The 55,230-nt window shown below is 56.6% G+C and carries 61 protein-coding genes (2 of these 61 only partly in view); 31 read left to right on the top strand and 30 right to left on the bottom strand.

Annotated elements, in window-relative coordinates; translation table 11 throughout:
* Positions 1-13, bottom strand: the start of a protein-coding gene (locus ACR3EG_RS11230; protein WP_480495731.1) for an iron-sulfur cluster assembly scaffold protein. Its footprint begins 440 nt before the window's first position; the window shows 13 of its 453 coding nt (coding positions 1-13); its start codon is at positions 11-13; the stop codon falls past the left edge of the window.
* Between the two features lie 48 nt (positions 14-61).
* Here ACR3EG_RS11230 and hisI point away from each other — a divergent pair, with 48 nt between their 5' ends.
* On the top strand, positions 62-451 hold the full coding sequence (gene hisI, locus ACR3EG_RS11225; protein ID WP_480495729.1) for a phosphoribosyl-AMP cyclohydrolase: 390 nt from the start codon (positions 62-64) through the stop codon (positions 449-451).
* Here hisI and gluQRS read toward each other — a convergent pair.
* The 4 genes from gluQRS to ACR3EG_RS11205 form a co-directional block, all read right to left on the bottom strand.
* Positions 437-1,315 carry a tRNA glutamyl-Q(34) synthetase GluQRS gene (gluQRS, locus tag ACR3EG_RS11220; RefSeq protein ID WP_480495727.1) on the bottom strand — a complete coding sequence of 293 codons (879 nt, stop codon included), beginning with the start codon at positions 1,313-1,315 and terminating at the stop codon, positions 437-439. The genes hisI and gluQRS overlap by 15 nt on opposite strands.
* Positions 1,312-1,926 carry a class I SAM-dependent DNA methyltransferase gene (locus ACR3EG_RS11215; protein ID WP_209197059.1) on the bottom strand — a complete coding sequence of 205 codons (615 nt, stop codon included), beginning with the start codon at positions 1,924-1,926 and terminating at the stop codon, positions 1,312-1,314. The genes gluQRS and ACR3EG_RS11215 overlap by 4 nt, the downstream gene beginning before the upstream one ends.
* 37 nt (positions 1,927-1,963) lie before the next feature.
* A complete protein-coding gene (trmFO, locus tag ACR3EG_RS11210) occupies positions 1,964-3,304 on the bottom strand; it encodes a methylenetetrahydrofolate--tRNA-(uracil(54)-C(5))-methyltransferase (FADH(2)-oxidizing) TrmFO (protein WP_480495726.1) in 1,341 nt (446 codons plus the stop codon).
* A gap of 257 nt (positions 3,305-3,561) precedes the next feature.
* Positions 3,562-4,347 carry an enoyl-CoA hydratase gene (locus tag ACR3EG_RS11205; RefSeq protein ID WP_480495724.1) on the bottom strand — a complete coding sequence of 262 codons (786 nt, stop codon included), beginning with the start codon at positions 4,345-4,347 and terminating at the stop codon, positions 3,562-3,564.
* Positions 4,348-4,405: 58 nt separating this feature from the next.
* Here ACR3EG_RS11205 and ACR3EG_RS11200 point away from each other — a divergent pair, with 58 nt between their 5' ends.
* Positions 4,406-4,849: a PaaI family thioesterase gene (locus ACR3EG_RS11200; protein WP_480495722.1), complete on the top strand. Its 444-nt coding sequence runs from the start codon at positions 4,406-4,408 to the stop codon at positions 4,847-4,849.
* A gap of 57 nt (positions 4,850-4,906) precedes the next feature.
* Here ACR3EG_RS11200 and ACR3EG_RS11195 read toward each other — a convergent pair whose 3' ends face one another.
* Positions 4,907-5,134: a DUF1127 domain-containing protein gene (locus tag ACR3EG_RS11195; RefSeq protein ID WP_480495720.1), complete on the bottom strand. Its 228-nt coding sequence runs from the start codon at positions 5,132-5,134 to the stop codon at positions 4,907-4,909.
* A gap of 99 nt (positions 5,135-5,233) precedes the next feature.
* On the opposite strand from ACR3EG_RS11195, the gene ACR3EG_RS11190 reads away from it, so the two are divergent.
* The 3 genes from ACR3EG_RS11190 to rpsI all read left to right on the top strand — a co-directional run bounded on the left by ACR3EG_RS11190 (position 5,234) and on the right by rpsI (position 7,750).
* On the top strand, positions 5,234-6,637 hold the full coding sequence (locus tag ACR3EG_RS11190) for an aminotransferase-like domain-containing protein (protein WP_480495718.1): 1,404 nt from the start codon (positions 5,234-5,236) through the stop codon (positions 6,635-6,637).
* Positions 6,638-6,799: 162 nt separating this feature from the next.
* Positions 6,800-7,258 carry a 50S ribosomal protein L13 gene (rplM, locus tag ACR3EG_RS11185; RefSeq protein WP_039536983.1) on the top strand — a complete coding sequence of 153 codons (459 nt, stop codon included), beginning with the start codon at positions 6,800-6,802 and terminating at the stop codon, positions 7,256-7,258.
* Between the two features lie 6 nt (positions 7,259-7,264).
* A complete protein-coding gene (gene rpsI / locus ACR3EG_RS11180; RefSeq protein ID WP_170388395.1) occupies positions 7,265-7,750 on the top strand; it encodes a 30S ribosomal protein S9 in 486 nt (161 codons plus the stop codon).
* Between the two features lie 294 nt (positions 7,751-8,044).
* Here rpsI and mepK read toward each other — a convergent pair whose 3' ends face one another.
* Positions 8,045-8,614, bottom strand: coding sequence for a peptidoglycan L,D-endopeptidase MepK (mepK, locus tag ACR3EG_RS11175; protein WP_170354148.1), 570 nt, complete (start codon positions 8,612-8,614; stop codon positions 8,045-8,047).
* Positions 8,615-8,617: 3 nt separating this feature from the next.
* Here mepK and ACR3EG_RS11170 point away from each other — a divergent pair, with 3 nt between their 5' ends.
* The 5 genes from ACR3EG_RS11170 to ACR3EG_RS11150 all read left to right on the top strand — a co-directional run bounded on the left by ACR3EG_RS11170 (position 8,618) and on the right by ACR3EG_RS11150 (position 13,205).
* Positions 8,618-8,875: a hypothetical protein gene (locus ACR3EG_RS11170; RefSeq protein WP_480501746.1), complete on the top strand. Its 258-nt coding sequence runs from the start codon at positions 8,618-8,620 to the stop codon at positions 8,873-8,875.
* A 95-nt stretch (positions 8,876-8,970) separates the two neighbouring features.
* Complete coding sequence (locus ACR3EG_RS11165; RefSeq protein ID WP_480495715.1) at positions 8,971-10,572, top strand: L,D-transpeptidase family protein; 1,602 nt, start codon at positions 8,971-8,973, stop codon at positions 10,570-10,572.
* A 33-nt stretch (positions 10,573-10,605) separates the two neighbouring features.
* Entirely contained in the window at positions 10,606-11,697 is a 1,092-nt protein-coding gene (gene lpxD, locus ACR3EG_RS11160; protein ID WP_480495713.1) for a UDP-3-O-(3-hydroxymyristoyl)glucosamine N-acyltransferase, read from the top strand.
* 32 nt (positions 11,698-11,729) lie between these two features.
* The gene (locus ACR3EG_RS11155) at positions 11,730-11,987 is read left to right on the top strand and encodes an acyl carrier protein (RefSeq protein WP_170354151.1); all 258 of its coding nucleotides are present in this window, start codon (positions 11,730-11,732) and stop codon (positions 11,985-11,987) included.
* Positions 11,988-11,996: 9 nt separating this feature from the next.
* On the top strand, positions 11,997-13,205 hold the full coding sequence (locus ACR3EG_RS11150) for a beta-ketoacyl-[acyl-carrier-protein] synthase family protein (RefSeq protein WP_480495711.1): 1,209 nt from the start codon (positions 11,997-11,999) through the stop codon (positions 13,203-13,205).
* 57 nt (positions 13,206-13,262) lie between these two features.
* Here ACR3EG_RS11150 and ACR3EG_RS11145 read toward each other — a convergent pair whose 3' ends face one another.
* Positions 13,263-13,859 (bottom strand): invasion associated locus B family protein, encoded by a 597-nt coding sequence (locus ACR3EG_RS11145; RefSeq protein WP_480495709.1) that lies wholly within the window; start codon positions 13,857-13,859, stop codon positions 13,263-13,265.
* Between the two features lie 437 nt (positions 13,860-14,296).
* Between ACR3EG_RS11145 and ACR3EG_RS11140 the strand changes: the two genes are divergently transcribed.
* The gene (locus ACR3EG_RS11140) at positions 14,297-15,838 is read left to right on the top strand and encodes a helicase HerA-like domain-containing protein (RefSeq protein ID WP_480495707.1); all 1,542 of its coding nucleotides are present in this window, start codon (positions 14,297-14,299) and stop codon (positions 15,836-15,838) included.
* Between the two features lie 35 nt (positions 15,839-15,873).
* On the opposite strand, the gene ACR3EG_RS11135 is transcribed toward ACR3EG_RS11140, so the two are convergent.
* From ACR3EG_RS11135 to ACR3EG_RS11105, 7 genes are all read right to left on the bottom strand, one after another.
* Positions 15,874-16,128 (bottom strand): hypothetical protein, encoded by a 255-nt coding sequence (locus ACR3EG_RS11135; RefSeq protein ID WP_247742620.1) that lies wholly within the window; start codon positions 16,126-16,128, stop codon positions 15,874-15,876.
* Between the two features lie 181 nt (positions 16,129-16,309).
* On the bottom strand, positions 16,310-17,623 hold the full coding sequence (locus tag ACR3EG_RS11130) for a branched-chain amino acid ABC transporter permease (RefSeq protein ID WP_170354155.1): 1,314 nt from the start codon (positions 17,621-17,623) through the stop codon (positions 16,310-16,312).
* Positions 17,620-18,630 carry a branched-chain amino acid ABC transporter permease gene (locus tag ACR3EG_RS11125; RefSeq protein ID WP_480495704.1) on the bottom strand — a complete coding sequence of 337 codons (1,011 nt, stop codon included), beginning with the start codon at positions 18,628-18,630 and terminating at the stop codon, positions 17,620-17,622. Before ACR3EG_RS11125 ends, ACR3EG_RS11130 begins: the two co-directional genes overlap by 4 nt.
* A complete protein-coding gene (locus tag ACR3EG_RS11120; RefSeq protein WP_480495702.1) occupies positions 18,630-19,055 on the bottom strand; it encodes a hypothetical protein in 426 nt (141 codons plus the stop codon). The genes ACR3EG_RS11125 and ACR3EG_RS11120 overlap by 1 nt, the downstream gene beginning before the upstream one ends.
* 38 nt (positions 19,056-19,093) lie before the next feature.
* Complete coding sequence (locus tag ACR3EG_RS11115) at positions 19,094-19,924, bottom strand: ABC transporter ATP-binding protein (RefSeq protein ID WP_480495700.1); 831 nt, start codon at positions 19,922-19,924, stop codon at positions 19,094-19,096.
* A complete protein-coding gene (locus tag ACR3EG_RS11110; RefSeq protein ID WP_209197098.1) occupies positions 19,921-20,709 on the bottom strand; it encodes an ABC transporter ATP-binding protein in 789 nt (262 codons plus the stop codon). The genes ACR3EG_RS11115 and ACR3EG_RS11110 overlap by 4 nt, the downstream gene beginning before the upstream one ends.
* 127 nt (positions 20,710-20,836) lie before the next feature.
* A complete protein-coding gene (locus ACR3EG_RS11105; RefSeq protein WP_480495697.1) occupies positions 20,837-22,018 on the bottom strand; it encodes an ABC transporter substrate-binding protein in 1,182 nt (393 codons plus the stop codon).
* 150 nt (positions 22,019-22,168) lie between these two features.
* On the opposite strand from ACR3EG_RS11105, the gene ACR3EG_RS11100 reads away from it, so the two are divergent.
* Together ACR3EG_RS11100 and ACR3EG_RS11095 are read left to right on the top strand one after the other, a co-directional pair.
* Positions 22,169-23,269: a PQQ-dependent sugar dehydrogenase gene (locus ACR3EG_RS11100; protein ID WP_480495695.1), complete on the top strand. Its 1,101-nt coding sequence runs from the start codon at positions 22,169-22,171 to the stop codon at positions 23,267-23,269.
* An 80-nt stretch (positions 23,270-23,349) separates the two neighbouring features.
* On the top strand, positions 23,350-23,877 hold the full coding sequence (locus ACR3EG_RS11095) for a GNAT family N-acetyltransferase (protein ID WP_480495693.1): 528 nt from the start codon (positions 23,350-23,352) through the stop codon (positions 23,875-23,877).
* A 6-nt stretch (positions 23,878-23,883) separates the two neighbouring features.
* On the opposite strand, the gene ACR3EG_RS11090 is transcribed toward ACR3EG_RS11095, so the two are convergent.
* On the bottom strand, positions 23,884-24,888 hold the full coding sequence (locus ACR3EG_RS11090) for a GlxA family transcriptional regulator (protein WP_480495691.1): 1,005 nt from the start codon (positions 24,886-24,888) through the stop codon (positions 23,884-23,886).
* 169 nt (positions 24,889-25,057) lie between these two features.
* Here ACR3EG_RS11090 and ACR3EG_RS11085 point away from each other — a divergent pair, with 169 nt between their 5' ends.
* Positions 25,058-26,428, top strand: coding sequence for a class II 3-deoxy-7-phosphoheptulonate synthase (locus ACR3EG_RS11085; RefSeq protein WP_353389721.1), 1,371 nt, complete (start codon positions 25,058-25,060; stop codon positions 26,426-26,428).
* A 198-nt stretch (positions 26,429-26,626) separates the two neighbouring features.
* Here the strand turns inward: ACR3EG_RS11085 and ACR3EG_RS11080 are convergent, their stop codons facing one another.
* Positions 26,627-27,301, bottom strand: coding sequence for a PAS domain-containing protein (locus ACR3EG_RS11080; protein ID WP_480545838.1), 675 nt, complete (start codon positions 27,299-27,301; stop codon positions 26,627-26,629).
* Positions 27,302-27,556: 255 nt separating this feature from the next.
* Here ACR3EG_RS11080 and ACR3EG_RS11075 point away from each other — a divergent pair, with 255 nt between their 5' ends.
* From ACR3EG_RS11075 to ACR3EG_RS11020, 12 genes are all read left to right on the top strand, one after another.
* On the top strand, positions 27,557-28,435 hold the full coding sequence (locus tag ACR3EG_RS11075) for a YicC/YloC family endoribonuclease (RefSeq protein WP_480495687.1): 879 nt from the start codon (positions 27,557-27,559) through the stop codon (positions 28,433-28,435).
* A 15-nt stretch (positions 28,436-28,450) separates the two neighbouring features.
* Complete coding sequence (gmk, locus tag ACR3EG_RS11070) at positions 28,451-29,092, top strand: guanylate kinase (RefSeq protein ID WP_170354167.1); 642 nt, start codon at positions 28,451-28,453, stop codon at positions 29,090-29,092.
* Entirely contained in the window at positions 29,089-29,610 is a 522-nt protein-coding gene (locus tag ACR3EG_RS11065; RefSeq protein WP_209197112.1) for a gamma carbonic anhydrase family protein, read from the top strand. Before gmk ends, ACR3EG_RS11065 begins: the two co-directional genes overlap by 4 nt.
* Before the next feature lie 22 nt (positions 29,611-29,632).
* Positions 29,633-30,679, top strand: a complete 1,047-nt coding sequence (locus ACR3EG_RS11060; protein WP_480495684.1) for a PAS domain-containing sensor histidine kinase — start codon at positions 29,633-29,635, stop codon at positions 30,677-30,679.
* 197 nt (positions 30,680-30,876) lie between these two features.
* Positions 30,877-31,917 carry a substrate-binding domain-containing protein gene (locus tag ACR3EG_RS11055; RefSeq protein ID WP_170354170.1) on the top strand — a complete coding sequence of 347 codons (1,041 nt, stop codon included), beginning with the start codon at positions 30,877-30,879 and terminating at the stop codon, positions 31,915-31,917.
* Positions 31,918-31,998: 81 nt separating this feature from the next.
* Positions 31,999-33,471 (top strand): phosphate ABC transporter permease subunit PstC, encoded by a 1,473-nt coding sequence (gene pstC / locus ACR3EG_RS11050; protein ID WP_480495681.1) that lies wholly within the window; start codon positions 31,999-32,001, stop codon positions 33,469-33,471.
* Positions 33,468-34,829: a phosphate ABC transporter permease PstA gene (gene pstA / locus ACR3EG_RS11045; protein ID WP_480495679.1), complete on the top strand. Its 1,362-nt coding sequence runs from the start codon at positions 33,468-33,470 to the stop codon at positions 34,827-34,829. Before pstC ends, pstA begins: the two co-directional genes overlap by 4 nt.
* A 10-nt stretch (positions 34,830-34,839) precedes the next feature.
* Positions 34,840-35,637: a phosphate ABC transporter ATP-binding protein PstB gene (gene pstB, locus ACR3EG_RS11040; RefSeq protein WP_170354173.1), complete on the top strand. Its 798-nt coding sequence runs from the start codon at positions 34,840-34,842 to the stop codon at positions 35,635-35,637.
* A gap of 16 nt (positions 35,638-35,653) precedes the next feature.
* On the top strand, positions 35,654-36,364 hold the full coding sequence (gene phoU, locus ACR3EG_RS11035) for a phosphate signaling complex protein PhoU (protein ID WP_170354174.1): 711 nt from the start codon (positions 35,654-35,656) through the stop codon (positions 36,362-36,364).
* Between the two features lie 3 nt (positions 36,365-36,367).
* A complete protein-coding gene (gene phoB / locus ACR3EG_RS11030; protein WP_170354175.1) occupies positions 36,368-37,057 on the top strand; it encodes a phosphate regulon transcriptional regulator PhoB in 690 nt (229 codons plus the stop codon).
* Positions 37,058-37,167: 110 nt separating this feature from the next.
* The gene (locus tag ACR3EG_RS11025; RefSeq protein ID WP_480495676.1) at positions 37,168-38,397 is read left to right on the top strand and encodes an acyl-CoA dehydrogenase; all 1,230 of its coding nucleotides are present in this window, start codon (positions 37,168-37,170) and stop codon (positions 38,395-38,397) included.
* Positions 38,398-38,508: 111 nt separating this feature from the next.
* A complete protein-coding gene (locus ACR3EG_RS11020; RefSeq protein ID WP_480495674.1) occupies positions 38,509-39,276 on the top strand; it encodes an SDR family oxidoreductase in 768 nt (255 codons plus the stop codon).
* Here the strand turns inward: ACR3EG_RS11020 and ACR3EG_RS11015 are convergent.
* On the bottom strand, positions 39,273-40,142 hold the full coding sequence (locus tag ACR3EG_RS11015; protein WP_480495672.1) for an acyl-CoA thioesterase: 870 nt from the start codon (positions 40,140-40,142) through the stop codon (positions 39,273-39,275). The two genes, ACR3EG_RS11020 and ACR3EG_RS11015, sit on opposite strands and share 4 nt — an antisense overlap.
* A gap of 49 nt (positions 40,143-40,191) precedes the next feature.
* Positions 40,192-41,421 (bottom strand): serine hydrolase domain-containing protein, encoded by a 1,230-nt coding sequence (locus ACR3EG_RS11010; RefSeq protein ID WP_480495670.1) that lies wholly within the window; start codon positions 41,419-41,421, stop codon positions 40,192-40,194.
* Between the two features lie 186 nt (positions 41,422-41,607).
* Between ACR3EG_RS11010 and ACR3EG_RS11005 the strand changes: the two genes are divergently transcribed.
* Positions 41,608-42,204 carry a DsbA family protein gene (locus tag ACR3EG_RS11005; RefSeq protein WP_480495668.1) on the top strand — a complete coding sequence of 199 codons (597 nt, stop codon included), beginning with the start codon at positions 41,608-41,610 and terminating at the stop codon, positions 42,202-42,204.
* Positions 42,205-42,223: 19 nt separating this feature from the next.
* Here ACR3EG_RS11005 and ACR3EG_RS11000 read toward each other — a convergent pair whose 3' ends face one another.
* Together ACR3EG_RS11000 and ACR3EG_RS10995 are read right to left on the bottom strand one after the other, a co-directional pair.
* Complete coding sequence (locus ACR3EG_RS11000; protein ID WP_480495666.1) at positions 42,224-43,252, bottom strand: phosphotransferase; 1,029 nt, start codon at positions 43,250-43,252, stop codon at positions 42,224-42,226.
* A gap of 22 nt (positions 43,253-43,274) precedes the next feature.
* A complete protein-coding gene (locus ACR3EG_RS10995) occupies positions 43,275-44,093 on the bottom strand; it encodes an SDR family oxidoreductase (RefSeq protein ID WP_480495664.1) in 819 nt (272 codons plus the stop codon).
* 138 nt (positions 44,094-44,231) lie between these two features.
* On the opposite strand from ACR3EG_RS10995, the gene ACR3EG_RS10990 reads away from it, so the two are divergent.
* The 3 genes from ACR3EG_RS10990 (at position 44,232) to ACR3EG_RS10980 (ending at position 46,553) form a co-directional block, all read left to right on the top strand.
* Positions 44,232-45,227: an NADPH:quinone oxidoreductase family protein gene (locus tag ACR3EG_RS10990; protein WP_480495662.1), complete on the top strand. Its 996-nt coding sequence runs from the start codon at positions 44,232-44,234 to the stop codon at positions 45,225-45,227.
* 124 nt (positions 45,228-45,351) lie between these two features.
* Positions 45,352-45,801 (top strand): type II 3-dehydroquinate dehydratase, encoded by a 450-nt coding sequence (gene aroQ, locus ACR3EG_RS10985; RefSeq protein ID WP_480495660.1) that lies wholly within the window; start codon positions 45,352-45,354, stop codon positions 45,799-45,801.
* Positions 45,798-46,553, top strand: a complete 756-nt coding sequence (locus ACR3EG_RS10980; protein WP_170751221.1) for a helix-turn-helix transcriptional regulator — start codon at positions 45,798-45,800, stop codon at positions 46,551-46,553. The genes aroQ and ACR3EG_RS10980 overlap by 4 nt, the downstream gene beginning before the upstream one ends.
* Positions 46,554-46,927: 374 nt before the next feature.
* Here ACR3EG_RS10980 and tsf read toward each other — a convergent pair whose 3' ends face one another.
* The 5 genes from tsf to ACR3EG_RS10955 form a co-directional block, all read right to left on the bottom strand.
* Positions 46,928-47,803 carry a translation elongation factor Ts gene (gene tsf, locus ACR3EG_RS10975; RefSeq protein WP_170354186.1) on the bottom strand — a complete coding sequence of 292 codons (876 nt, stop codon included), beginning with the start codon at positions 47,801-47,803 and terminating at the stop codon, positions 46,928-46,930.
* Positions 47,804-47,879: 76 nt separating this feature from the next.
* Complete coding sequence (rpsB, locus tag ACR3EG_RS10970) at positions 47,880-48,671, bottom strand: 30S ribosomal protein S2 (protein WP_209197148.1); 792 nt, start codon at positions 48,669-48,671, stop codon at positions 47,880-47,882.
* Between the two features lie 167 nt (positions 48,672-48,838).
* On the bottom strand, positions 48,839-49,675 hold the full coding sequence (gene olsA, locus ACR3EG_RS10965; RefSeq protein ID WP_480495657.1) for a lyso-ornithine lipid O-acyltransferase: 837 nt from the start codon (positions 49,673-49,675) through the stop codon (positions 48,839-48,841).
* Between the two features lie 3 nt (positions 49,676-49,678).
* Positions 49,679-50,434: an L-ornithine N(alpha)-acyltransferase gene (gene olsB, locus ACR3EG_RS10960; RefSeq protein ID WP_480495655.1), complete on the bottom strand. Its 756-nt coding sequence runs from the start codon at positions 50,432-50,434 to the stop codon at positions 49,679-49,681.
* Between the two features lie 98 nt (positions 50,435-50,532).
* Positions 50,533-50,715, bottom strand: a complete 183-nt coding sequence (locus ACR3EG_RS10955) for a DUF3553 domain-containing protein (RefSeq protein WP_170769740.1) — start codon at positions 50,713-50,715, stop codon at positions 50,533-50,535.
* Between the two features lie 43 nt (positions 50,716-50,758).
* On the opposite strand from ACR3EG_RS10955, the gene ACR3EG_RS10950 reads away from it, so the two are divergent.
* Positions 50,759-51,355 carry a histidine phosphotransferase family protein gene (locus ACR3EG_RS10950; RefSeq protein WP_480495653.1) on the top strand — a complete coding sequence of 199 codons (597 nt, stop codon included), beginning with the start codon at positions 50,759-50,761 and terminating at the stop codon, positions 51,353-51,355.
* Here ACR3EG_RS10950 and ACR3EG_RS10945 read toward each other — a convergent pair.
* The 4 genes in view from ACR3EG_RS10945 to ACR3EG_RS10930 are tightly spaced (at most 37 nt apart) and all read right to left on the bottom strand, a layout consistent with a single transcriptional unit that may run on beyond the window.
* Complete coding sequence (locus tag ACR3EG_RS10945) at positions 51,352-52,614, bottom strand: glutamate-5-semialdehyde dehydrogenase (RefSeq protein WP_480495651.1); 1,263 nt, start codon at positions 52,612-52,614, stop codon at positions 51,352-51,354. The two genes, ACR3EG_RS10950 and ACR3EG_RS10945, sit on opposite strands and share 4 nt — an antisense overlap.
* A 19-nt stretch (positions 52,615-52,633) precedes the next feature.
* Positions 52,634-53,740: a glutamate 5-kinase gene (gene proB / locus ACR3EG_RS10940; RefSeq protein ID WP_480495649.1), complete on the bottom strand. Its 1,107-nt coding sequence runs from the start codon at positions 53,738-53,740 to the stop codon at positions 52,634-52,636.
* Positions 53,728-54,762, bottom strand: a complete 1,035-nt coding sequence (gene obgE / locus ACR3EG_RS10935) for a GTPase ObgE (protein ID WP_480495647.1) — start codon at positions 54,760-54,762, stop codon at positions 53,728-53,730. Before obgE ends, proB begins: the two co-directional genes overlap by 13 nt.
* 37 nt (positions 54,763-54,799) lie before the next feature.
* Positions 54,800-55,230, bottom strand: the 3' portion of a protein-coding gene (locus ACR3EG_RS10930) for a GNAT family N-acetyltransferase (protein WP_480495645.1). Its footprint extends 106 nt past the window's final position; 431 of the gene's 537 nt are visible here — the last part of the coding sequence; its start codon lies off the right edge, out of view; the stop codon is at positions 54,800-54,802.

The following is a 55,230-nucleotide window of genomic DNA, read 5'->3' as shown; positions in this document are numbered from 1 at the left end:
TTTCGCCGGACATGGCTTTCCCTCATTGACTGTTCCCCATACATAGTCAGCATCCATCGGGATGCAAAAGGTTTTTACCATGACAGAAACAGTCGCCTTCGACCCTTCCACCTTAAAATACAATGAGGCCGGTTTAATCCCCGCCATTGCCCAGGACGAAAACTCGGGCGAGGTGTTGATGATGGCCTGGATGAACATGCAGGCGGTTGAAAAAACGCTGTCCTCCGGGCGCGTAACTTATTGGTCTCGATCCCGGCAATCCTTCTGGATCAAAGGCGAAAGCTCGGGCCATGTGCAGGAGTTGGTTGATTTTCGCGTCGACTGTGATCGGGATTGCCTGCTGGTCGTCGTGCGACAAACGGGACCGGCCTGTCACACGAACAGGCGCAGTTGTTTTTACACTGCAGTTCGTGACGGTGACGAGATCGAGCTGATGTCACCTATGGTGTAGGCCCACCATCGCACGAATGTCTTCCGGGCTGGCTCCATCAGCCCGGTATTTGGAGATAGCGCGGGCATCGTCCCGTTTAGCCAGTCTTTTACCGGTATCATCGCGGATCAGGCTGTGGTGGTGATACGAGGGGCGCGGCAGCCCCAGAAGAATTTGTAGAAGAATATGGATTCGGGTGGCCTCGAACAGATCATGCCCACGCACGACCCGTGTTATTCCCTGTTCGGCATCATCCAGAACCACTGATAGGTGATAAGACGTGCCCATGTCTCGGCGTGAGAGAACGACATCTCCAATCGTGTTAACCAAATCTGCGCGGCTGAATGAAATTTGCCCGCTTTCACGGTTCGGTCCAAAGCCGGTTTCCAGGAAATTCATCTCGACTTCGGGGGGGACGACCCTACCGGCTTGTTCCATATCCAACCGCAGAGGAACATTTCGCGGCATAGCACCTGTCCGAATGGCTGCGTTACGACAGGTTCCGGGATAGATAAGCCCGTCCGGCCCTAAGAGAAGAGCACCCTCCTGCGGTGCGGTGGCGGCTGCGGCGATATCCCTGCGGTTACATGTGCAAGGATACAGCAGGCCTTGCGACCAGAGGTCCTCAAGTGCTGCTTCATATACGCGCAGGCGTTCGCTCTGACGCAGAACCGGGCTTGGCCAGCTTAATCCAAGCCACTCAAGATCATCATAAATCTGATCTTCCCAATGCGTTCTAGAGCGGGATCGGTCGATATCTTCGATCCGCAAAAGGAATACGCCTTGCTGATCCGTAGCCATATCGCTGGCCAGCAGTGCCGAATAGGCATGCCCAAGATGTAATGGGCCGGTCGGAGAAGGTGCAAACCTGGTTGTGAATGTCACGCTTTTTCAACAATGTAGACGTCGGATTTAAGGTCCATTCCAGGAAGGTGCGGGCCATATTCGCGCAATAGCAGCCGCGCGGCCCCCATATCAAGCCAATCGTTCAGGCGACAGGTATAGGTGTGATCCTCAAGCGTATGATCATTAAAAGAAAATGCGAGTAGGCCGCCTGTGGGCAACGCATTCATCAGCATATCGAACGTCTCGGGCGGCGCGGCGCCTACACTTATTACACCGATTGCAGCGATGGCTTTGTAGCCTCCGGCTTTCAACGGGTTCGGATCCGCGATATCAAAAGTGCTTAGGGTTCGGTAAACGCCTTTGGCCTTTGCACCTTCCAGCATCTTCGGCGTTGGGTCGATGCCATCAATCACCTGAAATCCGACAGCGTTCAGGGCCTCGCCAGACAGGCCCGTTCCACATCCATAATCCAGAATTGGCGTCTGAGGTTCGGGAAGCTTGGACCAGAGCGCCTCGGCCACGCGGCCGGGGGTTGCATACCCGTGCGCCTCGACTTCTGAATCATAGGATGAGGCCCATTTCTGATAGTGATCGCGCGTGGCCTCGGGCGTGTCGAGGCCGTAGACGTCTTTTAGATAATCATCGCTCATATCACCATGTTAGGCTTGTTCAGCGTCACACGTCCAGTCAGCATTGGGTGAGCCAGTCAGTCCAAGCCGCCTTGGCGCGATCTGTATAAGCCTTGTAGCGATCTTTGCGCCCCCGACGTCCGCCCTTAAGACCGTCGACAGGACGGAACAGGCCAAAGTTCACGTTCATAGGCTGAAACGTCTTGGCCTCAGCCCCACCGGTGATGTGGTGGATCAAGGCCCCCATGGCGCTGTCCTGCGGAACGTCCGGAAGGGTGCGACCCAGCATCTCGGCTGCAGCGAGCCGTCCCGCCAACAACCCCATGGCTGCACTTTCGACATAACCTTCTACGCCGGTGATCTGCCCTGCAAACCGGATATTGGGACGTGATTTCAAACGCATCTGCTCATCCAAAAGGGTTGGAGAGTTGATGAACGTGTTGCGATGAATGCCGCCCAGACGGGCAAAACTGGCATTCTCAAGCCCGGGGATCATCCGAAAGACGTCCGTTTGCGCGCCGTATTTCATCTTGGTCTGGAAGCCGACGATGTTAAACAACGTCCCCAACGCATTGTCCCGACGCAATTGTACAACCGCATGCGGCTTGACCTCGGGCTGATGCGGGTTGGTCAGACCGACCGGCTTCATCGGGCCATGGCGCAGCGTTTCCCGGCCGCGCTCGGACATGACTTCGATCGGCAGGCATCCATCGAAATAGCCCGCCGTTTCGCCCTCGTGGAATTCGGTCTTATCGGCAGCCAGCAGAGCGTCGATGAATGCCTCGTATTGGTCTCGGTCCATGGGGCAATTGAGATATGCGGTCCGCTCTTCCTCGGTCTCGCCCTTGTCATATCGCGACTGCATCCAGGCTTTGCTCATGTCGATACTGTCTGCGTAGACGATAGGCGCAATGGCATCGAAAAACGCCAGTGACTCGGCCCCTGTCTCAGAACGGATCGACTCGCCAAGCGCGACCGAGGTCAATGGACCGGTTGCAATGATCCAGTGGCCGTCATCGGGCAGGGCGGTAACTTCTTCTCCTGTCACTTCGACACGCGGATGGGCGTGCAGCTTGGCTGTAACAGCCTCGGCAAAAGGGTCGCGGTCCACGGCCAACGCTCCACCCGCAGGCAAGCGATGAGTGTCTGCGGTTGTCATGATCAATCCGTTGGCTGCCCGCATTTCCCAATGCAACAGACCCACAGCGTTTTGCTCATCATCGTCGGACCGGAACGAGTTCGAACACACCATTTCGGCCAGATTACCAGTCTGGTGCGCAAAGGTACCCACTTTGGGTCGCATTTCATGGATCACCACGTCAACGCCCATTTCCGCAGCCTGCCAGGCCGCCTCGGACCCGGCCATGCCGCCGCCCACGATATGCAATTTCTGTGTCATGCGCTGCCACATAGGGCACAGCACACAGCAACGCAAACCCTCTAGGCGCGGAGCTTTTACATTTTCGAGGAAATTTTGGGGTCGCCGCTGCGGGAATGTCAACGCTGGTGAGAGAGACCAGCTCGGAGGGACCTTCCGCCTACGGCGACCCAAAATACGTAATTCGGCCTTAGCCTTGTCTCAGCATTGCCACAGTGTTGCCCTTTTGAAAAGTCCAAAAATGCGAACAGTGTATAAAATACTTAAGAACAATTGCGTTATTGCCTCCAATTTGGGGGTCTTTTTTCAATAAATGCAGATATTCCTTCCTCGGTATCCCGATGCAGCATATTCTGCGCCATTACCTCACCGGCGTAGTCATAGGCTTCTTCGATTGGCATATTGAGTTGTTGGTAAAACGCTTGTTTGCCGATCTTGACTGCCGACCCAAGCTTGTCTGCCAACTTTTCCGCCAGTGCCTGACTTTCATGTTCAAGAAGCATTTCAGGGACGACACGATTGACCAGTCCAAGCTCTGCTGCGCGCTCAGCAGATATGAAATCGCCCGTGGTCAGCATTTCAAACGCCTGCTTTCGCGGAATATTGCGACTGAGCGCCACCATCGGCGTCGAACAGAACAGCCCGATATTTACCCCATTTACGCCAAACTTTGTACCTTCCGCAGCGACGGCAAGATCGCAGGTGGCCACTAACTGGCACCCGGCTGCTGTCGCAATACCATGAACCTGCGCAATGACGGGTTGGGGTAGGGACTGGATCGACAACATCATCCGCGCGCATCTGGCAAAAAGATCCTGGAAATACGCTTTGCCCCCGTCTTCGCTCTGACGACCGGCGGTCATTTGTTTTAGGTCATGCCCTGCGCAAAACGCTTTGCCTTCGCCCGACAGGACAACAGCGCGGATCGTCTGGTCTTTGCGCAACGTGTCGAACTCAACCTGCAAGGCGGCCAGCATTTCGTCGCTCAGGGCATTAAGCCGCTCTGGTGCGTTCATTTTCAACCTTGCAACCGCACCCGTGTCGCGACGTTCCAGAATTCCCATCTTGCCCTCCGATCTGATGTGGGGCCAACTCTAGGTCGGCAAATCGAGGAGGGGAAGTATGTCATTGGTCTTAAACCGGGAAGAATTGACCGCCTATATGAAACAGGTCTTTCCGCAGGTGCATCGGGATTTCGTGGTTGAGGATCTGACCGAGGACACGATCACCATGCGGCTGGCGGTCGAAGACAGGCACTTGCGGCCGGGCGGAACCGTTTCAGGGCCGTCCATGTTCGGTCTGGCCGATGTCTGTGTCTACGCCATTATTCTTGCGCGCAAGGGGCGTCAATCGTTGGCCGTTACAACGGGCTGTTCGATGGATTTCATGCGCAAACCCGATGGGGACCGGGACATGATCGCACGCTGCACCCTGCTAAAGCTGGGTAAGGCTTTGGCTGTAGGGGACGTGCTGATGTATTCGGAGGGCTCGAACAAACCGGTCGCACGCGCCACGATGACATATTCCCTGCCACCCGAGGGGTCTGCTGCCGCTGCGTTCGGATAAAAAATGGCCGGGACAAGCCCGGCCAAGGAAGAGGTCCCAAATGGGACTGGGGATTTGCTACCCGTGCCAGAACGGGCGATTGATTTCGCGGTCGGCCTGATGGCGGGTCAACCCGACATCACGCAGCAACCGATCATCCAGCTTTGACAAATTTATCCTGCTGCGGCGCTGTCGCTCCCACTTTGTGACAGTCGCCGCAAACCGCACGGCCAGCGATGCGATCAGCGGCAGCCGAGGGCTGTCGTTCAGCAACATAAGGGCGGGGGTGTGCATTGCGCGTGTCATCTTGGGTATCCTTTCAAATTGTATTGACACAAACGTAATATGTTCGGTATGTGTGATTGATACATTCCACATTGTGTCAAAATCAAAGGAAGAATTGTAATGGATACAATTTGGCCGGAATCACTGCCGAAATCCAAAGGCCCGAAGTATAGTCTGGTGGCCGATACAATTCGAAAAGCTATTGATAACAATTTGCTGGAAGTCGGAGCCAAGTTGCCACCGGTCCGGGAGCTGGCGTATCGGTTACAAATCACACCGGGCACAGTGGCGCGCGCCTATACTATTCTGACCGATGAGGGGTTGCTGCATGCCGAGGTGGGGCGTGGTACATTTGTTGCCCCTCCAAAATCGCCGATACTGGACGACGTTTGGGCACGGCAACTGCATTTGCGCGAGGACAAGTATAGCGCAAATGTCAGCCTGTTCAGCCCCCGCTTGGCCGATGTGGGGCAGGTGGCCCTGATCCGCGAGTGCTTGCAAAAAGTCTCGCATGCGGATCCGGGATTGTTTTTGAACTATCCCACCCGAGATGCTTACAAACCCATGCGCCAGGCGGTGGTCGAGTGGTTGTCAGATCTGCCCTTGGGCGCATTGTCCCATGATGACATTGTACTTACGCACGGGGGGCAGAACGGTCTTTGCCTTGTCTTCCAAACCATCCTGCGAGGACCCAAGCCCATCGTTTTGGTGGAAGACTTGTCTTACGCGGGATTCCGCAGAGCCGGGGAACTCATGCGCTCTGAAGTGGTCGGCGTAAAGATGGACAGGTGGGGCATCGACCCTAGCGCCATGGAGCACGTTCTGCGCCAGAACCCTGCCCAGGCCGTTTGCGTATCTCCTGAAGTGCAAAATCCCACCGGCGCGCATACGCCACTTGAGCGAAGGAAAGAGATTGTCGAAATCGCGCGACGCTTTGATCTACAAATCATCGAGGATGATTGCTACCGAATGGGCGATGCGCGTGAACCCAGCTATCGCGCTCTTGCACCAGAGCGGGGGTGGCACGTGTCCTCCATCTCCAAGACGCTGACGCCCGCGCTGCGTGTTGGTTTCGCTATTGCGCCGCGCGAACGAAGTGTAGATCTGCGTCGGTCGGCTGAATACGGTTATTTCGGTCTTGCGCAGCCGCTTGCCGAGTTGACTCGGTTAATGCTTTCCGATCCTCGCACACGGCGCATTGCACGCGATGTACGACTGAAAATGGGTGAATACGTTCGCGTGACTGTCAATGCTTTGGGAGGGTTTGACCTGAATTGGGCACCGGACGTGCCTTTTGTCTGGCTAAACCTGCCCTCCGGTTGGCGCGCCGCAGCGTTCAGTCGTGCGGCAGAGCGGGAAGGCATCCAGCTGCGTTCGGCTGATGAATTTGCTTTACGGGATGGTCGTGCGCCGAACGCAGTGCGTATTGCAATGAACGGCCATGTCTCATTGGAAAGGTTCGAGGACGCAATGCAACGCCTGCGCAACCTACTGGACAATCCGCCCGAGCAAATCAGCGTTTAGATTGGGGTAAAATAATACCTATTTTATAAGCACTTGTTATTGCTCAATTTAAAAGGCATTGCTGTTGTTGACCTGCGCCACACTCCCCTCTAAATACGCTCCATCGATTTCGGGCTGCTCGGACTTGGGGCGGTCTTCCACATCAAACAGGACTATCCTGCCATGAAAACCTTTTCTGCAACACCTGCAGACATCGACAAGAAATGGATCCTGATCGACGCCGAGGGCGTTGTTCTGGGTCGTCTTGCCTCGATCGTCGCCATGCGCCTGCGTGGCAAGCACAAAGCGTCGTTCACCCCGAACATGGATATGGGCGACAATGTCATCGTGATCAACGCTGACAAAATCCAGATGACCGGCAAGAAGCGCGAAGAGAACTTCTACTGGCACACGGGCCACCCGGGCGGCATCAAGTCGCGCACCAAACAGCAAATCCTGGAAGGTGCACACCCCGAACGCGTCGTGACCCAAGCGGTCAAGCGCATGCTGCCGGGCAACCGTCTGGCGCGTCAGCAAATGACCAACCTGCGCGTTTACGCCGGTGCCGAGCACCCTCATGAGGCGCAAGCGCCCGAAGTTCTGGACGTTAAGTCCATGAACAAGAAAAACACCCGGAGCTAATGACCGATGGCTGATCAGATCAATACTCTCGAAGAGCTGAGCGCCGTCGCAGGCGTTGAAACCGTGGCTGAAGAAGTCATCGCGCGCGAGCCCGTCCGTGACGAGCTGGGCCGTTCCTACGCCACCGGCAAGCGTAAAGACGCTGTTGCCCGCGTTTGGATCAAGCCGGGTTCCGGCAAGGTCACCGTGAACGGCAAAGACCAGGACAAGTATTTCGCGCGTCCCGTTCTGCAGCTGATCCTGCGCCAGCCGTTCCAGGTTGCCGGTGTGGAAGGTGAGTTCGACGTTGTTGCAACCGTCAAAGGCGGTGGCCTGACCGGTCAGGCCGGTGCGGTCAAGCACGGCATCTCGAAAGCGCTGCAACTGTACGATCCCTCGCTGCGTGGCGCTCTGAAAGCCGCTGGCTTCCTGACCCGCGACAGCCGCGTTGTGGAACGTAAGAAATACGGTAAGCGCAAAGCCCGTCGTTCTTTCCAGTTCTCGAAGCGTTAATCGTTTCGAACCCCGAATTCCGAACGGTCGCAAGAAATTGCGGCCGTTTTTTTGTCGAAACCTTTTGCAAGGGGTGGCCGGTTTTCGATGTGCAGATTCCAGCACCCCCGCGCTGAATCATCGGCAAGTAACTTGTTTGTAGATTCGAAAAAGGCGCAGTGGGGCCGATTTTGCGTCAACCAGAACAATTCAGGCCAAACACTTGGTCGGTATCTCGGTTGGATGACCCGGCAAATAAAAAGGCGCGAAAGACTCGCGCCTGCCAGCTAGAGAAGACATGGTCTTTAGCAGGTATCAACCGCCCCAGGACCGAACCTCTCCGCAATCCATGTGAACAAAGTTCGAACGGTAGTATTTACCGACACCGCCCGCACGGCAAGAAATCGCAGCCTTCGCCATCTGCGAAACCGACCGAGAAGCAAGACGCAAATCTGCAGCCTGGCCTTTCATGTGAAGGGAGTTCTTTGCCACGCGACGCGAGCGAGACCGCAGCATCGCATTAGTCTGTGGCGACCGGTATCCCGACAGCAGCATATAAGGTTCGTTTGCGTCCAGCAGGTTATGCGAAGCGGCCATGATGTCGATAGTGCGCAGGTCCATGTCTTTGACCTGGTCTGTCCGCCAGTCACGCATGAAGTGGTTCACTTCTTTGACAGCGTCCTTGATGTACTTGCCATCAACCCAATATATCATGTCAATCCGCTCGCCTGTGCGACCGGAATACATACGGATACGACGAATATCGCCGCCACCGCGGAGGAAACCTGCTGCGTTTGAATATGTCGGTGCTGCAACCACTGCTGTTGCCGCAAATGCGCCCAATAGGGCCCGCCGGGTCATGCCCGAGGAACTGCTCGTCGTCATTTTATGTTTCGTCCCGTACTGTTCCTGCCTGCACACGATGTTACGCGCGCGTTCTTAATTTTTTCCCATCCCAGATGGCGAATTTATGGCACAGTCGCGGAAGAGCGCCAAGAAGTCTTTCATATTCATCTTTTCAAGGGGGAATTTTCGGCAGTTTTTTGCGCAGATGATGCTTTTCTGTTTAAACTTAGGGCAGGTTACTTCGGTTTTTGGGTGTCCGATGCAAACGCGCATCACGCGGATAAAGAAGCGTCAAATTGAGGTATTTGTGAATGGACATAAGGTTATGAGGAAAACCATATTGTCTGAACGCGTCCAGTGCGACGCATAAGTCATTGTTTAGTCAAGGTCATCCCATGCGAACGTTTTTTCGTGCTTATACCGGTTTTGTAGTTGCGGCTTGTGTGACCGCATCTGTCAGCTTTGCGCATGCAGAACGTGCGCCTGCGACCAGCTTTCAAATGGCCGTTGCCGAGTTTGCACCTGCGGGATCTGGTATTGCGGACTTCTACCGAGAAACCGGGTTCGCGCCAATCTGGACAGGGACGTCGAAAGAACACCTAGCGCGCCGCGCGCATTTGATGCGGGCATTGACTTCGGTACATTTACACGGGTTGCCGGAAGACAAGTATGGCGCGCAGGGCCTGATGGCCAAAATGGAAAATGCTCGTTCTCTGCGCGAGATCGGCGCAATCGAGATCTCGTTGACCCGTGCTTTTGTTCGCTATGCAAATGACATGTACTCGGGTGCGTTGCGCCCTTCCGAAATTGACGACGGTCTGGTGCGTAAAGTCCAGAGAAGATCAACCAAGGATCACTTGCGCGGCGTCATTGCTGGCGGTGCGTCTTATATAGACGGTTTGCCGCCCCAGACTGCGCAATACCGCGCATTGATGAAGCAAAAGCTAGCCCTGCAGACATTGGTTGATCAGGGCGGATGGGGCGCCGGGGTGCCCATCGACAAGTTGGAATTCGGTGATACCGGGTCAAACGTCATCAAGCTGCGCAATCGGCTGATTACGATGGGATATATGAAACCGTCTGCAAGCCCCAAGTTTGACAAAGAACTACTTGCAGCAGTGAAGGCTTTCCAAACCGCGCATGGTCTCGCATCGGATGGGGTGGCCGGGCAAGGCACGATCACCGAGTTGAACCGAAGCGCGTCAGACCGTCTGAAATCCGTATATGTCGCGCTCGAACGCGAACGCTGGTTGCCCCGCGAGCGGGGAGACCGTCACATCCTGGTAAATCAGGCGGATTTTTCTGCCAAAATTGTGGATGACGGGCTGGTAACCTTCGAAACCCGCGCTGTTATTGGCAAAAATGTTCACGATCGTCGGAGCCCAGAATTCTCGGATGAGATGGAGCATATGGTGATCAACCCCAGCTGGTATGTGCCGCGTTCGATCATCACCAAGGAATATTTGCCACAACTGCAGTCCAACCCGAATGCAGTTAATCATATCCACATTACAGATCGCAGTGGGCGTCAGGTCGATCGTGGAGCAGTTGATTTTTCGCAATACACGGCACGGAATTTCCCATTCGCAATGCGTCAACCCCCCAGCAAAAGCAATGCGTTGGGGTTGGTGAAGTTCATGTTCCCCAATCAGTACAACATCTACCTTCATGATACGCCGCAGAAAAGCCTGTTTGCCCGGGAAACGCGCGCGTTCTCGCATGGGTGCATCCGGCTGGCCCAACCGTTCGAGTTTGCCTATGCGTTGCTGGCCAAGCAGGAAGAAGATCCCAAAGCGTTCTTTCAACGTGTTTTGTCCAGCGGTAAGGAAAAAACCGTTCCGCTCAAACAGCACGTGCCGGTTCACTTGATCTACCGGACGGCCTATATCGGCCCCAAAGGGGATGTGCAGTATCGCCGTGACGTTTACGGCCGTGATCAAAAAATCTGGGAGGCTCTGCAGAAAGCAGGGGTAGCCCTGCCGGACGTTCAGGGGTAATCACCGGGTTATCCTTAATCCGGGGAACCCGACATGCACTATACCATCCAGCAGATTTCCGACGCTTTGGGCGCGACCTGCGAGGGCGACACATCGCTGACGATCGAACGCGCCGCGGAACCCGCAGATGCGGGCCCGAATGATCTGGCAATGGCAATGTCACCCAAATATGCCGAGGCACTTGGTGGCGGAGCGGCCCGTTCGGCGGTGTTGTGGGAAGGGGCCGATTGGCAGGCTTTGGGACTATCCGCTGCGATCTTTGTTCCACGCCCTCGTATGGCCATGGCTGGTATTACCGCGATGTTGGATCGCGGGCAGGGGATTGAACCGGGTGTTCACCCCTCAGCCGTTGTCGACCCGTCAGCAGAGCTGGGCGACAATGTGTCGGTTGGCCCGCTTGCAGTGATCGGAGCACGTGTGAAGATCGGTGATGGTTCAGTGATTGGCAGCCATTGCGTCATTGGTATGGACGCTGTTCTTGGCAAAAACGCCTTGCTGCGCGAGATGGCCAGCATAGGGGCCCGCGCTGTCATTGGGGACCGTTTTATTGCGCAACCGGGCGCAAGGATAGGCGGGGACGGGTTCAGCTTTGTGACCCCCGAGGTCTCGGATGTTGAAAATGTACGCAAGACTATGGGCGACAAGGGCGATGCGCGCGCGCAAAGCTGGCTGCGCATCCACTCGCTTGGTGCCGTCGAGATTGGGGATGATGTCGAAGTCGGAGCGAATTGCACCGTGGACAATGGCACAATCCGGAACACCCGGATCGGCGATGGTTCAAAACTGGATAACCTTGTGCATGTCGGCCACAATACGCGGGTTGGTCGCGATTGCCTTCTGTGCGGTCAGACCGGCGTATCTGGATCAGTTGAGATTGGAAATAATGTAGTTCTGGGCGGTCAGACCGGCGTTGTCGACAACATATTTATCGGTGACGGGGTGATCTCAGGCGGCGGTACAAAAATCTTGTCCAACGTACCAGCAGGCCGTGTGATCATGGGGTATCCGGGTATCAAGATGGAAACTCATACGGACGTATACAAAGCTCAAAGGCGTTTGCCGCGTATGGCGCGTGACGTCGAGGCGCTGAAAAAGGCTGTTTTCAAACAGTCGCCGAGCGATTAAATCATCCTCAATGTGATAATCAGAGGATCGACATGAGCATCACCGACCGCGTCATCGCCATCATCGCCGAGCAGGCCGTGCTGGAACCTTCGGATGTGACGCCCGATAGTACGCTCGAGGATCTGGGTATCGACAGCCTTGGACTGGTCGAGAGCATTTTCGCCATCGAGGAAGAATTTGACATCTCGGTCCCGTTCAATGCGAACGAACCGTCGGCCAGTGATTTTGATATCTCGAACGTGGCGGCAATCATTGCGGGCATTGAAAAACTCGTGTCGGAAAAGGTCTGACACAGGATCATGAAACGCGTTGTTATAACCGGGGCCGGAACGATCAACTCGTTAGGCCATTCCGTTCCCGCGACGCTTGAGGCGATGCGCGAAGGGCGTTGCGGCATTTCGGACCTCGAGTTTCGTGACGTCGAACGGCTGGCCATCAAAATTGGCGGTCAAGTCCGCGGGTTCGAGGCCGAGGGCCGTTTTAACCGTCAACAAATGAGCCTTTATGACAGGTTCACGCAATTCACACTGACCGCTGCGAAAGAGGCGATCGAACAGTCCGGTATCGAGTTCCACGGCGACCTGGCCGCGCGTTCGGGCGTTGTTCTGGGAACCGCTGGGGGCGGTGTATCGACTTGGGATGACAATTACCGCTCGGTCTATGAGGATGGTAAGAACCGGGTTCATCCATTCGTCGTGCCCAAGCTGATGAACAACGCGGCAGCCAGCCATGTTTCGATGGAGCATAACCTTAAGGGGCCCAGCTTTACCGTATCGACAGCCTGTGCATCGTCCAACCATGCTATGGCGTTGGCGTTTCAGATGGTCCGCAGCGGAGCGGCCCCGGCGATGTTGACCGGTGGCGCGGAATCCATGCTGTGCTTTGGCGGGGTCAAGGCATGGGAAGGGCTGCGGGTGATGTCCAAAGATGCCTGCCGTCCTTTTAGTGCCAATCGTAACGGAATGGTCCAAGGCGAAGGCGCGGGCGTCTTTGTCTTCGAAGAATACGAACACGCACGTGCGCGCGGCGCTGACATCCTTTGCGAAGTGGTCGGTTTTGCCATGACCTCGGATGCGGCCGATATCGTCATGCCCAGTAAACAAGGGGCTGCACGTGCGATTTCAGGTGCTTTGTCCGATGCGGGTATCAATGCGGATCAGGTGGGATATATCAACGCCCACGGCACCGGAACAGCGGCCAATGACAAAACAGAATGCGCGGCGGTTGCGGATGTGTTCGGCCCGCATGCGGATGATCTGATGATCTCATCCACCAAGTCCATGCATGGCCATTTGATCGGCGGAACCGGTGCGGTTGAGTTGTTGGCCTGTATAATGGCGCTGCGCGACGGCGTCATTGCTCCGACGATCGGGTACGAAGAACCCGATCCTGAATGCGCACTGGACGTAGTCCCAAACGAGGCGCGAGAATCGAAGGTTGATGTCGCGCTCAGCAATGCGTTTGCATTCGGCGGTCTGAACGCTGTGCTGGCATTGAAGCAGGTCTAAGGCCCTAAACATTCGAGGCGGCTGATCTGAAAAGCCGCCTCTTTTTTGCATCGGGTATCAATTCTGCTGCGCTTGCAGTCCGTCAAATCCGGCAGTGAACCCGGACAGAGAAACTTCTAGTTCCAACAACTGCGTCGGCGCGACTACAGATACCAGCGAGAGCACGGCTTTGCTTCCGGCTTTCATCGCGTCGACATCGCCTTGCGTGAACCCTAGCTGCGCCAGACAACCCACAGGGTTGCAGTGGTGGTAATTATAGCGGCGGCCGGGGGCACCATCTATTGATAGCGCAATCTGCGCCTGAAGAAGAACTTCCAGAGGGACAAGAACGGTTGCGCCGGCAATCGCGGCGGAACCCTCGGGCAGTTTGGTGACCGTGATATCCGCAATGGGCTGCCCTTCTTGACCGTTCAGAACCTGACGCATCAAGCAGGGATCATCTCCGTTTTCTGTCTTCAGGCAAGTGATATCCCAGTCGCCGGATTGTTCCTTCACATATTGCTCGCCCACGCGTGGGCCGGCTTCGCCCAGGTCCAGATCGCTTCCGACCTGTGTTTGTGGCGCGTCGCTGTCTTGCGCGGCTTCCTGTGCAAAAGTAGCACCGCACCAGAGCGCGGTCGCAAGCAAGCTATAAGATAGAGTGTTCTTGATCATGAATGCCTCGGTCAGGTGATTGATCTTTTTTTCTCATCTAACATCCCTGATCGGCAGTGTCAGTCGCTAAGGTGAACCAAGCCGACAATCTGGTCGGATTTTTGCCGCTTTATACGATATCGTGAAACCAGCACCAGATGTAGAAAGGGAGCCTGTGGAGCGGCTCCCTTTCATAGAATTTTCTCCCCGTCGGACTGGCCGACTTAGTTATGCGCAAACGTTACGAAAGGGGAGCGCAACGGTCAACTGCTAACCTGAAATTTTAATCTCAAAAGCGTGATTTGTTCAAAAAAGCCGCGCCATAAGGCGCGGCCAGTCGACAGGGAGGAAGATTGCCGCCCACGCGCTTAATCGCGAAGGCAGCGATTAGACTATCGCAGGCAAATGTTAAATTTGTATGGTGAGGACAGATCGGTGCAAATCAAGGCTGAAAATCTATGGAAAACAGTATCTTCTTGGGCGGTGGTGGCGCGGACTATGGGCAACCGCAGTCCCTAGCATTGAAATACGCCAACCGGCACGGCCTGATCGCCGGAGCGACCGGAACTGGCAAAACAGTGACATTGCAGATTTTGGCCGAGGGGTTCTCGCAAGCCGGCGTTCCCGTTTTCCTATCCGACGTCAAAGGGGATTTGTCCGGGTTGGCCAAGGCCGGAAGCGAAACTCATAAGCTTCACCCGGCGTTTCAGGAACGCGCCGAGCGTATTGGGTTTACGGATTACGTCTACGGCGCTTGCCCGGTTACCTTTTGGGATTTGTTCGGCGAGCAGGGCCACCCGGTCCGTACAACAGTTACCGAAATGGGCCCGTTGCTTTTGTCCCGCTTGATGGATCTGAGTGAGGCGCAGGAAGGCATCCTGAATATAGCTTTCCGAGTGGCAGACGATGAGGGAATGCCCCTTTTGGACCTGAAGGACCTGCAGTCGTTGCTGGTTTGGATCGGCGAGAACCGGTCGCAACTGTCACTTCGGTTCGGAAATGTCTCGACGGCATCGATCGGAGCTATTCAGCGGCGTCTCTTGGTGCTTGAAAATCAGGGCGGGACCAATCTGTTTGGAGAACCAGCGCTCGAGTTGGCGGATTTAATGCGCACCGACGCACAGGGGCAGGGGATGGTCAACATTCTGGCGTCGGACAAGCTGATGGGGTCGCCCCGCCTTTATGCGACATTCCTTCTGTGGCTGCTCAGCGAGTTGTTCGAGGAACTGCCCGAGGTCGGCGACCCCGAAAAGCCTAAGCTGGTGTTCTTTTTCGACGAAGCGCATCTGCTGTTTGAAGACGCGCCAAAGATCCTTGTCGACAAGGTCGAGCAAGTCGCACGCCTGATCAGATCCAAAGGTGTGGGAGTGTATTTCATCTCGCAGAACCCTGCTGACATCCCCGAGGATATTCTTGGGCAGCTTGGAAACCGCGTTCAACATGCGCTGCGTGCGTTCACTGCACGGGATCGGAAAAATCTTCGTCTGGCCGCCGAGACATATCGAGAAAACCCCGCCTTCGACACCGAGGCAGCCATTCGTGAAGTCGGCGTCGGAGAAGCTGTCACCTCGATGCTGCAAAAAAAAGGTGTGCCCGGAATTGTCGAGCGCACGCTGATCCGCCCGCCAGGGACTCACCTTGGGCCGATCACCTCAGCCGAGCGGCAAGCGGTCATTGATGCTTCGCCCATGCAACAGAAATACCGTGACTTGAAAGACCGACAGTCGGCGTTCGAGATTTTGCAGTCACGGGCGGATGCCGCTGCTCAGGCGGCTCAACAGGCCGAGGAAGAGATCGAAACCAAGTCCGTAGCCGAACGAGAGTTCGCAACAGCCCGCAGATATTCAGGCAGTCGTGTTGGACGCTCATCTTCCCGAGTATCGCGCAAGAAAGACACGTTCGCGACCGCCATGAGTGAAGCTGTCATCAAAGAGCTGAAGGGAACCACTGGCCGGCGTATTGTCCGCGGAATTCTTGGGGGTTTATTCAAAAGCAGGTAAAGCCGGGAAAACAGGCTGCTTTCCCGGCCGAAGGGTCAACCTTTCAGGCGGCGCTGGCCTTCCTGCTTGCAATAGGCATCGGCCTGAGGAACCGTCAGCTTGGTCGCGGGGAAATCAATGGCCCGGTCCCAGTTCACGCGATCCTGGCGATAAAGCTGACAGGTGATTTCACCTTCGGGCGTCTGGATTTTCACCGGGGTGGTTTCAAAGTCTTCGGGGCTTGGAACACACCCTGTAAGCCCAGCGATCAGCGTCAGAAATAGGATTGGTTTGGCTAGTGTCATAATCATGTGAACTCTTTATTGTGAGTGTTTGGTCGCAGTCTCAAGCGGTTTGTCTAAATTCCGGTAAACACCGAAAATTTTCCTGGGGCCGCATGGTGTGTAAAGTCCTCTAGACGGGAGAGGCGGGTAAATCAAGAAATCACGCCCGAAATCGGGCGTGATTGTAGTGCCTCTCAAGATGAAGTGATCATTTTTCCGGAATGAGGCCACGGGGGCTGAACCTGAGAACGATCAGCAATATCAGCCCCATAGTGAACAGGCGCATATGCGCGGCACTTTCGATCAAGTGGGCTTTCAGCGCACTTCCTTCGGGCATTCCGGACGTGATCAGGTTCATCAGCCAAAGACCGATGGGTTCCACCTGAACCCACAGGAACCAGATCAAGAACGCACCCAAAACCGCTCCGAAATTGTTACCCGAACCGCCGACGATCACCATGACCCATACAAGGAAGGTAAAACGCAGCGGGTTGTAGGTGCCCGGTGTCAGCTGCCCGTCCAGCGTGGTCATCATTGCGCCTGCGATGCCACAGATGGCCGAACCCAGAACAAAGATTTGCAGGTGCCGGCGCGTGACGTCCTTGCCCATCGCTTCGGCAGCGACCTCATTGTCGCGAATAGCACGCATCATCCGTCCCCATGGGCTTTTCAGCGCCATCTGCGCCATCCATAGCAGCACCAGCAGCACTATGGTGAACAGCAGCGAATAGCCCAGCTTGACCGAAAGCGTCGAGGCCGTAACGGGATCAAGACCCAGCCATTCGGCGCGAGCGATGAAACCGGGATCTGCTTGCAATTCGACCTCATATCCCACCACAGGTGCCGGGCGCGGAATGCCGTAGACATTCTTGACGCCGCGGGCCAGCCAATCCTCGTTTTTCATGATGGCGATGACGATTTCGGCAATCCCCAAAGTCGCGATGGCAAGATAGTCGGATCGCAACCCCAGTGCAGTTTTTCCGATCAACCAGGCGGCCCCGGCTGCCAGAAGACCGCCAGCGGGCCACGCGATCAGGACCGGCAGGTTCAAGCCGCCGATGTTACCCGCTACGGCCGGGTCGATCGCCTCGATCGCCGCGACATTGGGGTCAAATACCGCGCGGTAGATGAAAAACCCGACAATGAGTATGGCCACAATCGTCAGTGTCTGAACCCGGCCTTTTGGTAACTTCCGAGCGGTCACGACGGCTGCCACCACGGTCGCGGCACCCAGCACAAGCGACAGTATGACCCCATACCCACCTGCGACCCAAGCACCGGGTGTCGGTGGTGTCGAGACCAGAACAACCGCCAACCCGCCCAAGGCCACAAACCCCATGACGCCAACGTTGAAAAGACCGGCAAATCCCCATTGCAGGTTTACCCCGATCGCCATGATGGCCGAGATCAGCCCCATGTTCAGGATCAATATGGCCGAGTTCCAGCTTTGCGTGAAACCGGACAGCAGGATCAGGCTGGCAACGGCCACAAAAAGCAGCGTGTTTTTGACGGGCTCGGTCATACCGCTTTCCCCTTGAACAGGCCCGTGGGCTTAAACAGAAGCACAATCAGCAGAATCGCAAAGCTGACGGCGAATTTGTAATCGGTGGACAGGAACTGGACCAATCCAGAAGGCTCCAGACTTTCCGGAGCCAGATAGGTCAGCACCTTTTTCCACGCGTAGGTGATGGTCACTTCGGAAAAGGCGATGATGAACCCGCCTGCGATGGCGCCTAGTGGGTTGCCCAGGCCACCCACGATGGCCGAGGCAAAGATCGGCAGAAGAAGCTGGAAATAGACGAAGGGCTTGAAGCTTTTATCGAGGCCATAGAGTACGCCAGCCGTAGTCGCCAGCGCGGCAACGATGATCCATGTGATCATCACCACACGCTCGGGGTTTATGCCGGACAGCAGGGCCAGATCCTCGTTATCCGAATAGGCTCGCATCGACTTTCCGGTGCGGGTTTTGTTCAGGAACCAGAACAGCAGCGCCACGGCAACGACGGCCACGACCACGGTGATGCCCTGAGAGGTCTTGATCGCCAGCCCCTCTCGCAGGCCGGTCATCGCTTTGAAGTCACGCGCCGAGACAATGAAACGTGCGCCGTCCGAAAAGCGCTGGTCATCCGGGCCGATGATGAACCGCACAACGCCGTTCATGATGAACATCACACCCATCGACACGATCACCAGAATGACTGGCTTGGCCTTTTGTTCGCGGTAAAAGCGGTAAACCAGCCTGTCCGTGACAAGCACCAGAACGATGCATCCCAGAATAGCAAAGGGCAGGGCGAGCAGAGCGGTTGGCAGCGGCCCGAAACTGACCCCAGCGGCCTGCAGGCCCCACGTGACCAGAACCGCGATCATCGCGCCAAAGGCCATCGTGTCACCGTGGGCAAAGTTCGAGAACCGCAGGATGCCATAGATCAGCGTCACCCCCAAAGCGCCCAGCGCCAACTGGCTGCCATAAGCGATTGCGGGAACAAGAACGAAGTTGGAGAGCGCCACAAGGGCGTTGAGGAAGTCCATTATTTGCTTTCACACCCCTGAAACTTTATGAGAAATTCGGAGAGGCTGGAATTTTTGAAATTCCGCTCGATCCATTCGTATCCGCGAGGAACGTAGGCTAGGTGCAACACGCCACTTTCTATGGAATCTTCATTGCCGCCTCGAAAGTCCACGGCATGGTCATTCGGCAATGAAGTTGAAAAGTCATAGTCTGGTTTTCCGTGAAAACCATCGTCAAGAAGTTCGATCCTTGTATAGTAACCATCGTCTTTTGGTGCGTGTCCCAAATAGACGGCTTGCTCGCTGTTCAATACGACCAGCAGGAACCGAAGATCGCGTGATTTTTTTTTGCAAGGTCCGTCCACTCTGCAGACGGAAACTGTTCGGCACTCCAGAGTTACTGCATAATCGATTGCTTCCTCGAACGCGGCAACAGGTCCGGTCAAGAGCGTTGTCAGTATTATGGCGCAGACTGACCGCATCCTCACCCCCCCAAGAAACTCTTACGAACTTCCGGATCGGCCAGCAGTTCCTTGCCCGTGCCGGTATAGGCGTTCCGCCCCTGAACCAGCACATATCCCTTGTCCGCGATCTCCAGCGCCTGGCGGGCGTTCTGTTCGACCATCAGGATCGGCAGCCCGGTGCGCGACACCTCAATGATCCGGTCGAACAGCTCATCCATCACGATGGGCGAGACGCCAGCGGTCGGTTCGTCCAGCATCAGAACCTTGGGCTGGGTCATAAGCGCGCGGCCCACGGCGACCTGCTGGCGTTGACCGCCCGACAGCTCTCCGGCGGCTTGGTTGCGCTTGTCGCGCAGGATCGGGAACAGGTCATAGACCTGCTCCATCGTTCCCGAAATATCGTCGCGGCGGATGAAAGCCCCCATCTCAAGGTTTTCTTCCACCGTCATCGACGTGAAGATGTTCGAGGTCTGCGGCACAAAGCCCATCCCACGCATCACGCGATCCTGCGGGGTAAGCGCGGTGATATCCTCACCATCCAGCCGCACCGCACCGGACCGCACGTCCAACATCCCGAATACGGCCTTCATTGCGGTCGATTTACCAGCACCATTCGGGCCGACGATCACCGCGATCTCACCCTTATCAACGGCGATGGTGCAGTCGTGCAGAATATCCGGACCCTTGCCATACCCACCGGTCATGGTGTCGCCGATCAGGAAGGGGCCGCCTTCGACCTTATGCGTCTCACCGCTTGTGCGATGAGCGGGGGTCATGGTGCCGACACCATGCGTATTGGTGATCGAGGCGTCCTTGTTGCCCTTGTCGTCCTGGTAGGGGTTGTCGCTCATGCGCCCGCCTCCAGCTTGTCTTTGTTCTTGAGGCCGGTGCCCAGATAGGCTTCGATCACGTGCTCATTTGCCTTGATCTGATCCAGAGTGCCTTCGGCCAGTACCTTGCCTTCGGCCATACAGATGACCGGGTCGCAGATCTTGCCAATGAAATCCATGTCATGCTCGATCACCACGAAAGTATAGCCGCGTTCCTTGTTCAGGCGCAGGATCGTGTCGGCGATGGTCATCAGCAGTGTGCGGTTCACGCCCGCGCCGACCTCGTCCAGAAACACGATTTTGGCGTCGACCATCATGGTGCGGCCCAGTTCCAGCAGCTTCTTCTGCCCGCCCGAGACCTGACCGGCCTTGTGATCGGCCAGATGCTCGATGGTCAGGAACTCCAGCACCTCGTCGGCCTTGGCCTTCAGCGCGCGTTCCTCATCGGCAATGCGCTTGCGCCCGAACCACGTGTTCCAGAGCGATTCACCGGACTGAGCGCCCGGCACCATCATCAGATTCTCGCGGCAGGACATCGACGAAAACTCATGCGCGATCTGGAAAGTGCGCAGCAGGCCCTTGTGGAACAGCTCATGCGGGGGCAGGCCGGTGATATCCTCACCATCCATGTGGACCTTCCCGCTGGTCGGCGGCAGAACGCCCGCGATGACATTGAACAGAGTGGTTTTTCCGGCCCCGTTCGGTCCGATCAGACCGGTGATCGAGCCCTTTTGGATTTCCAGCGATGCCCCGTCCACCGCATGAAACCCGCCGAAATGCTTGTGCACGTCTTCGACGACGATCATCTTATCCCCTAGCCGCCGTTTTCCGGCGTTGTTGCCACATCCCTGTGCGAATGGTGCGGGCTTTTGTCATTGAAACAGCCCGGGCACAAGGCCCGGGCTGCTTGTTTTTATGACTTATACGTGTCGATCAACGGAAGTTAACGGTCTTGTTCTCGCCGTCGGTCACTTCGATCTCGCGGTACGAGCCCGCGCTTTCACCGGGGCCGATCAGCTCAACGCCGGACGCGCCGACATAGTCAATGTCCTGACCTGCGGCCAGCAGCTCCAGACCTTTGGCCAGCTCACCGGGATAGATTTTCTCGCCCGGAGCATTGGCAACGTCCATGATCTTGCCGCCGTAATCGGCAGGGCTGGTGGACCCAGCGGCCTGCATCGCCAGCATGAACAGCGCAGCCGCGTCATAGCTTTCCGGCGAATAAGGCGACGAACCGTCGAAACCTGCAGCTTCGGCCATGGCAAAGTACTTCTCGGCCCCTTCACCACCCGAACCGGCGATCTGACCGAACGAGCCGTTCAGGTCGGGGCCAACATTGTTGGGCAGCGAGTCACCGATCATGCCGCCGGGCAGACCGAATGTGTCAAACGCACCGCTGTCCAGCGCCGACTGGATGATGCCCAGACCACCTTGGTCGAGATAACCCGCGACAACCAGAATGTCGCCACCGGCCGAGGCCAGCGCGCCCACTTCGGCCGAGTAGTCGGCTTTGCCGTCTTCGTGTGCGGCAACGATGGTCACTTCGCCACCCGATGCCTCAAACGAGGACTGGATCGCGTCTGCCAAACCCTTGCCGTAGTCGTTGTTGGTGTAGGTCAAAGCAATCGAGCTGATGCCACGGTCATTCAGGATGTCCGCCATCACCTGACCTTCACGCGCGTCCGACGGGGCGGTGCGGAAGAACAGGCCGTTGTCTTCCATGGTCGACAGGCCGGGCGAGGTCGCCGACGGCGAAATCATCACCATGCCGTTCGGAATAGCGACGTTCTGCAGGATAGCGCCGGTCACGCCCGAGCAATCGCCACCAATGATGCCGGCAACGCCATCCGCGATCATGCGCTCACCGTTCGAGGTGGCCAGACCGTTGTCGATACAGCCAGTGTCGGCACGCGACGCGGTCACTTTGGTGCCATCCAGCAGCTTGCCGGATTCAGTGACCTCGGCCATCGCCATCTCGGCACCCGAACCCATGGCCGGGGCCAGCGATTCAATCGGGCCGGTGAAGCCAAACAGAACGCCCAGCGAGATGTCTTCGGCCAGAGCCGGACCAGCCAGCAGAGCGGATGCTGCAGTTGCAGTAAGCAGCTTTTTCATATGGTTACTCCCTATTGTGAACGTATTCGTTCTGGTCACGACCCTAGGCAAGCTGTTCGGAAAAGAAAAGTCCTAACGAAAACGTGTTTTTGTCGAGAGGAAACCTATTTGTTTTCTTAGTGCTAACACGGCGGTTCCAAGGTGAGAAACATGACGGTTCGGGTATTTGCGATTCTTGTTTTTATGTTCGGCACGGGTTCCGCTTTGGCGGATACGCTGAAAACCTCCGCCGGGAATGTTCAGGTCGACACGATGGTCGAGGACCTGGATACGCCATGGGCCGTCGGTATTCTGCCCAACGGCGCATTTCTCGTGACCGAAAGAGATGGTGAGTTGTTGTATGTCGCAGAAGGAAAAGCAAACCCTGTGCGCGGCGTTCCGAAAGTGGTTGCGAACGGGCAGGGCGGGTTGCTGGATGTCACGGTACCAAAGGATTTCGACCAGAGCCGTGAAATTTTCCTGACATTTTCAAAATCACAGCGGGGCGGTGCTGGCACCGCACTTGCCGTTGCGCGTTTGTCGGAAAGTGGAGATCGTTTGACGAACCTGCAGGTGATTTTTGAGGCGCTGCCGGGAGGCTCGGGCGGTCGCCATTTCGGCTCGCGCGTGGTCGAAGCGACGGACGGGACACTGTTCGTCACAATCGGAGATCGCGGTGATCGCCCTCAGGCGCAAGACAGGACGAACCATATTGGTACGGTGGTCCGCATCAATCGCGATGGCTCTGTCCCCGCGGATAACCCGTTCGTGGGCCAAGCCGATATTCGGCCCGAGATTTGGTCCTATGGGCACCGAAATCCACAAGGCGCGGGGCTGGACACCCAGGGCCGGCTTTGGACATCGGAACATGGTGCGCGCGGTGGCGACGAAGTGAACTTGATCCGCCCCGGCTTAAACTATGGATGGCCCGTGATTTCATACGGAAAGCACTATTCCGGACAAAGTATTGGGGAAGGTACCGCCAAGGACGGAATGCAGCAGCCGCGTCACTATTGGGATCCGTCAATCGCTCCGTCCGGCTTGTTGGTCTATTCGGGAAAACTGTGGCCGCAATGGGCAGGGGATATTTTCGTTGGATCGCTTAAGTTCGACTATATCGCCCGACTAAAAGGTGCCCCCCTGAAAGAAGCCGAGCAGATCCAAGGCCCCGAAACAGAACGCGTTCGGGATATCGTCGAAGCACCGGACGGAACGATCTGGTTCATTTCCGTGGGACAAGGAGCGGTTTTCCGGCTTTCGCCTGACAGATAGGGTGCTGGCCTCGATCCTTGACTGTTGACCCTGAACCAGGCTTGTTTTGGGGCATCAGGGTCATATCAGGGTGCTGTCCATTGCGCGACTTCTCAATAGAAATGTGTGACGTCCTGCCAGATCACGAGGATCTGAACGGAATCCTGTCCCAGTACTATGCGTTGATCGTTGAACGCATGACGGCCATGGGGTTTGAAATAGATCCGGCTGCTCCGAAAAGCGCATTGGCAGAGTTTTGGGCGCGGTCGGATGACTATCTACCGCCGAAAGGGTGCCTGGTTCTGGCGAGAGACCGCACAGGTCAGATCATAGGATGCGGCATGATGAAACGTCTGGATCAGGAAACTGGTGAATTGAAACGGGTGTTCGTGACCGAAACCGCACGCGGCACAGGTGCAGGGCGAGCCTTGATTCAAGCACGAGAGGACGCGGCGCGTTCTTTGGGACTAAAGCGCCTGGTGGCCGACACGCTCACGCCGAATATCGAGATGCGGAACCTCTATCCTAAATTGGGATTTGCAGAGCTTTCCGAACCCATCGAGACGACCACCTATCTGGATCAGCCCATGCTGAGGCCGCATCTACACTACTTTGCTAAGACCCTGTAAGCCCAGTCAGACGGAAAGCCGCCCGGCTTGGGCTCCGCGTTCGCGGTACGGCGTCGTGTTGTAATGCGCACGATAGCATTTCGAGAAATGGCTGGGTGAGGCAAAGCCACAGGCCAGGGCCACGTTGATCACACTCATATCCGTTTGCATCAGCAAATTGCGCGCCTTGTGCAGGCGCAGCTCCATGTAATACCGTTTGGGCGACCTGCTTAGATAGCGGCGGAACAGGCGTTCCAACTGACGGGTCGACATACCCACGTCTTTGGCCAGAATCGAGGGCGAGATCGGCTCTTCGATGTTCTTTTCCATCATCAGGATAACTTGGCTAAGCTTTGGATGTCGAACGCCGATCCGGGTAGGCGTGGACAGACGCTGAGTGTCCTGATCGGTACGGATCGAGGAATAGATCATTTGATCGGCGACGGCATTGGCAAGATCTTCACCATAGTCATCGGCAATAATCTTCAACATCAAATCAATCGACGACGTCCCGCCCGCCGTTGTCATCCGGTTGCCATCAATTTGGAAAACAGACTTGGTCAGCTCGACCTCATCGAATTCCTCAACAAAGCTGTCTGCGTTTTCCCAGTGAATGGTTGCGCGTTTACCGTCCAGCAAACCAGCTTTAGCCAGCGTGTAGGCAGCTGTGCACAACCCCCCGATCTTGAGGCCACGCCGTGCTTCACGCCGCACCCAGTTCAGAACCTTTTTGGTTGTCGCGGCCTGCACGTCGACACCACCGCAAATGATTACAACATCATCGCGCTGCAACTCATTCAGGTCGGCGTCCAGCTTAAATTCGGTCCCAGCCGAGCATTTGACAGTCTCGCCGCCTTCGCCCGCAAAGGTCCAGGAATACAGATCTTTGTCAGCCATCCGGTTCGCGATACGCAAACTGTCCAACGCCGAAGCGAATGACAAAAGCGAAAACTTGTCCAGCAGGACAAATACGAAATTCCTGGGGTTGGCCGCAGTGTCTTGCACCGTGACAACTTGGCGTTGCTCTTGCATGGCGAGGTGTCCTTGATTCGGCGCCTGATGACGTTACGTCTGGCGACAGATGTGACAGACACCATGATCAAAGGTTGTTTAGGTCGTCAAGGGGCGCAAATCGGATATGGTCACTCTGCAATGCATTTTGTATAGAGACGACCTGAATACTTCAGCGGAGATCATAGCTATGACCGAGTGGCAAAAATCGAACTGGCGCAACAAGCCCCGGGTTCAGATGCCAGACTATACCGACGCGGCCGCGCTGGCCAAGGTCGAGGCCCAGCTTGCACAGTATCCCCCGCTGGTTTTTGCGGGCGAGGCTCGACGCCTAAAACAACAACTTGGTGCCGCTGGCCGCGGCGAGGCTTTCCTGTTGCAGGGCGGGGATTGTGCTGAAAGCTTTGAACAATTCAGCGCGGATGCGATCCGGGATACCTTCAAAGTGATGCTGCAGATGGCCATGGTTCTGACCTATGGCGCCAAGGTGCCGGTGGTCAAAGTGGGTCGTATGGCGGGTCAATTCGCCAAACCGCGCAGCGCGCCGACCGAGGTGATTGATGGCGTGGAGCTGCCCAGCTACCGTGGTGACATCATCAACGAGTTGGCCTTTACGCCCGAAGCTCGTATTCCGAATCCATCCAAAATGCTGCAAGCCTACACTCAGGCGGCGGCCACGTTGAACCTGTTGCGGGCATTTTCGACCGGTGGTTTCGCCGATATGAGCCGCGTCCATTCCTGGACGCTGGGCTTTACCGACGATCAGGACGTTCAAAAATACTCGGAAATCGCAGACCGCATTCAGGATTCCATCGACTTCATGGATGCTGCCGGGATCAATGCCGATACCACGCATGAATTCTCGACTGTCGAGTTCTACACCAGTCACGAAGGGCTGCTGCTGGAATACGAAGAGGCGCTGACCCGTCTGGATTCGACATCCGGCAACTGGCTGGCCGGCTCGGGTCACATGATCTGGATTGGCGACCGTACCCGTCAGCCCGACGGTGCGCATGTGGAATTCTGCCGGGGCGTTCAGAACCCGATCGGTCTGAAATGCGGTCCGACCACGACCGCCGAAGACCTCAAGGTTTTGATGGCCAAACTGAACCCCGAAAATGAAGAGGGCCGCCTGACCCTGATCGCGCGCTTCGGTGCCGGTAAAGCGGGTGAGCATCTGCCGCGACTGGTCAAAGCGGTCAAGGAAGAGGGCGCCCAGGTCACTTGGGTCTGCGACCCGATGCATGGCAACACGATCAAGTCGGCCACGGGATACAAGACCCGTCCCTTCGATTCGGTGCTGCGCGAGGTGCGTGACTTCTTTGGCGTGCATCAGGCCGAAGGCACGATCCCCGGTGGTGTGCATTTCGAGATGACTGGTCTGGACGTTACTGAATGTACCGGGGGTATTCGCGCCGTAACGGAAGAGGATCTCTCGGATCGTTACCATACCGCTTGCGATCCACGCCTGAATGCGTCGCAGTCGCTTGAGCTGGCATTTCTTGTCGCGGAAGAGCTTACGTCATTGCGGCGCAATCGGACCAAACGCGAAGCCGGGTAACCGGGCCCTTTATTCCGGACGAATGATAGCAAGGCGTCAAATGACTTTTGTTGTTTGACGCCTTATTTGCATAACCTTGACCTCACACCCAATCCTCGCACGCGGTTACGCGCGGGCAGAGCACCCGAACGCGAGGTGATGCGTGGCGGGAAAGCTGGTCAGATTGTCTAATATCTTTTCCCGAAGTCGCCAACTCCGTTAGTCGTCACGCGAAACGACCAATCGTAAATGCGAACCGGGACGGCTGAATTCTGCGGCGTCTTCCGCAAAACCTGCCGGTTCCGGCGTTGGACGCCTGCTGGGGGCCTGAACTTCGGACACAGGGCGGAGCTTGCGATCGCGCACGCCAAACCGACGTGGTGTGGGGCCTGTTGGGCCGTCGCTGACCATAACGCCTAACACCCGGCTGATGTCGCCAAGATCGCTTTTCAGCGGCAAGAGTATCATCCGCGCCTCCAGCCGGAGACGACCCAGCGCTCCGGTCGACATCAGACCCAGCTCGGCAATCGCGGGGCCGCCAAACACCTGTTCCAGTGTATCGGTGACCTGTTCACGCGCTTCTGCTTCGAAGAACGCGGTCAGAGGCATTCCACGTACCTCCATACCCGCAAGTCTGTTCAGATGACTGCCCGCCAGTCGGAAACGTGCCAAGCCGGGCGCGATGCGTTCAAGGATAAAGGTATATTCCAGTATGCTCTCAAGTCCGCGCGGGTCGATTTGAGCGCGCATAGGAACACTGTCGCCAGTCAGTAGCGCTGTCCAATATGCCTCGGCCTGCCGGATGGGCGACAGGCTGCGCCCACTGTCGAATCGATCCATAGCGACGATCTTTCCAAAACTTGACCCGGATCCGTTCCCGAAAAAGGTTTTCATTTCATCACCCTAGCATCAATCGACCACGATTTTCATAAAATGCCAGATACCGGGGGCATCACTGACTGACCAGTCCTGACGGTGATCAAATTGACACGGGTTGAGTCAATTTTGGACTAATTCTTTAATGAATGGTTAACTTGTCGGCTTTGCCGTCAAACTCAGCAAACTCTTGCTCTGAAGCGGCCAATGCCATTAGGTGCGCCAGGCAGGCAAACGCAGGCGTAGACAGAAGGAACCGGCATGATCAGATCCATGACCGCATTTGCATCGGGTAAAGGCGCGTTGGGCCCGCATAGCTGGACGTGGGAACTGCGCAGCGTCAACGGCAAGGGTCTTGATCTGCGATTACGGATGCCGGACTGGCTAAGCGGACTTGAAGCCGCCTTACGGGCAGAGCTTTCAAAATCGTTGAGCCGGGGAAACGTAACCCTTTCTCTGCGGCTGTCTAAAGACGAAACCGCGCCCGACCTGATGCTGAACGAAACCGCAATGTCCGCGGTGCTGGATGCTTTGGCGCGAACTCAGCAATTGGCGTCGGCGCGTGAAGTTACACTTGCCCCATCTTCAGCGGCCGAGTTGCTATCGCTCAAAGGAATGCTGGATGCAGGCAGTGATGTTGACGACCCTGCGCCTCTGGTCGCGCACCTGGTGGTCGAATTTCAGGACGTCCTGAGCGATTTTATCCAAATGCGGGAAGGCGAAGGTCAGGCCTTGTTTCGGGTCTTGGGTGGACAGCTGGACCAAGTTGCCAGTTTGACCGACCAGGCCGCAGATCTTGCTGAGCAGCGCAAAGACAAAATGGCAGAGGCCCTGCGGGAAAACCTGTCGCGGGTTCTGGACAACGCGCAGGGGGTCGAACCCGACCGGGTTGCGCAAGAACTGGCGTTACTTGCCGTCAAAGCCGACATCACCGAGGAGATCGACCGCCTGAAGGCCCATGTAAGTGCAGCTCGGGACCTATTGGCGCAGGAAGTTGCGGTCGGGCGCAAGCTGGATTTCCTGATGCAAGAGTTCAACCGTGAGGCCAATACATTGTGTTCTAAGGCGCAAAGCGCTGATCTGACGTCGGTGGGGCTTGAGTTGAAGGCCGTAATAGATCAGATGCGCGAGCAAGTGCAGAACGTGGAATAACGACAGGAGCCCCAAATGGCGGATCGACGCGGCCTTCTCATCATTCTGTCCTCGCCTTCAGGGGCAGGGAAATCGACGCTGGCCAAAAGGTTGATGCAATGGGATTCGGATCTGAAATTCTCGGTATCGGCCACCACTCGCGCACCAAGACCCGGCGAGGAACACGGCCGCGAGTATTATTTCCTTTCGGAGGATGCGTTCAAACAGCAGGTTGCCGACGGGCAAATGCTGGAACACGCGCATGTCTTTGGCAATTTCTATGGCTCACCCGCCGGTCCGGTGCGTGAGTCGATCGAATCTGGCAAGGATGTTCTGTTCGACGTAGACTGGCAGGGCGAAGTACAGATCCGAAACTCGGATTTGGGCAAGCACGCCCTTTCAATATTCATTCTTCCGCCCTCGATCCCGGAACTGCGCCGCCGACTTGAGACGCGCGGGCAGGACAGCGACGACGTGATTTCAAAACGGATGTTGAAAAGCTGGGATGAGATCAGCCATTGGGGCTATTACGACTACGTATTGGTAAATGATGATTTAGACTCGACTGAGGAAAAGCTGAAGACCATCGTCAGCGCCGAGCGGATGCGTCGCATCCAGCAACCCAGCCTTCAGAACCACGTTCGCAACCTGCAAAATGAATTTGAGGAACAATCATGACCATCTACGCCTTGGGGGATCACGCACCGCAGCTTCATCAGGATACGTGGGTCGCACCTGACGCAAATCTGATCGGGAAAGTGGTTTTGGAAGAGGGGGCCTCGGTTTGGTTTTGCAGCACATTGCGTGCCGATCACGAGGAAATCCGTGTAGGCGAGGGCAGTAACGTTCAGGAAAACTGCGTCATGCATGTCGACCCAGGTTTTCCGCTGACCATTGGCAAGAACTGTACGATTGGTCACAAGGTCATGCTGCACGGCTGTTCGATTGGCGAAAACTCCTTGATCGGAATGGGGGCCATTGTTCTGAACGGGGCCAAAATCGGGAAGAACTGCCTGATCGGAGCCGGAGCCCTGATCACTGAAGGTAAGGAAATCCCCGACAACTCGTTAGTCATGGGATCGCCGGGTAAGGTCATTCGTCAGTTGGATGACGCGGCCGCGCAGAAACTGACGCTCAGTGCGTTGCACTACCAAAGCAATATGCGCAAATTCCGGGATACCATGAAACCGGTCTGAGTGCCTGCAAGAGTTGACGTCCATGTCCGAAAACCTTCTTGCCGAATTCGTATCGGCCATTCCCATGCCAGCTTTGCTGGTCGATCAGACCGAGCGGATCATTGCTGCGAACACGGACGCCACGACGATGTTGGGCAAAAATATCGAGACCCGCCACTTCGCGACGATCCTTCGGCAACCGCAGGTCATCGACGCGATGGAACAGAGCTTGCGTTCGAAAGGCACCACCAGAACCCGACATCTGGCAAATGACGGGGCGCAGGATACAACCTTCGAAGTTGAATGCCGGTATATGAACGGGGTGGGGGCCGTCTCGGGCGGGGCAGTTCTGGCGACGTTTCAGGACGTGACACATCTGGAACAGGCCAGCCAGATGCGACGAGACTTTGTCGCCAATGTCAGCCACGAGCTGCGCACGCCGCTAACGGCTTTGATGGGGTTCATCGAAACGCTGCGCGGACCCGCACGCGATGATGTCGCCGCACGGGACAGGTTTCTGCAGATCATGACTGACGAGGCCAGCCGTATGAACCGTCTGGTCGACGACTTACTTTCACTGAACCGCGTGGAAAGTGAAGAACGGGTGCGCCCGAAAGAGCAGGTGGAACTGATCGGGCTGTTGCAATCCATTATCAATTCCCTGCGCCCGTTGGCAGAGGACGCGGGCGTCGAGCTGGTTCTAGGCGAAACACATGGGCCTGTGTCGATAGTTGGCGACAGCGATCAATTACGGCAGGTTTTTACCAACCTGATTGAAAACGGAATAAAGTATGGTGGCAGTGGTGGGCGTGTAGACGTTCATGCAACGGCCTCGGACCGGGATACGGCGATGCGGGGACCCGCAGTGCGGGTTCAGGTGATAGACAAGGGGCCGGGCATCGACCCTGTTCACCTGCCGCGCCTGACAGAACGATTCTATCGCGCGGATAGTCACAGGTCGCGGCAACTTGGTGGAACAGGGCTGGGGCTGGCGATTGTGAAACACATCGTGAATCGCCATCGCGGGCGACTTAGGGTCGAAAGCGACTTGGGTAAAGGCTCTGTTTTTACAGTCATTTTGCCCCGGTGACATCAAGTTCGTGATGCCCCTGAAAGTCCGACCAGGTTGTCTGCTTTCTGTACGTTTACGCCGGGTCACGTGGAAACAAATTCAGTTGTCATAAAACCGTTACAAACTTGTCACAAAAGGCTTACGCGCGGGTTCTAGGGGTTCGCCCAAGATCATCATGGGGGTGATCATTTGTTATCTTTCTCAAGGAGACTGAAATGTCCTTTGTAAAACTGTCGGCTTCTGCTCTGGCGATTGCTGCCGTTTCGGCCACTACTGCTGCTGCACGTGATCAAGTTCAGGTTGCCGGTTCCTCGACCGTTCTGCCTTACGCCTCGATCGTTGCCGAAGCCTTCGGTGAAAACTTTGACTTCCCGACACCGGTTGTTGAATCGGGCGGTTCCTCGGCTGGCCTCAAGCGCTTCTGCGAAGGTGTTGGCGAAAACACCATCGACGTGGCCAACGCATCGCGCGCCATCCGCGAAAAAGAGATCAAAGCCTGCGCCGAAAACGGCGTAACCGACATCATCGAAGTTCAGATCGGTTATGACGGCATCGTTTTCGCATCCGACATCAACGGCAACTCGTTCGAGTTCACGCCGGAAGACTGGTACAAAGCTCTGGCAGCCAAAATCGTCGTAGACGGTGAAGTTGTCGACAACCCCAACAAGACCTGGGCCGACGTAAACCCGGACTTCCCGGCGCAGCCGATCGCAACCTTCATCCCGGGCACCAAGCACGGCACCCGTGAAGTGTTCGAAGACAAGGTTATCCTGGCAGGTTGTGAGCACCTGGGCGATTTCGAAGTGTTCAAGGCAGCAGCCGGTGACGACAAGAAAGCAGCCGAAAAACAGTGCATCGCGATCCGCACCGACGGCGTGTCGGTCGACATTGACGGCGACTACACGGAAACTCTGGCGCGTATCGACAGCAACAAAGACGGCATCGGCGTCTTTGGTCTGGCGTTCTACGAGAACAACACCGACAAGCTGCAGGTTGCGACCATGTCCGGCATCGTGCCTTCAACCGAGTCGATCGCAACCGGCGAATACCCTGTGTCGCGTCCGCTGTTCTTCTACGTCAAGAAAGCCCATATCGGCGTGATCCCTGGCCTGAAAGAATATGCTGAGTTCTTCGTCGCAGACGAGATCGCTGGCCCCGACGGCCCGCTGGCCGAATACGGCCTGGTTTCGGATCCCGAGCTGGTAAAAGTTCAGGAAGCTGTTGCGAACGAAACCGTTCTGGGCGGCGGCTCCTAAGCCTTTAACTCTGTAGAACCGGGGCGTTTCGCGCGCCCCGGTTCTTTTTGACTCCACCACTGCCATCCCCACGGAGTTCCCATGGCATTATCCTGGCTGTTGATCATCCTGCTTGCACTGGCAGTGATCGGATTTTTCACGGGCCGCTCCCGTGCTTTGGCAAGTGCCGGAGGGGATGCGCGTGATCTGCACTCACTGCCGTCCTACTATGGCTACAATGTCGCGCTGACGGCGCTGGTCCCTGCCATCGGGGTACTGATTGTCTGGCTGCTGGCGCAACCTGTTTTCGTGAACAGCACCGTGACGGGCATGATCCCCGACAGCGCGATCCCCGAAGGGTCCGACCGGGGCCTGATCATGAGCGAAGTCCGCCGGGTGGCGGATGGTCTTGAGGGCGCGGTGGCCGCCGGCGCTTTGACGCAGGCGCAGGCTCAAGACGCGAATGCTGACATCGCACAGCTGACCCAGACGCTGAAAGACGCAGGGCAGGTGCTGACGCAGGATATCACCCAACCCATTCTGGTTGCGGCACAAACCTATCGCAGCATGACCGGTACCGGAACGGTGGCGATGCAGGTGATCGTGCTCGCGGTTGCACTGTTGGGCGCAGCCTTTGCCTATATCCGTACGCACAAGGAGTTCCGTGCGCGCAACGTGGTAGAACAGGGCGTTCTGGCGCTGCTGCTGCTGGCTGCCTCCATCGCGATCCTGACGACCGTGGGCATCGTTCTGTCGATGCTGTTCGAGACGATGAACTTCTTCCAGCTGCATTCGTGGAAGGATTTCTTCTTCGGCAGTACCTGGGCCCCGAACTTCCGAGGGGGCTCGGAACTATCAATCCTACCGCTTCTGTGGGGCACGCTTTATATCTCATTGATTGCGCTTCTAGTGGCGGTGCCAATCGGCCTGTTCGCAGCGATCTATCTGTCCGAATACGCATCGGGCGCAACGCGGTCGATTGCCAAACCGTTACTGGAGATCCTCGCCGGTATCCCAACCATCGTCTACGGTCTTTTTGCCCTGCTGACGGTTGGCCCCGCGCTCGTGTCAATGTTCGGCGAAGGCGGTGCATTCGGAGTGGGCTGGATGGCCAGTTCCAACGCGGTTCTGACGGCGGGTCTGGTTATGGGCATCATGCTGATCCCATTCGTGTCGTCGCTGTCTGATGACATCATCAACGCGGTACCGCAGTCGATGCGCGACGGCTCTTTGGGTCTTGGCGCGACGCATTCCGAAACCGTCCGTCAGGTAGTTCTGCCGGCCGCTCTGCCGGGGATCGTGGGTGCGATCCTGCTGGCCGCCAGCCGCGCCATCGGTGAGACGATGATCGTTGTGATGGCCGCCGGTGCAATCGCCAAATTCTCGGGCAACCCGTTCGAGGCGATGACCACGATCACAACCCGGATCGTCAGCCAGCTGACCGGCGATACCGACTTTGCCAGCCCCGAAACGCTGGTGGCCTTTGCGCTGGGTCTGACCTTGTTCATCATCACGCTGGGGCTGAATATCTTCGCCCTCTATATCGTGCGCAAATACCGGGAGCAGTACGAATGACCGATATTTCCCAAACCCCCGGCGCAGCGCCCGAGGCGCCCTCCAAACACGGGTCGCTGTTCGAAATGGACGCCCGCACCAAAAAGCGCAATGCGGCTGAATCCCGGTTTAAGATGTATGGGATTGCTGCCATCGGTATCGGCCTGCTGATGCTGATCGTGCTGGTGACAAACATTGTGACCGCAGGCACCGGCGCGTTCCAGCAGACGTTCCTTGAACTGAATGTTGAGCTGAAAGAAGACAAGCTGGACAAGAAGGGCAACCGCAATATCGAGGATATCAAGAAGGTCTCGACCTTTGGGTACGCGCCGCTGATTGCGGCGGCGGTTGAGGCCGAGGTGCAGGAACTGGGTATCCAGACCGATCTTTCGCCCAAGGACATGGGTAAGATCTTGTCCAAAGCCGCACAGGCTGAACTGCGGAACTATGTGATCGCAAACCCTGATGAGATCGGCAAAACCGTCAGCTTCCGCTTTCTGGTCAACAGCCGCGTAGATGGCTACATGAAGGGCCGCGTGACCCGCGAGTCCATTGCCAATGACAAGAGTATCACGGTGGCCCAGCTGGATTTCGTCGATCAACTGCGGGATGCGGGTGTGCTGTACAAAGCGTTCAATCCGGATTTCATCTTCGGCTCTGATGCCTCTGACCAACGGCCCGAGGCCGCGGGGATCGGTGTGTCGATGCTGGGCTCGCTATTCATGATGTTCGTTGTGTTGGCGCTGGCTTTGCCGATTGGGGTGGCCGCCTCGATCTATCTTGAGGAGTTTGCGCCGCAGAACCGTCTGACAGATATCATCGAGGTCAACATCTCGAACCTGGCCGCTGTGCCTTCGATCGTGTTCGGTATTCTGGGTCTGGCTGTCTTCATCAACTACATGCACCTGCCGACCTCAGCCCCGCTGGTGGGCGGTCTGGTGCTGACGCTGATGACGCTGCCGACGATCATCATCTCGACCCGCGCGTCGCTCAAGGCGGTGCCGCCGTCGATCCGCGATGCGGCGCTTGGGGTAGGGGCCTCGAAAATGCAGGCGGTGTTCCACCATGTTCTACCGCTGGCCGCGCCCGGTATCCTGACCGGAACCATCATTGGTCTGGCACAGGCGCTTGGCGAAACCGCGCCGCTGCTGCTGATCGGGATGGTGGGCTTTATCGCCTCGAACCCGCCCGACGGGCTGGTGGCGGGCTTCCTGTCGCCGAACTCGGCCATGCCGGCGCAGATCTACGAATGGTCCAAGCGCGCTGACCCGGCCTTTTATGAACGCGCATGGGGGGGCATCATCATCCTGTTGATCTTCCTTGTGACAATGAACACCATCGCGGTCATCCTGCGCCGCCGCTTTGAACGCCGCTGGTAAGGGGCTTATTATGAACGACATGACACGAGTGGAGAGAGCCGTGGACTCCAAAGCCATTAAAATCGCCGCGAACAAGGTTCAGGTCTATTACGGCGACACCCACGCCATCAAGGACGTGGATGTTCAGATCGAAGACAAGACCGTGACCGCCTTCATCGGCCCTTCGGGCTGCGGCAAGTCCACCTTCCTGCGCTGCCTGAACCGGATGAACGACACGATCGACATCTGCCGGGTCGAAGGCGATATCCTGCTGGATGGCGAGGATATCTATGACAAACGCGTTGACCCGGTGCAGTTGCGCGCCAAGGTGGGTATGGTGTTCCAAAAGCCGAACCCGTTCCCAAAGTCGATCTATGACAACGTGGCCTATGGCCCGCGCATCCACGGCCTTGCCAAGAACAAGGCGGAGCTGGATGAGATCGTTGAGAAATCCCTGCGTCGCGGTGCGATCTGGGATGAGGTCAAGGATCGTCTGGATGCCCCCGGCACCGGCCTGTCGGGCGGTCAGCAGCAGCGCCTATGTATCGCCCGCGCCGTCGCGACCGAGCCTGAGGTTCTGCTGATGGACGAGCCGTGCTCGGCCCTGGACCCGATTGCAACCGCGCAGGTTGAGGAACTGATCGACGAACTGCGCTCGCGCTACTCGGTGGTGATCGTGACCCACTCGATGCAGCAGGCCGCGCGGGTTAGCCAGAAAACTGCATTCTTCCACCTCGGCAACCTCGTCGAGTTCGGCGAGACGGGGCAAATCTTCACCAACCCCGAAGATCCCCGCACCGAAAGCTATATCACCGGCCGGATCGGCTGAGGACAGGTATCAGACCATGAGCGAACAACATATTGCATCCGCATTCGACCGCGACCTCGAGGCGATTCAGGCTCATATCATGAAGATGGGCGGACTGGTCGAGGCCGCCATCATGAGCGCCGCGAGATCACTGGAGACCCGAGACGAAGAATTGGCCCAAGAAGTCCGGCAGGGCGACAAGGCCATCGACGCGTTGGAAGAATTGATTGACGAGGAAACCGCGCGTCTGATCGCGCTGCGAGCGCCGACTGCGAGCGACTTGCGTCTGGTCCTTTCTGTCTTGAAAGTGTCCGGCAACCTTGAACGCATCGGTGATTATTCCAAGAATATTGCCAAACGGACGACGGTTCTGGTCAATGCGGGCGAGATCAACGGCAGCGCCGCCGCCCTGCGCCGCATGGCGCGCGAGGTTGAGCGGATGCTGCGCGACGCTTTGGACGCTTATATCCAGCGCGACGCAGAACTGGCGACCGACGTCATTAACCGCGACGAAGAAGTGGACCAGATGTATAACGGGTTGTTCCGCGAGTTTCTGACTTTCATGGCGGAAGACCCACGCAACATCTCGTCCTGTATGCACTTGCATTTCATCGCCAAAAACATCGAACGCATGGGCGATCATGTCACCGCGATCGCGGAGCAGGTTGTCTATCTGGTGACCGGCGAACGCCCGACCGAGGCCCGCCCAAAGGCGGACACGACGTCCCAAATCCCGCAGGAGATCTGATCCATGTCTGCAGATCAGCCTACAGTTCTGGTCGTTGAGGATGAGCCAGCACAGCGTGAAGTGCTGGCCTATAACCTCGAGGCAGAAGGGTTCCGCGTCTCCAAGGCCGCCAGCGGTGACGAAGCCATGCTGCTGGTGGATGAAGACAGCCCGGATATCATCGTGTTGGACTGGATGATGCCCAACCTGAGCGGGATCGAAGTCTGCCGCCGCCTCAAATCGCGCCCTGACACACGGTCAATTCCGATCATCATGCTGTCGGCCCGCACGGAAGAGGTCGACAAGGTTCGTGGTCTGGAAACCGGTGCGGATGACTATGTGGTCAAGCCGTACTCGGTGGTCGAACTGATGGCACGCGTACGCACACAATTGCGCCGTGTGCGCCCGGCGACTGTTGGCATTCGGCTAGAGTTTGATGATATCATCCTTGACTCGGAAACGCATAAAGTCAGCCGGAATAGCAAGCCTCTGAAACTCGGCCCAACCGAGTTCCGGCTGCTGAGCACGTTCATGGAAAAACCCGGCCGTGTCTGGAGCCGCGAACAACTGCTCGACCGGGTGTGGGGACGCGACATCTATGTCGATACTCGCACCGTGGACGTGCATATCGGTCGCCTGCGAAAGGCTTTGACCCAGCATGGCGGTGCAGACCCGGTCAGAACTGTTCGGGGCGCAGGTTACGCGTTGGGGTAGGGCGCATGTTACCCTATGAGTTTTTCTCATAAGGTATTGCCAAACTCTTTCTGTCTTTTACCTGTCGGTAAAGCTAGGTTGCGTCAAACCTGACAGAGCGGAGATGGACCATGAATGCCCCCGATACCAAACCGACCCTGCGCGCCAAGGATGCTCCGGACATGGGCCGGTTTGCTTGGGACGATCCGTTCCGGCTGACAGATCAGCTTACAGAAGATGAACGCATGATCGAGGCCAGCGCGCGGGCCTACGCGCAGGAAAAGCTGCAATCACGCGTCACCGAGGCGTTTCAGAATGAAGAAACGGACCCTGAAATCTTCCGCGAAATGGGCCAGATGGGCCTGCTGGGAACGACGATCCCCGAGGAATACGGCGGGCTAGGGGGCGGGTACGTCTCATACGGCCTTGTTGCGCGCGAGGTCGAGCGTGTCGACTCGGGTTATCGCTCCATGATGTCGGTCCAAAGCTCGCTGGTCATGTACCCGATCTATGCATATGGCAGCGAAGAGCAGCGCCGCAAATACCTTCCGAAACTGGCCAGCGGCGAATGGATCGGCTGTTTTGGCCTGACCGAGCCTGATGCGGGTTCGGATCCGGCCGGTATGAAGACCCGCGCCGAGAAAATTGATGGTGGCTACCGTTTGACCGGCAGCAAAATGTGGATATCGAACGCGCCCATTGCGGATGTTTTCGTTATCTGGGCCAAGTCCGACGCCCATGATGGGAAAATCCGTGGATTTGTCCTGGACAAGGGGCTGAAGGGTTTGAGCGCGCCGAAGATACAGAACAAACTAAGTCTACGCGCCTCGATCACCGGAGAAATCGTTCTGGACGGCGTTGAGGTCGACGAGACCGCACTGTTGCCGCATGTTCAGGGCCTAAAAGGTCCGTTTGGTTGCCTGAACCGCGCACGCTATGGCATCAGCTGGGGTGTGATGGGGGCTGCTGAATGCTGCTGGCACGCTGCGCGTCAATATGGGTTGGATCGCAAGCAATTCGACAAACCTTTGGCCCAGACACAATTGTTCCAGCGTAAACTGGCCGACATGCAAACTGAAATTGCGCTAGGGCTTCAAGGCAGTCTGCGGGTCGGGCGTCTTATGGACCAAGCCGAAGCTGCGCCTGAAATGATCTCGCTCGTCAAGCGCAACAACTGCGGCAAAGCTTTGGACATCGCACGATTGGCGCGGGACATGCATGGCGGCAACGGAATATCGCTCGAATTCCAAGTGATCCGGCATATGGTGAACCTCGAGACCGTAAACACTTATGAAGGCACCCATGACGTCCACGCGTTGATCCTCGGGCGCGCACAAACGGGCCTGCAAGCCTTCTACTAAATATCGCGTAATTGGTATTATGGTAATTTAACGCATGGGATGGGATGCGACTTTCCATTCTTTACCGATACCATAGGATCACGAATTGAACCCGTGGCTTTGGAGTGATTGATGAAACTAAATGACAAAACCGTCGTTATAACAGGTGCAGCCGGTGGTATCGGCGAAGGTCTCGCCCGTCGTTTTGCTGCCGAAGGTGCGACAGTTGTTTGCTCGGATCTCGATCACGCCGGTGCTGCGGACATTGCAAATGAGATTGGTGGCCACGCATTTCATTGCGACGTATCCAGTGAAGCCAGCGTCAGAGACTTAATCAATACCGTCGAAGAAGACATTGGGTCCATTGATCTTTTCTGCGCGAATGCCGGCATTTTGACGTTAGGAGGTCTGGACGTCCCCGACGAGGACTGGGACAGGATCTGGAAGATCAATGTCATGTCTCATGTTTGGACCGCGCGCCATCTGGTGCCGCGCATGGTGTCGCGGGGCGGCGGCTACATCCTTACGACTGCGTCTGCAGCCGGATTGTTGAATCAGCCCGGCGCGGCACCATATGGCGTCACCAAACACGCCGCCGTTGGTTTCGCCGAATGGCTGTCTTTGACATATGGTCACAAAGGACTGCGCGTATCTGTCTTATGTCCTCAGGCCGTTCGATCCGATATGACCAAAGGTCATGAGACCTCGGTTGCCTCAATTGATGGCATGCTTGAGCCGGAGGACGTTGCTGATGCGTGCGTCAAAGGCATAGAGGCCGAGCAATTTCTGATCCTTCCGCATCCTCAGGTGTTAGAGTACATCCGACACAAAGCCGGAGACTATGAGCGCTGGCTTGGCGGAATGCGGAAGTTAAACCAAGTGTTTATCGAGAATAACTAAACTGTCCTCTTGGCTTTGCGCATCAAACCTTCTTGCGCAACCGAAGCGACCAGTGTGCCATCCTGAGAATAGATTGATCCGCGGTTGAAGTTGCGCCCTCGCCCGGTCCAAGGCGAATCCATCGCATAGAGGTGCCAGTTCTCAAAATAAACAGGTGCATGGAACCAAAGCGCGTGGTCCAGGCTGGCACCATTCACTTCGCCGGTGAACCAGCTTAACCCATGGGGGCGCATCCCCGAGCTCATCAGATACATATCCGACGCATAAGTCAGAAGGAGTTGTTGCGTGATTTGATCGGCTTGTGCTGCGGCATTCATCCGAAACCATACCTGATTTCGATCATCGGACTTTTCCGGCGCAAAAGGATTTAAATGGCTTGCCTCGCGAACTTCGATCGGACGCTCTCGCAATAACTCACCCTGCAATTTTTCGGGAACAAGATCGACATACTTGTTCCTCAGATCAGTGCGCGCTGGATAATTTTCAGGCGCCTCCATCGTAGGCATTGGGTGGTGATGATCCCAACCTTCATCAACGATATGAAACGAAGCAGACATGTTCAGAATCTGTTTGCCATGCTGTATGGCGACCACGCGACGGGTTGTGAACGAACCTCCATCTCGGGCGCGATCCACTTGATAAATCACGGGAATGCTTGGATCACCCGGTCTTATGAAATAGGCATGAAGCGAATGGCATAGCCGGTCTTCGACGGTCCTGTACGCTGCGGCAAGGGCCTGCGATACGACCTGCCCGCCAAAGATCCGTTTAGGTGTTTCTCCGCCCGACCCGGTGCCGCGATACAAGTCAACCTCCAGCCTTTCGACATTCAACAGGTCCAGCAGAACGCGTTCGGCTTCGGTCATGACAGCTCTCCGTTAGGGTCGTGTGAGACAGGTATCAGCGCTGTTCCGATCAATCAATCATTGCCCCTAGGACAAGCGCCTTGAGCTCAGCGCGTGAAGGATAAGAGCTAGATGGCGAAAGCTGAGTAAAGAACACGGCAGTGAGGTCATTGACCCGGTCCAACCAGAAGAATGTCGAGGCCATACCACCCCAACTGAAATCTCCGACCGAGCCCGGAGTGCGTGTGCGGCCGGGGTTCATAACTACTGCTCCACCCAGACCGAACCCGGTTCCCTCCATCGGCTGTTCGGCGAAACTCTGTGGACCCATCGATGCAATGTCAGCCGGTAAGTGATTGACCATCATGAAGTCTACAGTTTTTGGCCCCAGCAGACGCTGCCCATTCAGGCTGCCTCGGTTTCTGAGCATATCCGCAAATTTTGCGTAATCGTCAATCGTTCCGACCAGACCTCCTCCGCCCGAGAATGTGGTGGTTCGTTCAAACGGCGATGTGCCCGGTTCGTCAACCAGTCTCAGAGTATCCGTGCTTTCCTTGGCGGCGTTCAGCGCCATGGCGTCACCGGATAGCGGTGTGTAGAGCGACGCAAACCTGTCCCCTGCCCCTTTGGGAACCCTGAAGCCCGTCTCGGTCATTCCCAACGGGTCGAACACCTGAGCTTGGAAAAACTTGTCCAGCGGTTGGCCAGATACGATTTCGACGACGCGGCCCAAAACGTCTATCCCGACTGAATATTCCCAACGGGAGCCCGGCTGAAACGCGAGCGGCAGCGTCGCCAATTCACGTACCCGGTCCTTAAGGAGGCCTTGGTCAGCTGAAAAGATCAGGTCCATCTCATTCATCGCTGCGGGAAGGACACCAGGGTTGAACGGATAGCTGAGACCGCTGGTATGGGTCAAAAGATGGTGCAGTGTCGGGGGTTGCGCATCCTCGGTTTGATCCAGACATTCGGCACCGGGGATCAGCGCCTGAACATTCCGAAATTCGGTAATAAAATCGGACACTTGCGCATCTAAGTGGATCAACCCTTGTTCGACCAACATCATAATAGCGACCGACGTAATGGGCTTTGTCATCGAATAAATGCGAGCGATCGTATCTCTTTCGAATGGCAGGCTTTGTTCTTTGCTGCGGTGTCCGGCAGCGTGGAACAGAACCTCGTCTTGCCCTTTGCGCATAAGAAACGAGCTGCCGGCATATTTCCGATCATCCACATAGCGCTGCATCCAAATCCGGATACGATCCAATCGATCGGCGTCAAAGCCAGGCGGACAAATCATGGGCGCACAGTCTCCTGAAATACACGTGCCTTACACTGCGCAAGGACGCCCAAAATGAACAGAGGAATTCAAGCAAACCCATTTACACTGGGCTGAATACTGCGGCGAGATGGTAAGCTCGTCACACAACAGATTCGTTTTTGTGGTGAGTGCTTTTTCAACGATTACCGGTCGGGAGTGAGAAAAGTGACACAAACCATAGAATTCGTTTACGACTTTTGCAGTCCAAATGCCTATCTGGCACACAAGGTTCTTCCTGAACTGGCGAATCGCCACGATGTTTCAGTGACCAACGTCCCGGTTTTGCTAAGCACAATATTCAAGGCCACCAACAATCAGGGCCCGTTTCAAGCCTATTCCGAAAACAGACAAAAAACAGCATATCTGACGCATGACCTGCATCGTTTTGCCAGGCGCCGCGGCCTGAGCTTTCACATGAGCCCACATTTTCCAATCAATACAAAATTCGCCATGCGCGGGGCGATCTATGCCTCTGGAAAATCATGGGAAGACAGATACATAAAATCTGTTTTTGATGCAATTTGGGTGCATGGGCAAAAAGTTGATGAGATCAATGTACTAACCGAAATCCTGCAAGAGAACGACTTGCCTGTCCGCAAACTACGCGAAGCCATCAGCAGTCCGGATGTGAAACAGCAACTGAAGGATCAAACCAAAGCTGCTGTCAGGCGCGGAGTGTTCGGGGTGCCGACCCTTTTCAGCGGGCCCGAGATGTTTTTCGGCAAGAACAGTTTGGGGAACCTCGAACTGGAACTTGCATAGGGCCAGCATTTGAAAATCGTTAGGATCCCTTCATCGCCATCAATCCATGTTGCGCGAACATCGGAACATAAGATCCTAATTTCATAGCACGTTTCGGATCAGAGGCATTGCCGTCAAGAGCACGTTTGTAAACGCCCTGCAAAATACCGGCCATGCGGAAGAAGTTGAAAGCAAGATAAAACCCAAAATTGTCGATGGCCGGAAGCCCTCGGCGCTCACAGTACTCTGCGATAAACTGATGGTCCGATGGGATACCAAGGCTTTCTCGATCTAATCCTGCCAGTCCCCGACCTTCTTTTCCTGGCGGCATTTGCCACTGCATGATGACAGCGGCCAGGTCTGCGTAAGGATGTCCGATTGTCGATAGCTCCCAATCAAGAACACCTATACAACGCGTTCCGTCGCGCTCGAACAACATGTTGTCGATCCTGTAGTCGCCATGAACCAATGTCCGTTGCCCGTCATCCGCAGGCAACGACGTTTCAAGAGAGGCAATCAGCCTGTCCATCTCATCGATCCGGTCGGTTTCCGAGGCTCGGTACTGCTTGGTCCACCGCGCTATCTGCCGTTCAAAGTAGTTTCCAGGAGGCCCGTAGTCAGACAGACCGACCGCGTCGATATCGACCATATGCAGTTCGGCCAGCACTCGGTTCATTTCGGCGAAAACCCCTTTTCGGGTCTCATTGCTTTCGCCGTCCATGGTGGGCTCGAGAAAGCCGCGCCCTTGAAGACGTTCCATCACGTAGAATTCTGAACCAATAACGCCGTCGTCTTCGCACAGCAGGTACATCGCAGGAACAGGGACGTTGGTGTTTGCCAACGCACGTTGAACACGAAACTCGCGGTCGACAGCATGCGCCGATTTCAGCAACGTACCGGGCGGTTTACGGCGCAGCACATAAGTCTTCGCAGGCGTGCGCAATTCGAAGGTGGGATTGGATTGCCCGACATCGAACTTGGTGGCTTGCAGCGGGCCTTGATACCCTTCCAAATGTGCGCTGAGATACCGGTCGGCGGCATCAAGGTCCAATGTCGAACTATTCGCCATTTCAGCTCCCTCCAATGCGATCTTAAAGCGCTTCGGCGAAAATGTTTCCGGCGGTCACAACATTGATTCCACCAGAGACAGGAATGACCGCGCCCGTTACATAACTCCCTCCCCGGCCGCACAGGAACAGCATGCATCCTGCGATATCGTCTTCGCTGCCGACGCGGCCAAGTGGAACCGATTTACCCACCCTGTCCCGTGTATCTGTGTCGGCCGTTGCAAAGGCGGTCATCCGCGACACAAAAGGACCAGGAGCCAGCGCGTTGACGGTCACGTGATACGGTGACAATTCCTTTGCCATGATCTTGGTCAGATGCAATACAGCCGCTTTCGAGGCCGAATAGCTGTATGCGCCATCGCCCATTGGCACCTCACCCATCACCGAGCCCACATTGACCACGCGGGCCGGGTCCTCGGGGGTTCCTGACTTCATCAAAATTGGCAACAGTTTTTGGGTCAGATCAAAGATACCCGCAACGTTGATCGACATGACTTTGTCCCATGCCTCATAGGGAAACTGTCCCATCGGCGCACCCCAAGATACACCGGCATTATTCATAAGGATATCAAGTTGGTCCGTCCGCTTTTGAACCTCGGACGCCAACGCTTCGATGCCCTCCTTTGTCCCAACGTCCCCACCGAACCCTTCGGCGGTTCCCGGCGCGTCCAGAGCGTTTAGTTCCGCGGCGACGGCTTCACACGCGTCAGCCTTGCGCGACGCAATCAGAACCCGCGCACCAGCCCGAACCAATGCCTCAGCAGCCATGCGCCCAATTCCGGTGGCGCCCCCGGTCACAAATGCTGTCTTCCCATGCAAGGAAAATAGGGTTTCGGGCGTCATAGTGTGCTCCTCGATCATTTATTTGGCGCAATCGCATACGGCTGATCGACCGAGGGTTGCACCTCGTCGGTTTCTTGACAACACCCGCTGCTGCGCCAAACTTCCTCCTGAATCAATAACAAGGACAATAGGGCCAACATGCAAGCTTTACTCAGCGTCGCCCCGGGTGGACCGGAAACTTTGGAACTCACCACCCTGCCCGATCCGGAACCGGGAAAAGGCGAGTTGCTGATTGGTGTTAAGGCCGCAGGGGTCAATTACCCCGACACTCTGATGATCCGAGACCTGTACCAGATCAAGCCCCCCAGACCCTTTGCACCCGGTGGTGAGATTGCGGGCGAAGTTCTGGCCATTGGTGAGGATGTCGCGGGTTTTGAGGTCGGGGACCGTGTTCTTGCCTTGACCGGCCATGGGGGATTCGCGACTCATATGACGATCAAGGCGTCGACAGCGGTTAAGTTTCCGCAATCGATGCCGTTCGAGGATGCCGCTTGTTTCATATTTACCTACGGCACCTCATACCATGCATTGAAAGACCGGGCGCACCTGCGGGCAGACGAAACTGTTTTGGTCCTGGGCGCAGCGGGCGGCGTTGGGACAGCTGCGATTGAATTGTCAAAGGCACAGGGTGCGCGGGTGATTGCGGCTGTATCTTCGCAAGAAAAAGCCGAATTCTGCCGTAAGATTGGCGCAGATGAGGTGATCGTCTACGACCATCAGATGGACCGCGATGCGCAGAAAGCCTTTTCGGGTGAAATCAAGGCGATGGCCGGACCTTTGGGTGTCGACGTGGTCTATGACGCGGTCGGAGGTGACTATGCCGAACCTGCACTGCGCAGTATGGCGTGGAATGGTCGATACCTTGTAGTCGGGTTTCCCGCCGGAATTCCCAAGATACCCCTCAACCTGCCGCTTCTTAAAGGGTGCCAAATTGTCGGTGTTTTCTGGGGAGCATCCGTGTTCCGGGATCCAGCGGGTCACACGCAAAACATCAACGATTTGTTCAGGTTGTATGGCGAAGACAAGATCAAACCGCAAATCAGCGCCACTTTCCCACTGGAACAAGCGCAAGACGCGCTGGTGAAGCTGGCAGATCGGTCCGTGCTGGGTAAAGTCGTCGTGTCGATGCCCTGAAACTTCCGCATCAGAGGCGGTCTACGTTGTTTAGAAACACACCTGCTCGCGCGATAAGTGCGCGAGCAGTAGACTCGGGCACCCCTTCGTGTTTAAGAAACTCATAAATGGGAACAGTGAGACGATGCACAAAGCTCTGATTTTGAACGGCCCAAACTTGAATTTGCTGGGGACGCGCCAGCCCGAGGTTTATGGTAGCACCACTTTAAAAATGGTTGAGGAATTGTGCTTTAACCATGGAAAAAAAATAGGAATTGACGTTTCGACCTTGCAGTCAAATCATGAGGGCGAATTGATCGACGCGATCCATGCGGCGAAAGGTGTCCAGAACGGGATTATTCTGAACGCTGGAGCTTATACGCATACTTCTATTGCTCTGATGGACGCGATTTCTTCTGTCGACCTGCCGGTGGTTGAGGTTCATCTGTCAAACATCCATGCGCGAGAGCCATTCCGACACCAATCCTATATCTCAAAGGTTGCGTTGGGTCAGATTTGCGGCTTTGGAACGCGAAGCTACGTATTGGCGTTGGACGCACTGGCGGGCTATCTGGACGGCGAGGTTGGCGCATGAAGCTGGACGCGTATTTGCACTTTCTCAGCTATGTCAAATCGCTTGAGGAGCTTTGGGATGCCCATTGCCGTCAGATGGCCGGATATGGGTTTGATCGCCTGCTATACGGCTTTACGCGCTACAAAACTGAAACTTCCCTGGGTGACCCCGAGGACTTCACGATCCTGACGAACCATGGCAAGGACTACTTGGATGGGTTCCTGCGAGATGGGCTTTATTTCAACGCCCCTATGTTGAAATGGGCGCTTGAGAACGAAGGCGCTGCAAGCTGGCAAATGACGCAGGACATGCTTTTGGATGGCACCCTATCGCCGCAAGAACGGAAAGTGGTCGAGTTCAATCGGTCGTTGGGGGTCGTCGCAGGCTATACGGTCAGCTTCAACTCGGTTTCTTTTAGATCGAAAGGTGCGATCTCGCTTTCTGCCTCTGGCGGCCGGTCACAACAAGAAGTCGATGCGATCTGGGCTGAACATGGCGATGACATTCTTCTCATGAATAACGTGGCGCATCTGAAAATTCTTACGCTGCCCTACAATGCTCCGAATCGAGCGTTGACCAATCGCCAACGTGAAGCGCTGGAATGGGTTGGGGATGGCAAGACCACGCAAGATATCGCCCTGTTGATGGGCTTAACCGCGGCGACAGTCGAAAAGCATTTGAGGCTAGCCCGAGAATCGCTGTCGGTTGAAACCACCGCTCAGGCCGTGCTGAAGGCGTCATTGCAAAATCAGATGTTCAAAATAGAGGCATAACACCAAGAATTTGACGCTAATTTGCATCAATTTACCTTAGGTAAGGAAATCATGACTTTCCGAATCCGGGCCCAAGGTTGCAAAATGATATCGTTCCGTGAGTGGTGGCTTTAGCCTGGGAACATTTGGTTGGATCTTTGTAATTTCAGGGCTCTCCAACCGCTCTGGCACAGGGGCGTCTATTCGTCCACGTACCTTTGCCGGAAACACTGGGGGGCCTCGACCATCCCCATCATGCGGGGCCCCCCAACCCTATCCTTGAATTTCAGGCGCTGCGGCGTCTTTTTTATTGTCCAAACGAAAAAACCGGCCACGCTGTCCGTGACCGGTTCCGATAAGGTGCCGAACCCCACGTAAGGGTTCGGCCAAACATCTTAGCCTTGCGCGGCTTTGGCAACTTCGGCTGCGAAGTCTTCTTTTTCGACCACGATGCCTTCGCCAACTTCCAAACGGATGAAGCCGGTGATGGTTGCGCCTGCTTCTTTGGCGGCTGCTTCAACGGTCAGGTCAGGGTTCACAACAAACGACTGGTTCAGAAGGGTCGATTCAGCCACGAATTTCTTCATGCGACCTTCGATCATCTTCTCGATCACCTGCTCCGGCTTACCGGATTCGCGGGCGATGTCCATCTGAACCTGCTTTTCCTTCTCGACAACCGCCGGGTCCATGTCCGCTTCGGACAGAGCAGCCGGGTTCACAGCCGCGATGTGCATCGCAACCTGCTTGCCGATCGCTTCGTCGCCACCGGTCAGAGCGACCAGAACGCCGATTTTGCCCATGCCGTTGGTGGCTGCGTTGTGGACGTAGGACACAACAGTGTCGCCCGACAGTTTCGCCATGCGACGTACCGACATGTTCTCACCAATGGTGGCGATCTTGTCGGTCAGGGTGTCGGCAACGGATTTGCCACCCAGGTCAGCCGCCAGCAGAGCGTCAACATCTGCAACGCCTTCGGCTGCAAATGCGATCTTGCCGACCATTTCCTGGAACTCAGCGTTTTTCGCAACGAAGTCGGTTTCCGAGTTCACTTCGACCGCAACACCGTTGCCACCGTTGACGTGAACAGCAACCAGACCTTCGGCGGCAGTACGACCGGATTTCTTGGCCGCCTTGGCCAGACCTTTGGTACGCAGCCAGTCAACGGCCTCGTCCATGTTGCCGCCGGTTTCGGTCAGCGCTTTTTTCGCGTCCATCATGCCTGCGCCTGTGCTGTCGCGCAGTTCTTTAACCATTGCTGCTGTGATTGCCATCTTTCGGCTCTCCTCAAATCAAACGGAATTGGGGCAGGTCTACCCTGCCCCATATGTCATTTACGTGACGGGCAGCTTACGCTTCGGCAGGTGTTTCTGCTTCGGCGGGGGCTTCTTCGGCGACTACTTCTTCAACCGGTGCTTCTTCGAAGGCACCCAGGTCTACGCCAGCAGCACCCATCTGAGCGGTCATGCCGTCCAGAGCCGCGCGTGCGGCCAGGTCACAGTACAAAGCGATGGCGCGCGCTGCGTCGTCGTTGCCGGGGATGATGTAGTCCACGCCGTCGGGCGAGCAGTTGGTGTCGACAACAGCCACAACCGGGATACCCAGCTTGTTGGCTTCTGCGATGGCCAGTGCTTCTTTTTTGACGTCGATGACGAACAGCAGGTCAGGAACGCCGCCCATCTCGCGGATACCGCCCAGCGACGCTTGCAGCTTGGACTGGTCACGCTCCATGCCCAGACGCTCTTTCTTGGTCAGGCCTTCGGCGCCCGACTCCATGGCTTCGTCGATCTGGTTCAGACGGTTGATCGACTGGGAAACGGTTTTCCAGTTGGTCAGCGTGCCGCCCAGCCAGCGGTGGTTCATATAGTACTGAGCCGACTTTTCCGCAGCGTCTGCGATCGGCTGTGCTGCCTGACGCTTGGTACCAACGAACAGAACGCGGCCACCTTTTGCAACGGTGTCACGAACGGCCTGCAGCGCCTGATCCAGCATCGGAACGGTCTGGGTCAGGTCCATGATGTGGATGCCATTGCGCGAGCCGTAGATGAACGGGCCCATGCGGGGATTCCAACGCTGTGTCTGGTGACCAAAGTGAACGCCAGCTTCCAGCAGCTGACGCATGGTGAACTCGGGAAGAGCCATGCTATTTTCCTTTTCCGGTTTACGCCTTGGCGGGGGTGAAAGAAGCGGATGCTCCAACCGGCGGGCCTGATGAGGATGTCTCCCTCCAAAAGGCCCAAACCCCGCCTGCGGGTTTGAATGGCGCGCGTATACGGCAGGTTTTGGTGCAGTGCAAGAGGCTTTCGCCCCTATTTTTCCAGCCGCGCCAAGCTATGTGCATGACGCACGGCTTCCTCACAATGAGCAGCCAGCGCTTTACGGTTTTCAAAGTCGCTGACCTTGGCGGGTATGTGGTAGATCAACTCGACCCAGCCTTGCCGACGGGCGCCCAGCGTTTTCAGCAGATGCGGGCCAAAATCCATATCTCCCCACCACCCATAGAACCTGTTGGGTTGTCCAGCAGGAGCGTGATAGATCACCGAGACCGGCTGCACATACATGAATTCGCGCAGTTCATCAGTAAAGAATGCAGCAAAGAGTGTTGTTTTAAAAGGCAAAACCCTGATTCCATCGGTCGAGGTGCCTTCCGGGAAAAACACCAGTTTATGACCAGCGGACAAGCGTTCCTGAAACAACAAGGTTTGCTCGCGCGCCTTTTTACGGTTGCGTTCGATGAAGACGGTGCCAGTGGCGCGGGCAAGCCAGCCGATACCAAGCCATTTCGCCACTTCGGCTTTTGAGACGAAATAGACCCTTTTGCGGGCGTTTAGCGCGAAAATATCCAACCACGAGGAGTGATTGGCCACCACTGCACCGCGTTGGGTCATCAACTCTCCTGAACTGCGGAATCCCATTCCTAGAATGCGAAAAGCGTTGCGACAGACAAACTGTGTGATGAAGGGCGTGACGGGGCGGCGGACACCGTAAATCGGTCGTTCGATCAGGCGCAGGGTCAGCAGAATAATCAGCCCGCCAAAGACCAATACCGCCAGAGGCAGACCACGCAAGATGACCAGAATCCAGCCGATAAGGCCCAACTCAATGGGATCAGGCGCGTCTTCGCTGTGCCAGGATGCGTCGCTCAAGGGTTATGCTCCGGTATAGATGCGCCGTTGGCGCTCGTTCATACGCGCTGTGTCCAGGATCAGGCACACGTCCGTTGTGTTGAAGGCATGGTCGATAAAAGCGCCCTCGCCCACAAACCCGCCCAGCCGAAGATAGGCTTTGATCAGCGCTGGAACCTGAACCATGGCAGCACGGCGATCCAACGCATCCACGTCCACCAAGTCCATCGACTGAAACACCTCGGGCTGCGTGCGAACCCTCAGATCCGGCGGCGCGAGGTGGTTGTGATGCAACATCGACAGAGGCTGCGCCAGCGCCTGAACATCAGTGCCGTGAAAGCTGGCAACGCCGAACAGAACCTCGATCTGGCGCGTGTTCACATAGGCCGCCAGACCGTTCCAGAGGTGATACATCGCCGTACCACCACGATAGTCAGGGTGGAGGCAGGATCGCCCCAATTCCAACAGCTTGCGACCGCTGTCTTTCAGAACGCTGACATCATATTCGTCTTCGGAATAAAACTGACCCAGATCTGCTGCACGTTCACCCGGTAACAGTCTGTAAACACCAACAGTTTCGCCCGTCTGGTCGTCGATGGCGAGCATATGGTCGAAATACGGATCAAACCGGTCCTGTTCCAGCCCTGCGTCGTGGTCAACCATCTCACCGCCACCGCCCAGTTCGCGAACGAAGACGTCATAGCGCAGCCGCTGTGCGGCACGCAGTTCGGCCTCGGTCTCGGCGAGTTTGACGGTGAAGGATGGGCCTGTACCCGACATCAGAACGTCCCTGTGGTTTCAGGGCTGATACCGCAGGTATCGGGGGAATGGCAACCAAGCGCGCGACCGACCACGCGTTAACCTTTCCTAAACCAGTTTCACGGATCAAAGACGGGCATCAGGGCGATGCGCGATCCGTCAATCACCACTTTCCCCTGCTCGCGGAAGTTCACGGTGATTTTGCCACCGATATTGGACTGCACTTGTCCAATGCCCCAATCGGGGAAATCGGGGTGGCGGACAAACATGCCCGGTGCAAGAATGGCATTGAGGTCTGACATGACTGGGCTCCGGGTCCGGCGGCAGATACAGCAGGAGGTACGCATGAGCGCTACAGACGTCAACCTGGCCGAGCTGATCGGCTCGCGCATCTGTCACGACCTGATCAGCCCTATTGGCGCGATCACCAACGGGCTTGAACTTCTGGAAATGGTTGGCGGCACCCAAGGCCCCGAGATGGAACTGATCTCGGGCAGTGTCGGCAGCGCTGGCGCGCGGATCAGGTTCTTTCGCGTGGCCTTTGGGTCCGCTGGGGATCAACCCTTGGGGCGGACTGAAGTCAGCGATTTGCTGAAAGATGTAGAACGAGCCGGACGTGTGCGGGTGAACTGGAACCTCACCGAAGCCGTGCCGCGCAATCAGGTCAAATTGGCGTTTCTGGCATTGATGTGCTGTGAAAGCGCAATGCCGTTCGGCGGCGAAGTCTCCATTCGCAACGATGGGGACCGCTGGTCCGTCACGGGTATCGCGGACAAATTGAACATCGACAACGACTTATGGAATAACCTGCCCCGCGGGCGGTTTGCCAACAAGGTCACGCCTGCCCACGTTCAGTTCGCCCTGCTCCCCGATACCGCGACTTCTATGGGACGGCGGGTTGCGGTCGATACAACCTCAACCCGCGTCGAGATACGGTTTTAGGTCCGAATAGTCCCGTTTCCGCGGACCAGATACTGGAAACTGGTCAACTGAGCAGCGCCCACAGGTCCGCGGGCATGCATCTTGCCGGTGGCGATACCGATCTCGGCGCCCATGCCAAACTCTCCACCATCGGCAAATTGCGTCGAGGCGTTGTGCATCAGAATTGCACTGTCGAGACGTTCGAAGAACCGCGCAGCGGCCTCTGCATCTTCGGTCATGATACAATCTGTATGGTCAGAGCCGTACTGCCGGATATGCGCAATAGCCGCGTTAATATCGGCAACAGGTTTGGCGGCGATGATACTGTCGAGAAACTCTTTTCCCCAATCGTCAGCCGACGCTGCAATCGTTCCGTTCACCTCCAAATCACTCTCGGCATGGACTTCGACACCTGAACTCAACAAAGCTTGGATGACATCCCGGCCCAAAGTTTCAGCAACGTCCTGATGGATCAGCAGGCATTCGGCTGCTCCACAAATCCCTGTCCGACGGGTTTTGGCGTTCAGAACGACTTCGAGTGTTTTGGCGGGGTCGGCAGCTTTGTCGATATAAATATGCACGATGCCTTCCAGATGCGCGAACACGGGAACTCTTGCCTCACGCTGGACAAGGCCCACCAGACCCTTGCCACCGCGCGGGACGATCACATCGACATAGTCGGTCATCGTCAGCAATTCCTGAACGGCTGCTCGGTCGCGTGTGGGCACCAACTGGATGGCGTCTTCGGGCAGGTTGGCAGCCTTCAGACCTTCGACCAGACAGGCATGGATCGCGCTTGAGGAATGAAAGCTTTCCGAACCGCCACGCAGGATCACCGCATTGCCCGATTTCAAGCATAATGCACCCGCATCCGCCGTCACATTCGGGCGGCTTTCATAAATGACGCCGATCACGCCCAGAGGCGTCCGCACCCGCTGGATATGCAGGCCTGACGGCATGTCCCATTCGGTCAGAACCTCACCCACCGGATCAGCCTGATCGGCAACAGTGCGCAACCCATCGACCATGCCCTGAATACGGGCTTCGTCCAGCATCAGACGGTCCATCATCGCCGGGCTCAGGCCCTTGTCGCGCCCGAACTCCAGGTCTTTCGCGTTGGCCTCAATGATCTCGGAGCGTCGCGCCCAGACCGCATCGGCAGCGGAAATTAGGGCCGCGTGTTTACGCTCGGCACTGGCAAAACCCAGCACGGCCGAGGCCGCTTTGGCGCGCACACCCAAATCAGTCATCAGGGCGGGAATGCTGTCGAAATCCTTCATCTTACGTGCCTTTCTTTTCTTACAGCGCCAGATCGTCCCGGTGGATCAACACGGCGCGGCCCGGATAGCCCAGCGTCGCCTCGATTTCGGTTGATTTGCGCCCCTTGATCGCGTCGGCCTCTTGCGCGGTATAGCGGCTGAGACCTTGGGCCAAACGCCGCGCCTGCGGATCTATGATCGCCACCGGATCGCCGCGCCCGAAATCGCCGGTCACTTCGACAATACCCGCAGGCAGCAGGCTTTTGCCATTGCCAAGCGCCTGGGCCGCGCCCGCATCCACCACGATCTCGCCGCGCGGCTTCATAGCGGAGATCCAACGTTTGCGCGCCGCGTGCGGGTCAACCGTCGCGGTAAACCACGTGCAGTTCGCACCATTCTCAAGCATTTTCAGTGGGTTCAAAGGTGAACCTTCAGTAATTGCCATATCGCAACCCGCCGCTGTCGCCATCTTGGCCGCCAGCAATTTGGTCTTCATCCCGCCCTTGGAGAGACCCGAACCGGCGTCACCGGCCATTTCCTCAATCTCGGGCGTGATCTGTTCTATCACATCATAACGGGTCGCCGAGCTGTCCTCGGTCGGATTCCCGGTATAGAACCCATCCACATCAGACAACAGGATCAACTGGTCTGCGCCGACTGTGACAGCGATCTGAGCAGCCAGACGATCATTGTCGCCATATCGGATCTCATCCGTGGCTACTGTATCGTTTTCATTGACAATCGGGACGACACCCAAGCCAAGCAGCGTCTCAAGCGTCGCGCGTGAGTTCAGGTAACGACGGCGATCGGCACTGTCTTCAAGCGTGACCAGAACCTGCGCGGTGGTGATATTATGCGGGGCCAGAACCTCTTCATAGGCGCGGGCGAGGCGGATTTGCCCAACGGCCGCAGCCGCCTGAGACTGTTCCAGCGGCAATGTCGCCAAAGGCAGGCTAAGAACCCCACGCCCCAGAGCAATCGAGCCGGAGGACACCAAAATGACGTCCGTCCCCTGCCCTTTGAGCCACGCCACATCCTGGGCCAGCGAGTGCAGCCAGTCGGATCGCAACAACCCCGTATCCCGATCCACCAGCAAGGCAGATCCGATCTTTACAACCAGACGTTTCGCCGAGGTCAGGGTTGCCAAGGCGCGGCCTCCTCGGCGGGCTTGTGGCGGAGGCGATTGTCGTCAATTTCCGCGCGCAGGGCGCGTAGAACCTCGGTCACGCCCAAATGCGCGACGCCGGACATGGTCATGACGGGGCCGCCCACGGCGTCTTCCAACTCAGACTTGGCCAGTTCGCGTTCCTCATCATCCAGAGCATCGACCTTGTTCAGCACGGTGATCCGGGGTTTCTCGGCCAACTCACCACCGTAAGCCTCGAGCTCGTGAATGATGGTGCGGTAATCCTCGGCCACGGTTTCCGAGGTGCCATCGACAAGATGCAGCAACACGGCGCAGCGTTCCACATGGCCCAGGAAACGGTCTCCGATCCCCCTGCCCTCATGAGCGCCTTCGATCAGACCGGGGATGTCGGCGACGACGAATTCCACGTTATCCACACCAACCACGCCCAGATTGGGGTGCAGGGTCGTAAACGGATAGTCCGCAATTTTGGGCCGTGCATTCGAAGTGGCCGCCAGAAAGGTCGATTTGCCCGCATTGGGCATGCCCAGCAGACCCACATCGGCGATCAGCTTCAGCCGCAGCCAAATGGTGCGGTCGATCCCCGCCTGCCCCGGATTGGCCCGACGCGGAGCCTGGTTGGTGGCCGATTTGAAATGCAGGTTGCCGAAACCGCCATTGCCGCCCTTGGCCAACAGCACACGCTGTCCAACCTCGGTCAGGTCGCAGATGACGGTCTCTTCGTCCTCGTCCAGGATCTCGGTCCCAACAGGCACGCATAGGACAATGTCATCGCCATCCTTGCCGGTGCGTTGCTGGCCGCGTCCGGGCTGGCCGTTTTTGGCAAAGAAATGTTGCTGATAGCGGAAGTCGATCAGCGTGTTGAGGCTGTCCACGACCTCAACCCAGACAGAACCACCCTTGCCGCCGTCCCCGCCGTCAGGGCCGCCATATTCGATGTATTTTTCGCGCCGAAAGCTGACGCAGCCGCCACCTCCGGCCCCGGACCGGATGTAGACCTTTGCAAGATCGAGAAATTTCATAGCTGTCCCCTACTGCAAAGGCCCCATCGGCCACAAGTCAGAGTTTCTTTGTATATGTCCAGGTGGGCACATTCGCATCGCGCGCCACCGAATAGCTTTCAGCATCGCCAAGATATTCAAACCCGCAATGGGTCAATACTCGGGCCGAGGCCGGATTGTCCTGAAACACGCTGGCGAACATATTGGCGTTCTCCAACGGGTTTTCATGGACCAACGCCTCAACCGCCAGCGATGCCACACCAGTGTTCCAGTAGATCGGCGCGACCCAATACCCAACCTCGGACTGGTTGCGATCCAGCCGAGTCAACGAAATCAGGCCAATCAGCTCTGGTCCGTCATCTTTGGTGGCATCCAAGGCCCAAACGTCTTCGTCCCGCTCCTCGGACATGGCGCGAGTAACGAACGCTTCGGTCGAACCCGGCGGCAATGGATGTGGAATAGCCGTGGTCATCCGCGCCACACGTTCAT

The organism is Ruegeria sp. AM7 (genome assembly GCF_056535965.1).
Note: the sequence above shows the minus strand (reverse complement) of the source record. Positions and strands in the feature narration are given on the sequence as shown.

Coding starts and splice junctions, on each gene's coding strand:
- hisI (WP_480495729.1), top strand. CDS start 62: ATGCAAAAGGTTTTTACCATGACAGAAACAGTCGCCTTCGACCCTTCC.
- ACR3EG_RS11215 (WP_209197059.1), bottom strand. CDS start 1,926: ATGAGCGATGATTATCTAAAAGACGTCTACGGCCTCGACACGCCCGAG.
- trmFO (WP_480495726.1), bottom strand. CDS start 3,304: ATGACACAGAAATTGCATATCGTGGGCGGCGGCATGGCCGGGTCCGAG.
- ACR3EG_RS11205 (WP_480495724.1), bottom strand. CDS start 4,347: ATGGGAATTCTGGAACGTCGCGACACGGGTGCGGTTGCAAGGTTGAAA.
- ACR3EG_RS11200 (WP_480495722.1), top strand. CDS start 4,406: ATGTCATTGGTCTTAAACCGGGAAGAATTGACCGCCTATATGAAACAG.
- ACR3EG_RS11195 (WP_480495720.1), bottom strand. CDS start 5,134: ATGACACGCGCAATGCACACCCCCGCCCTTATGTTGCTGAACGACAGC.
- ACR3EG_RS11190 (WP_480495718.1), top strand. CDS start 5,234: ATGGATACAATTTGGCCGGAATCACTGCCGAAATCCAAAGGCCCGAAG.
- rplM (WP_039536983.1), top strand. CDS start 6,800: ATGAAAACCTTTTCTGCAACACCTGCAGACATCGACAAGAAATGGATC.
- rpsI (WP_170388395.1), top strand. CDS start 7,265: ATGGCTGATCAGATCAATACTCTCGAAGAGCTGAGCGCCGTCGCAGGC.
- mepK (WP_170354148.1), bottom strand. CDS start 8,614: ATGACGACGAGCAGTTCCTCGGGCATGACCCGGCGGGCCCTATTGGGC.
- ACR3EG_RS11170 (WP_480501746.1), top strand. CDS start 8,618: ATGTTTCGTCCCGTACTGTTCCTGCCTGCACACGATGTTACGCGCGCG.
- ACR3EG_RS11165 (WP_480495715.1), top strand. CDS start 8,971: ATGCGAACGTTTTTTCGTGCTTATACCGGTTTTGTAGTTGCGGCTTGT.
- lpxD (WP_480495713.1), top strand. CDS start 10,606: ATGCACTATACCATCCAGCAGATTTCCGACGCTTTGGGCGCGACCTGC.
- ACR3EG_RS11155 (WP_170354151.1), top strand. CDS start 11,730: ATGAGCATCACCGACCGCGTCATCGCCATCATCGCCGAGCAGGCCGTG.
- ACR3EG_RS11150 (WP_480495711.1), top strand. CDS start 11,997: ATGAAACGCGTTGTTATAACCGGGGCCGGAACGATCAACTCGTTAGGC.
- ACR3EG_RS11145 (WP_480495709.1), bottom strand. CDS start 13,859: ATGATCAAGAACACTCTATCTTATAGCTTGCTTGCGACCGCGCTCTGG.
- ACR3EG_RS11140 (WP_480495707.1), top strand. CDS start 14,297: ATGGAAAACAGTATCTTCTTGGGCGGTGGTGGCGCGGACTATGGGCAA.
- ACR3EG_RS11135 (WP_247742620.1), bottom strand. CDS start 16,128: ATGATTATGACACTAGCCAAACCAATCCTATTTCTGACGCTGATCGCT.
- ACR3EG_RS11130 (WP_170354155.1), bottom strand. CDS start 17,623: ATGACCGAGCCCGTCAAAAACACGCTGCTTTTTGTGGCCGTTGCCAGC.
- ACR3EG_RS11125 (WP_480495704.1), bottom strand. CDS start 18,630: ATGGACTTCCTCAACGCCCTTGTGGCGCTCTCCAACTTCGTTCTTGTT.
- ACR3EG_RS11115 (WP_480495700.1), bottom strand. CDS start 19,924: ATGAGCGACAACCCCTACCAGGACGACAAGGGCAACAAGGACGCCTCG.
- ACR3EG_RS11110 (WP_209197098.1), bottom strand. CDS start 20,709: ATGATCGTCGTCGAAGACGTGCACAAGCATTTCGGCGGGTTTCATGCG.
- ACR3EG_RS11105 (WP_480495697.1), bottom strand. CDS start 22,018: ATGAAAAAGCTGCTTACTGCAACTGCAGCATCCGCTCTGCTGGCTGGT.
- ACR3EG_RS11100 (WP_480495695.1), top strand. CDS start 22,169: ATGACGGTTCGGGTATTTGCGATTCTTGTTTTTATGTTCGGCACGGGT.
- ACR3EG_RS11090 (WP_480495691.1), bottom strand. CDS start 24,888: ATGCAAGAGCAACGCCAAGTTGTCACGGTGCAAGACACTGCGGCCAAC.
- ACR3EG_RS11085 (WP_353389721.1), top strand. CDS start 25,058: ATGACCGAGTGGCAAAAATCGAACTGGCGCAACAAGCCCCGGGTTCAG.
- ACR3EG_RS11080 (WP_480545838.1), bottom strand. CDS start 27,301: ATGAAAACCTTTTTCGGGAACGGATCCGGGTCAAGTTTTGGAAAGATC.
- ACR3EG_RS11075 (WP_480495687.1), top strand. CDS start 27,557: ATGACCGCATTTGCATCGGGTAAAGGCGCGTTGGGCCCGCATAGCTGG.
- gmk (WP_170354167.1), top strand. CDS start 28,451: ATGGCGGATCGACGCGGCCTTCTCATCATTCTGTCCTCGCCTTCAGGG.
- ACR3EG_RS11065 (WP_209197112.1), top strand. CDS start 29,089: ATGACCATCTACGCCTTGGGGGATCACGCACCGCAGCTTCATCAGGAT.
- ACR3EG_RS11060 (WP_480495684.1), top strand. CDS start 29,633: ATGTCCGAAAACCTTCTTGCCGAATTCGTATCGGCCATTCCCATGCCA.
- ACR3EG_RS11055 (WP_170354170.1), top strand. CDS start 30,877: ATGTCCTTTGTAAAACTGTCGGCTTCTGCTCTGGCGATTGCTGCCGTT.
- pstC (WP_480495681.1), top strand. CDS start 31,999: ATGGCATTATCCTGGCTGTTGATCATCCTGCTTGCACTGGCAGTGATC.
- pstA (WP_480495679.1), top strand. CDS start 33,468: ATGACCGATATTTCCCAAACCCCCGGCGCAGCGCCCGAGGCGCCCTCC.
- pstB (WP_170354173.1), top strand. CDS start 34,840: ATGAACGACATGACACGAGTGGAGAGAGCCGTGGACTCCAAAGCCATT.
- phoU (WP_170354174.1), top strand. CDS start 35,654: ATGAGCGAACAACATATTGCATCCGCATTCGACCGCGACCTCGAGGCG.
- phoB (WP_170354175.1), top strand. CDS start 36,368: ATGTCTGCAGATCAGCCTACAGTTCTGGTCGTTGAGGATGAGCCAGCA.
- ACR3EG_RS11025 (WP_480495676.1), top strand. CDS start 37,168: ATGAATGCCCCCGATACCAAACCGACCCTGCGCGCCAAGGATGCTCCG.
- ACR3EG_RS11020 (WP_480495674.1), top strand. CDS start 38,509: ATGAAACTAAATGACAAAACCGTCGTTATAACAGGTGCAGCCGGTGGT.
- ACR3EG_RS11015 (WP_480495672.1), bottom strand. CDS start 40,142: ATGACCGAAGCCGAACGCGTTCTGCTGGACCTGTTGAATGTCGAAAGG.
- ACR3EG_RS11010 (WP_480495670.1), bottom strand. CDS start 41,421: ATGATTTGTCCGCCTGGCTTTGACGCCGATCGATTGGATCGTATCCGG.
- ACR3EG_RS11000 (WP_480495666.1), bottom strand. CDS start 43,252: ATGGCGAATAGTTCGACATTGGACCTTGATGCCGCCGACCGGTATCTC.
- ACR3EG_RS10995 (WP_480495664.1), bottom strand. CDS start 44,093: ATGACGCCCGAAACCCTATTTTCCTTGCATGGGAAGACAGCATTTGTG.
- ACR3EG_RS10990 (WP_480495662.1), top strand. CDS start 44,232: ATGCAAGCTTTACTCAGCGTCGCCCCGGGTGGACCGGAAACTTTGGAA.
- aroQ (WP_480495660.1), top strand. CDS start 45,352: ATGCACAAAGCTCTGATTTTGAACGGCCCAAACTTGAATTTGCTGGGG.
- ACR3EG_RS10980 (WP_170751221.1), top strand. CDS start 45,798: ATGAAGCTGGACGCGTATTTGCACTTTCTCAGCTATGTCAAATCGCTT.
- tsf (WP_170354186.1), bottom strand. CDS start 47,803: ATGGCAATCACAGCAGCAATGGTTAAAGAACTGCGCGACAGCACAGGC.
- rpsB (WP_209197148.1), bottom strand. CDS start 48,671: ATGGCTCTTCCCGAGTTCACCATGCGTCAGCTGCTGGAAGCTGGCGTT.
- olsB (WP_480495655.1), bottom strand. CDS start 50,434: ATGTCGGGTACAGGCCCATCCTTCACCGTCAAACTCGCCGAGACCGAG.
- ACR3EG_RS10955 (WP_170769740.1), bottom strand. CDS start 50,715: ATGTCAGACCTCAATGCCATTCTTGCACCGGGCATGTTTGTCCGCCAC.
- ACR3EG_RS10950 (WP_480495653.1), top strand. CDS start 50,759: ATGAGCGCTACAGACGTCAACCTGGCCGAGCTGATCGGCTCGCGCATC.
- ACR3EG_RS10945 (WP_480495651.1), bottom strand. CDS start 52,614: ATGAAGGATTTCGACAGCATTCCCGCCCTGATGACTGATTTGGGTGTG.
- obgE (WP_480495647.1), bottom strand. CDS start 54,762: ATGAAATTTCTCGATCTTGCAAAGGTCTACATCCGGTCCGGGGCCGGA.